The organism is Neiella litorisoli, from assembly GCF_014773395.1.
In the GTDB taxonomy this organism is placed as follows: domain Bacteria; phylum Pseudomonadota; class Gammaproteobacteria; order Enterobacterales; family Neiellaceae; genus Neiella; species Neiella litorisoli.
The window spans coordinates 1-57,671 of sequence record NZ_JACXAF010000005.1; the positions used below are offsets into that span (position 1 = coordinate 1).

A 57,671-nucleotide genomic window follows, 5' to 3' on the forward strand; every position below is an offset into this window, starting at 1 on the left:
GGAAGACAGAATTTACCCTAGATGCGTGAAGCACAAGGCGCGAAAATATCCCAATAAGAAAAATGCCAGTCAGCTTAACTGACTGGCATTAGGCTGATTAGCCCCTTTTTCGTTTCTAGGCCTAGTCAGCCAAGTAATACACCACGGTTGAGACCACTCGGACTTTTTTGATGTGTGGGCTGCTTTTATCTCTGGCGCTAATCGAAAACTGACCCTGTCGAGCCGACTTTATTTTGCCGAGTTGACTGTGCGAGTCGGCGGCAAATTTCTCTGCCACTTTGCGAGCATTTTGGGTTGCTTCTTCAACCATTGCCGGCTTGATGTCGTTGAGTTTGGTAAACAGGTAGTCAGTGCGGTAGCTGCTGTCCTCCAAGGTTATTCCTTGCTTCCCAAGCTCTAGCAATTGCGCCATGGTGTTTCTGACGGTGTCGACTTTTGCGCTGTAGACGGTCAATGTTTGTTGCGCACTGAAGCGGAATTCGGGCCGATCGCGGCCGTAGGAATTTGCCCAGCGATCTTGCATGGCCGGCGATGATAAGCTGATAGCGGTCTCGTCAATGCCATTGAGTAGCAGAAACGCTCGGATCTTTTTGGCATTGTTTTGCAGATCTTGATAAACCGATGCTTGGTCATTACCCGCGACATTAAAGCGGATTGGCCAAATCACAATATCAGCATTCACTTCGCGCTCAGATAAACCTTTCACCGTGACGGTGCGATCATAGCTACGGTACTGTTTAACCGCCGAGGGTAGCGCTAAGCCAATGATGATGGCACTGATTATCAATGCGACTGATACCGTGAGTAGATTAACAGAGCGACTTTTCATGCTGCAGATCCTAACTATTGATTGCTCTTAATCATAAATCATTGCTCTCACTTTGCGTCGAGTGGTTTAACCAAATGACTCTGTTTAATTTGCATGAGACTGATCACGAATAAAATGATAACGTTTTCATTTGTTGCAGGGTTTGCGGTAACATGATTTTCGAAAACGCTTTCATTTATTCGTTATGCCTTGGTGGGCAGGCAATTCGCAACAAAAAATAACTATAAAAAACATCGCTTATTAGAGCCTGTTCAGTTTTGCTGAAAAAACACACAGCAAAAATCAACAGGCTCTAAGTGACGGAGATATTTTAATGCAGATCACACAAATAGTTGGCGCAGCATTAGCCTGTTCAATTTTGGGCTTAGCTGGCTGTGGTAGTTCCGGTGGGGGGAGTAACACTGGAGCGGATACTGGCGCCGATAGCGGACCGGCCGAACAGTTATTGAGCCAAATACGATTAAATCAATATGGCTACCCAGTTGGCGGCGATAAATTTGCCACTGTGGTCACCGGTGCGGCAGTGCCATTAAGTTGGAATATTACTACCGCCGGTAATGGTGAAGTGGTGCTTGAAGGGCAAACGCTGGTACTTGGCGCCGATAAGGCGGCGGGCGAAAAATTACATCGGGCCGATTTGTCTGGTCTGACCGAAGCCGGATCCTATGTACTGAATGTCGAAGGGGCTGAGAGCCGGCCGTTGCTGGTGGCTAACGAGTTGTATGGCGATCTGTTCGTCGATAGCGCTCGGTTCTACTATTTTCATCGCATGGGAGTAGCCATCGAGTCGCCATTCCTGCACAACCCACTGCATGGCCACCAAGCGATTCATCCTACCGATGATGCCCTACCTTGTTTCGACAATTGGTGTGGCGAAGGGGTGACCTTAGACGTCAAGCACACTTGGTACGATGCCGGAGACTTTGGTGCTTATCCTGTTAACGTGGCCATTTCCACTTGGACTTTGCTCAATGCCTATGAGTTTGCTGCGCTGGAGTTTTCCGATCAGCAGTTAACACTGCCTGAAAGTGGTAATGGGATTCCCGATCTGTTGGATGAAGTGCGCTTCGGCAGCACTTTTATGGGCGGTATGTTGCCACCAGGCAATCAATTAGCCAGCCATAAAATTCACAATCAACAATGGAGTGGTTTTGAGGGCAATATTGATCTTGAAAACAGCATGGAGCGCTACGCGCAACCACCTTCGACCGCAGCCACATATGCAATTGCCCGAAATGCCGCGCATTTAGCTCGAGTATTTCTCGAGTATGATGCCGACTATGCCCAGCAACAGTGGCTACTGGCTAATGATGCTTGGCAGCGCGCCGAAACAAATCCGGTTGTCTATTACACCAGCGCGACGAAAGATTCTGCTGGTGGTGGTGATTATGATGACACCAATATCCTTGATGATCGCTACGCCGCGGCGGCTGAGCTGTGGATTTCATCTGTTGCTTTTGATCGCGCCAAAACGGCTGGATTTGCCGAACAGGTGCGAAGCGCTGAAGACTTCCTCGGGTTTGATGAAAACGGCGCGCAGCAATGGCAGTCGGTTGAGGGCAATGGTTCGTTGTCACTTTGGTTGCATCGAGACCAAGTTGGCCTCAGCGAAGCTGAGCGACAAACCTTGCAAGCCAACATTCTGGCAACGGCGAAACGAGCACAAATCAAGCTGGATGCAAGCGGCTATCCAATGGTTTACAACCCGAGTGAATTAACGCCAGAACAGATTTGGCCTTGGGGTTCTAACTCGTTTGTGCTGAATCGTTTGATGCTGCTCGGTTATGCCCACCGATTAACCGGCGATGTGGCACACCTGCGCAACATGTATCGGGGGATGGATTATTTGCTCGGCAACAATCCACTCGATTTGTCATTTGTCACCGGCTATGGCGAACATTATGAGCGTGACTTACACGATCGTGTTGCCTTTCCTTTGCTGCGCGATCAAGGTATTGAATTCCCGCCTGGCTGGGTTGCCGGCGGTCCTCTGACTGGCTGGCAAGGTTGTGACAACGCGACACCTGAAACTGGCGCCCCAGCAAAACGCTACGGCCCAGCAGGCACAGCAACAGAGGCATGGTGTTCTAAAGAGGTAGCGATTAACTGGAACAGTCCGCTGGTCTGGGTCACGGCTTATCTCGCCGCAACCCCGCTGAACTAAATTCGTCCGAGGTTAGAGCCTGTGACGTCGATTGCTACTGTGAGCAAGCGATGTTTACAGGCTCTTTTAGATCTATGTGGGCTAAGCCGTAATTTCTGATTCGCGTTTGGGCAGGCATCGGGTTAAGCTTCAGTTGGAATGAAGGCTAGGGCATTAGGATTTGCCGAGGAACAATGTTTAAAAAACTCGCTACCAGCTACGCGCTGCGCATCAGCATCTACTATCTGATTTTTGGCTTACTTTGGATTTTGTTTTCTGATGCCATCCTCAATGCCTTGGTCACCAATCAAGCGGTCAACGAACAGATGCAGACCTACAAGGGCTGGTTCTATGTCTCGCTCACTGCGCTGTTATTTTTCTTTTGGGCGAAACGAGCGCTTGATCGGATTCAATTACTCAGCACCGTTGATCAGTTAACGGGCCTGAAAAATCGCGAATGGGCGATGGAATATGGTCGCTCGCTGGTTGAAAGCGGAGCCCGATTCTATTTAATTGCCATCAACATTGATGACTTCAAGCTGGTTAACGATTCTGAAGGCCATGCCAAGGGCGACGATATGCTGCGCCATATGAGCCAGTTGCTGCGCCATATGAGCCAGTTGCTGCGCGAATGGGCGCCGGAGCCAGATAAAATTGCCCGCATCGGCGGCGATGAGTTCGTTATTTTTGATCGCCAGTCGGACTATTCCGAATTACGCACATCCCTCAGTATGCTGTCGGTAAAGCTGCGCCAATCGCGCACCTTTATCAGTAAAACCGTCCCTTTTAGTGCATCCGCTGGGGTTGTTTGTCACCCCGATGACTCCAGTTCATTTAAGCAATTGTTATCTGATCTTGATGCCACCATGGATCATGCTAAGAAGCAGGGCAATGGCCAAATCTGCTACTACCACTCGTTTATGAATGAACGCTTAAAGAACCGCGTGACCATGATTAAATCGCTCTATGAGGCGGTTGAAAAACGAGAGTTTGATGTCCACTACCAACTGCAAATTGATACCAAAACCAACAAGGTACTTGGTGCTGAAGCGCTGTTGCGATGGAAGCTGATGCAGGTATCTATTCCGCCATCAGAATTCATTCCTTTGGCTGAGGAAGTTGGTTTGATCAACCAAATCAATGAGATAGTTCTGACTAAAGCCATCTTGCAGCTTAAGGATGCTGGGCTGCTCGGCACCGCAATTCCAAAAGTGGCAATCAATATTTCACCCATGCAATTCAAAACGGCATCGGATGCGCACGCGTTACTTGAAGTGGCAAGCCGATTTGCTGATGATTTGCCCCATGTTCGCTTTGAGATGACCGAAACCTCGGTGATGGAAAATGTTGATGATGCGCTGGTGATCCTCAACCAATTGTGTCGCCTTGGGGCGTCCATTTCGATTGATGATTTTGGCACTGGGCATTCGTCACTGGGCCGTCTGAAAGAGTTGCCCATTGACGAGATTAAGATAGATCGCGCCTTTATTCAGGATATTCCGGGCGATCCGCAGGGCGAGGTGATCGTCAAAACCATCATTGCGATGGTCCAGACCATGGGCCTTGAGCTAGTTGCCGAAGGTGTTGAAACCAATAATCAGGCTGAGTTCTTGTCCAGTCACGGTTGTTCGGTGCACCAAGGCTTCTTATACGCTAGACCGGTTCCGATTTCTGAGCTGCTAAGTTCGCCCCCGCTGATCAAACTGCTCAATATCGCGGGAGCAACCGGTGATAACGTCACTTCAATTTTCGCCAGCAAAGCGAAACGCTAAGTGGCCGTATGTTAGACCTAATTACTGGTTGACTTGCGAATCGACAAGGCCAGTGCTTTGGTGTGGACCACCACAACCTGATCGCCCACTTTCACTTTATCTAAATGCTCGGGATGGCGACGAACGGGGAGCGTCGATACGGTTTGATTCGGGCCGCGCAGTGTCACCGTTTTATTAACCCGATCAATAGCCACGATATCGGCAATAATCTCGGTGGTATCCACTGCTGAGATATTCGGCTCATCACCTTGTTTGGCTTGATCCAGTTGTTCAACTCGGTTGATCCGCGGTGAGCCATCATTCACTTGCACATGAACCGCAACAGACTCGGTGTATTCGGTATCGACCAAATCGCCAACCGCCAATTGCTCAAAGTTAGTCACCGCATCAGATGCGATTAGTGTCACTTGACGCCCCGCTTGCTCCACCGTAACCGTCCGAGAAGGGTAATCGATACCGATAATTTTTGATGTGCTGGTCGTGACGGCCGATTGCAATACATCCGGTGCGATCACCTTATCGCCAGGTGCTGGCGTATTTGAGCAGGCCGAGACTAGCAAAGCGCCGCAGCAGGCCAACATTGGCAAAACAATCTTCTTCATCATTACCTCTATTTCCTAGGTTGTTTAGGCTCCGACAGCTGTGCTTCGGTTAAGTTCGCCAAGATTAACAGGTTCTAGTTATTGATTGATTTTAATACCAATCCATGCAGACAGTTGCTCTGCAAGTATGGAACAGATTTGGCGATTTGCCGGTAATGTGCCGGTTGAATTGTTGTGTTGGAGCGAATTAATCGCTGAGTGGGGCAATGACCTGGTTAAAAAAGTTCAAACCCAACTCAGTCATTTGCCAGCTCACGTCGTCGACACGCATGGTGCCTTGTTGTTGCTGTTTACTGAGAAATGCTTCGATAGTGGCCAGCGGCAGCCCAGTGCGCTGTTCAAATTCCTCTAAAGGCGCAGGCTGACATAGCCGCGCCCGATTCATAAAGTATTCGAATGGAAGCTCGTCGGTGGCCACCGGCTCTACTCGCAAACGATAGTTGTCTGCCGCCAAATAAGGCGCAGGTGCGGTGATCTTCACCGACCGAATCACGCGCTGCAGATCGGGCTGGGTTATTTTGCCATGGGCACCACAACCAATGCCGATGTAATCGCCAAAGGTCCAATAATTGAGATTATGGCGGCACTCAAATCCGGGCTTGGCATACGCTGAGATTTCATAGCGCTGATAGCCAGCATCACTCAGTAATTGATGACCCTGCAGGTTAATTTGTTCGAGAATGTCCTCGCTGGGAAGCTGAGGAGGTTGGCGGTAAAACGGTGTATTTGGCTCTAGTGTCAGTTGATACCAACTTAAATGCGGCGGCGCCAATTGGATTGTCTGCTGCAAATCATCTAGCCCAGTTGCTAACTGTTGCTCGGGTAAGCCATGCATTAAATCCAGATTAAAGCTGTTCAGAGGTAATTGTTGCGCCAGTTGCGCAGCCCGTATTGCTTGCTCTGGGTTATGAATTCGGCCCAACAGGTTTAACTGCTGGCTCTGCAAACTTTGCACACCAATCGACAAACGGTTAATACCTGCGGCGACAAAACCAGCAAATTTGTCAGCTTCGACCGTGCCAGGGTTGGCTTCCATGGTGACTTCACAGTCGTGACTTAAAGCGACAGTGTCTTTAATGCCTTGCATCAAAGTGGCAACAGCGGCTACTGACAACAAACTCGGCGTACCGCCACCGATAAATATCGAGCGGATCTCTCGCCCCTGTACCCAGTGCAGATCAGCGCGAAGATCATTTAGCAACGCTTGCACATAGTCGAGCTCTGGGATTTGCCCTCGCAGCGCATGGCTATTGAAATCGCAATAGGGACACTTTTCCACGCACCAAGGCACGTGGATGTAGAGCGATAGGGGCGGTAACAGCAACTGAGCCAAACGTGTATCAGCCATGGGCGAGAAAATCGGGCAATTGCGCCACTAATTGCTTGAGTGCTTGGCCCCGGTGACTGATGGCATTTTTGTCTGCTTTGCTCAGTTGCGCAGCGCTGACGTCAAGGCCTTCGGCGATAAACACCGGATCATAACCAAAGCCACCATCACCATCGGCGCTCAATGCTATTTTGCCCCGCCAGCTTCCTTGGCAAATCAATGGCGTTGGGTCGTTAGCGTGACGCATGAAGACCAGTACACAGCGAAAACGAGCAGTGCGTTGTTCGGTGGCCACACCATCAAGTTCAGCGAGCAATTTGACCACGTTGTCATGATCGCTGGCATGCTCGCCGGCATAGCGTGAGGAATAAACGCCAGGGGCACCATGCAGGGCATCGACTTCTAATCCCGAATCATCGGCAACGGCTGGTAAGCCGGTTAATGCGGCGGCATGGCGAGCCTTGATGATGGCATTTTCGACAAAGGTGGTGCCCGTCTCGGCGACTTCTGAAACTTGATATTCACTCTGAGCAACCAAGTCGATCGATAATGGTGCCAACATTGCAGCGAGCTCCGATACTTTGCCCGGATTACCAGTGGCTAATACCCACTTCATTGCTATTCCTCGATGATGTCTTTTTAATGGCCGCGAATCATATCAGATGCCGGCCAAATCGAGTGCATTAGTTGACGTAGAATTTCTTCATAAACTCGACCGGATAGGTGCCCTCAGGTGTGGTTATTTGCAACTGAAAGCGAAAGGTTTCTTCGTTGCTGTATTTGATCTGGTCAAGGTAGTAGACCGCTTTACCTTCTTTAACTTCGGTAAAATCCAGCGGCACGTTGTGGCCGATAAGATTCTTAGCTTGGCCAGTAATGGTAACCGCCGTTGGCAAGTTGCCAGTGCGGGTATCGAGCACTGAGATGTTGATAACACCAATATATTTGCTGCGCTCAAGGCGGTAAGCCTTGGCGACTTCAGCCGTTAAAAACGTGCTTTGGAAGGCCGAAAAGTGAATTTGATAAGGGCCAGCGTTGTGCACTTCAGCGTGGGCGGCTGGAAACCAACTGAGACAGCTGATTAACAGGATCAGAGCGAAATTGAAGTGTTTCATACCGCACTCCTGCAATTGAGGTTCGTTAATTATAGGAAAGGTTGGCGCAGCAAAAGATTTCACTGCGCCATTTCATGAAGATGATCAGAGGATTTGTTGAAACAACAGTACCTGAAAGAACTGCAGGGCAATCAACAGCACCAGCACCGAAAGATCTAAGCCGCCTAACGAAGGGATGATCCGGCGGATCGGAGCCAGCATTGGCTCGGTAAGTTGATGCAGAGCCGCTTCAACCGGATTGTAGCCTTGGCTAACCCAGCTCAAAATGGCGCGGATCACCAACACCCAGAACACAATGTTGAAGGCTTCTTTGATAACCGTTAAACCGCCGATAATAATGATTGCTTGCGGCGATAATTGGCTGCCTGCCATCAACAATAAAATGGTGATTTTCAAACAAGCCACGGCAAAGGCAAACAGCACCGAGGCGGTATCCAAACTGCCTAGCGATGGGATCACTCGTCGCAACGGGCCAATCACAGGGTGAGTCGCTTTCACGACGAATTGGCTCAGTGGATTATAAAAATCAGCTTTCACCAACTGCATCCAGATGCGCAGTAAGATCACCATTAGATACAGGTTAAAAATGGTCTCAATCAAAAATCCAAAAGCGGATTGGGTTGCCATAATCAGGTCCTTTCCAGCTGCAGTTAAAAAAGTTGTTCCATTTCTTCGGCCCGCGCGACGCAAGCGCGCATGGCTTGGTCAACCAAGCCAGCCAAGTCTTGCTCTTTAAAGGTTGCCACGGCTTCGGCTGTGGTGCCACCTTTTGACGTCACTTGAGCGGTCAATTCAGTGAATGACTTTGACATTTCCGATGCCGCTAGGTGACTTGAGCCAATTGCTGCTTGTTGGACAAATTGGCGTGCGGTATCGGCATCTAGGCCCATGGCTTCAACGCTCTTTTGCATTGCTTCCATGAACATGAAGAAATAGGCTGGCGCGCTGCCGCTGGCGGCAATCACCAGATTTAAGCCTGCTTCGCTGCCAACCCATGCGGTTTTGCCCACGGCTTGCATGAGTGCGGCGGCTGTGTCGCGATCGGCGTCGCTGACCTGCTCATCGGCATACAAGCCTGTCATCCCCTGACCAATCAGGCATGGGGTATTGGGCATGGTCCGAACCACCCGTTTGGCATTACCGAGCAGTGCTCTTAATCGCGCGACTTTAATACCAGCAGCAACAGAAACAATCAGTTTGTTTGCCAATTCAGGCTGCTCTGAGAGTAACGGTTCACATACCGTTGCCATTAATTGTGGCTTCACTGCCAGCACGACGGCATCGGCACTGGCGACACATTGAGCATTGTTGGTGTAGGTGTTCAATCCGGGAAACTCGTCAGCCAGGGCTGCTAGCTTATCGCTGTCGGGATCGCTGACATGAACCTGAGCGGCTGGTTTACCTTGTTTAATCAGCCCTTTTAGAATCGCGCTGGCCATGTTGCCGGCACCAATAAATGCAATCTGTTGAGACATGCTTGTTCCTGTTTCCATTACTGTTCTGGCGCCGCTTTTGGTTGGCGTGCGCCGAAAATGGCTGTGCCAATTCGAACCATGGTGCTGCCATGGTGAATCGCCGGCTGCAAATCCTGAGTCATTCCCATCGATAGGGTATCGACCGATGGGTAGTTGCGTTGCAGCAATTCGAGCTGTTCTGCCATTAGGGTAAATTGTTGTGCTAATCGAGCTTGATCGGCGGTGTTTTCGACGATTGCCATCAGGCCTCTTAATTGCAGCTGCGGCAGCTCATCGATAAGCGCCGCTAATGGACCTATCTCGGCCACGCTGACGCCTGACTTTTGTGGCTCGGCGCTGGCATTAACCTGAATACAGACATTCAGTGGTTTCAGGTTTGCTGGCCGCTGATCATTCAAACGACGGGCGATCTTGTCGCGCTCGACAGTATGGATCCAATCCATGTGCTCGGCCAACGGCCGCGTCTTATTCGATTGAATGGGGCCGATAAAGTGCCATTGCAACCCCAAGTGGCTTAATTTTTGGGCTTTTTCAACTGCTTCTTGGGCGTAGTTTTCGCCAAAATCGATCTGCCCTAAAGCCGCTACTGCTTCAATGTCACTGACAGGTTTGGTTTTTGACACTGCCAGCAATTTGACGCTGCCTGCAGCGCGGTTGGCTTTTTGCGTGGCAACTTGAACTTGGTCGTAGGCAGCGGCGTAACGCTCTGCTAGGGTTGGCATAATTTTGTCACGGCTCAATCTGGAGTTTCAGGCCATGGATATTACCGAACTTTTGGAATTCAGTGTTAAACATAAAGCCTCAGATTTACATTTAAGTGCTGATATGCCGCCGCTTATTCGGGTGGACGGCGAAGTTCGCAAGCTCAATATTGCCCCGTTAGAACACAAACAGGTTCACGCGCTGATTTACGACATCATGAATGACAAACAGCGTCGTGACTATGAAGAGCAGTTAGAGAGTGATTTTTCTTTCGAAGTGCCTGGTTTGGCGCGCTTTCGTGTCAATGCCTTTGTTCAGAACCGTGGTGCTGCCGCCGTATTCCGGACCATTCCATCCAAAGTTCTGACGTTAGAAGAGTTGGGCGCGCCCGATATTTTCCGCCAACTGAGCGAAAAACCAAGAGGGCTGGTATTAGTCACCGGCCCAACCGGTTCGGGTAAGTCGACGACGTTAGCGGCAATGATTGATTACATTAACTCCAATCGTTTCGACCATATTCTTACCATTGAAGACCCGATCGAATTTGTTCACGACAATAAAAAGTCGCTGGTCAATCAGCGCGAAGTCCATCGCGATACCCATAGCTTTAACAACGCGCTGCGCTCAGCATTGCGGGAAGATCCAGATGTCATCTTGGTTGGTGAGATGCGGGATCTGGAAACCATTCGCTTGGCAATGACTGCTGCTGAAACGGGTCACTTAGTGTTCGGCACCTTGCACACCACTTCGGCGCCAAAAACCATTGACCGGATCATCGATGTGTTCCCTGCAGAAGAAAAATCCATGGTTCGATCGATGCTATCGGAATCGTTGCAAGCGGTCATCTCGCAAACGCTGCTCAAACGCAATGGCGGCGGTCGGGTGGCGGCCCATGAAATCATGGTGGCGACGCCAGCAATTCGAAACTTGATTCGCGAAGATAAAATCGCCCAGATGTACTCGGTGATTCAAACGGGGATGGCTCTAGGCATGCAAACCTTGGATCAGTCACTGCAAGATCTGGTTAACCGCGGCATGGTGTCTCGTGAAGAAGCCATGAAAAAAGCTGGCGGCAAACAAGCCCTGTAACGGCCAAAGGAACGTATAAGATGGAATTACTGACTCCTTATCTAGCAAAGATGGTGGCGCAAAAAGGTTCCGACCTGTTTATTACGGTTGGCGTGCCGGTCAGCATTAAGGTCCATGGCCGAGTCGAACCGCTTGATGACAACAAACTCGACGCAGACGCTGCTCGCCGCATTGTTGAAGACACCATGAACCAATCCCAGCTTGCTGAGTTTAACGACACCAGCGAGTGTAACTTTGCCATTGCGGTCAATGATGTTGGCCGTTTTCGGGTTAATGCCTTTTGTCAGCGAGAGCACGTGGGCATGGTGATCCGCCGGATTGAAACCACCATTCCGGATGCCGATGACTTAATGCTACCGCCAATCCTGAAAGATATTATTTTGTCCAAGCGCGGTTTGTTCTTGTTTGTTGGCGGTACCGGCACCGGTAAATCGACCTCGATGGCCGCCTTGTTGGGCTATCGCAACATCAAGACCTCGGGTCATATTCTGACCATTGAAGATCCCATTGAATTTGTCCATGAGCACCGTGGCTGCATTGTCACCCAGCGCGAGGTCGGCATTGACACGCCAAGCTTTGATTCTGCGCTGAAAAACAGTCTGCGTCAGGCGCCGGATGTGATCATGCTCGGTGAGATCCGAACCTCAGAAACGATGGAATATGCCCTGAGCTTTTCGGAAACGGGCCACTTGTGTATTGCCACCTTGCACGCCAACAACGCCAACCAAGCACTGGATCGGATGTTGCACTTAGTACCAAAGGAAATGCAGGACCAGCTGCTGTTTGATTTGGCGCTCAATTTGCGGGCGATTGTGGCGCAGCAATTGGTGCCGACCAAAGATGGTCAAGGCCGACGCGCGGCGATTGAGATCCTGATTAACACCCCTCATGTGTCGGATCTGATCCGCCGCGGCGAGGTTCATCGCATTAAGGAATCGATGGCTAAATCAAGAGAGCAGGGCATGCAGACCTTCGATCAGGCCTTATTTGATTTGTACAAGAAGGGCGACATTAATTATGCCGATGCCCTTCATGCCGCTGACTCTCCGAATGATTTGCGTTTGATGATCAAACTGGATGACGGAGATTCGGCATCGAAAGGCATGCTCGATGGGGTCTCGATTGACATGGATGACTAACCAATGGGGTGGACTCCAGAGCTGATTATTCTGGCGCTCAATGGGGTATTGCTGACCATTTCCTATGGTTGGCTCTACCCTAGGTATGTCAAAGACAACATGCGTAAATTGATGATCAACGATGTCGCGGCCTTTGTTGTTGCCTTGATCGTTGCCGCTGGTTTGTTTATTGGCAAAGACATCCACTTCAATGCCTTATTGTTTGAGGCCAATTGGTTTTGGTTCACCTTGTTAAGTTACACCGCTCTTGAAATCCCCTTTTCAATTCGTTACTGCAATAAATATAACTTGTGGAAAAAGCTGTAGTTACAGCTATTGAACTGGCGATGTTTAGGCTTGTCAGCTATAGCTAAGACATTGAATTGATCATTGAAAGGCTTTTTCGTGTCTATTTTTGATGAGCGCTATATTGGTGAGCCGGAACAGATCCAAGGATTAGTCAGCCACCTGAGAACTGGCAACCTCATCGATTTTCAGTTGAATTCCGCTGTTCCGCTGAGAATGAAGTTCAAGCTGGTTGGTTTCGATATCGGCAACTTCTTTATTTTTAGTGTGCCATCATCGAGCTACAAAGCTCATGCAGAAGAACTAAACGCTGGCCACGGTTGTGTCGTCCGAGCCGTGATAGGCGGTGATTTAGGCCATTGCATTGCCTTTCAAAGTAAAGTGATGATGCTGCAAAAAACGCCTCGCCCTTTGTTATTTGTAAGTTGGCCGCAGCAAGTGGAGAACTTCCGTTTACGCAAAGAGTTACGCGTCGGTACTCGCATTCCGGCCACTTTTATGGACAAGGAAAACGGCCAAAGCGCCAAAGGGCAATATCATTTACTTGAAGGCACGGTAATGGATTTATCCGTGGGTGGTTGCTTGTTTCAGTTGCCTTGGACTATTCAGGCGGGCGCAGTGCCAATTAGCCATGGTTTGTTGAAAATGACCTTTCCATCTCGCCCTGATGATCCGTTATTTGTGCCAGCTCAAGTGCGCCGGGCGACTCGAAAAAGCCAAGAGCACATGCATTTAGGGTTGCAGTTTGAGCCGGTCGAAGAACTCATCGAATTATTCCACCACATCAACTTAGAAAGTCGGCTGTAGCTAGTTCCACAGGTTTTCAAAATAGCTTTCGACAATGAGCACGGCTGATACGCTGTCGACTTTGTCTTTACTCAGCGCTTTGAAACCGCCAAGTTCGAATAGCCGAGCGCGGGCATCGACCGTGGTCAGCCGTTCATCTTGCAATTCGACTTGGTAGCCAAAGCGGCCGTGTAGGCGGTTGGCGAATTTACGAGCGCGCTGAGTCAGCTCTTGCTCGCTGCCATCCATGTTTAACGGCAGGCCAACCACCAATAAGTCCGGCTGCCACTGTGTTAGTAGCGATTCTACCTGTTGCCAGTTCGGCACTCCGTCATTGGCCTTGAGCGCCGCATCAGGAGATGCAGTCCCCGTGATCTCCTGACCAACAGCCACGCCGATGCTTTTGGTGCCATAGTCAAAACCGAGAATGGTTCGCTCGCCAACTGCTTTCACTAAGCGTGACCTGCCTGCGGGCTGATGCTGGCAATATCAATACCGAGCTTGTGGCCAGATGCTTGCCAGCGCATGGACGCATCGACATCGAAAATAATGCTTTGGTCGGCAGGGATCACGAGCCAAGAATTGTCAGCAATTTCTTGCTCTAACTGGCCAGCATCCCAGCCTGCGTATCCTAAGGTCACCAGAAACTTACTGGGCTCTAAGTCGGTTCCAAGGATCTGCAAAATGTCTTTCGAGGTGGTGACCATCAGATCGTCATCTAAGCTGAGGCTCGATGACCAGCCAGGTTGCGCCGTGTGCAAGACAAAGCCGCGCTCTTGGGCAACTGGCCCTCCGGCGAAAATCGGTTGTTCAAGATTGTCCGAAGACAAGTCATCACGATGCAGATCTTGCACCTTAGACAACAGCTCAGACAGGCTTAAATTTTTGATTGGATGATTGATGATCAGTCCCATGGCACCTTGATCATTGTGCTCACAGATATAAGTGACCGAGCGCTGGAAGTAAGGATCTTCCAGCGAGGGCATGGCAACTAACAGCTTACCTTGGAGACTTTCCATACGACTCGACTCTGGTTCTCTCATATGTTCATTATGGCAGTAATACCAATCGATGTAGACATTTGCTCGCCGCAATACGTTCTTAACCGGCTTGCTGAGCCAGTTTGTCGGCAATTGCGTCCATCAGACGGTCGGCAATACGAACGTCAAAAGCGGCCTCAATTTCGCGAATACAGGTCGGGCTGGTGACATTAACCTCGGTCAGGCGATCACCAATCACATCTAAACCGACAAACAGTAACCCGCGTTTTTTCAGCTCAGGTCCAACGGCGTTGGCAATCGCCCAGTCGGCGTCGGACAATGGCCGCGCTTCGCCGCGACCGCCTGCCGCTAAATTACCGCGAGTTTCACCGCCTGCTGGGATCCGTGCGAGGCAGTAAGGCACCGCTTCGCCATCGATCATTAGGATGCGTTTGTCGCCATCTTTGATTGCAGGCAAATAGTTTTGAATCATGGCATAGCGTTGGCCGTGCTCGGTTAGTGTTTCAATGATCACGCCAACATTGGGGTCATCTTGTCGAACCCGAAAAATCGACGCGCCACCCATGCCATCAAGCGGCTTGAGAATGACATCGCCATGTTCTGCTAAAAACGCTCGAATTTGTTTCGCCTGACGGGTCACTAATGTGTCTGGGGTATGCTCGGCGAACCACGCGGTGAACAATTTTTCGTTGCAATCGCGTAGGCTGGCAGGCTTGTTGACGACCAGCACTCCTTGTTCCTCGGCGCGCTCCAACATGTAAGTGGCATAAATAAATTCGGTATCGAACGGCGGATCCTTGCGCATTAGAATGGTATCAAGTTCGGTCAGTGGCGCTTCAACCGGCTCACCTAGGGTAAACCAATCATCCGCGTCTTCTTGAACGAACAGTTTGCGCATGGTGGCAAATGCGTTGCCTTGGCGGAGGTAGAGGTCATTCATTTCCATGTACCAGAGTTGCCAGCCGCGAGCTTGGGCTGCCAGCAACATGGCAAAGCTGGAGTCTTTTTTAATGTTGATGCCCGCAATCGGGTCCATCACGATGCCCAGTTGTACCGTCATTTTTTATCCTTATCCTAAATCGCCAAAGCGTGTTTGCAGCGCAGTTAGCGCCGTGAGTGCAGCGGTTTCGGTGCGTAACACTCGGGGGCCAAGCAAAATGCTCTGATAACCGTGTTCGCCAGCGGCCGCAATTTCTTGTTCACTGAGTCCACCTTCTGGACCAATCAGCAGACGCACGCCAGCCGCAGGCACAGAATCAATACCATTGATGCCGTGTTGGGCACTTGGGTGCAGATTGAGCTTAAGCTGTTCGGTTTGCTCAACTAACCATTCAGCCAAACTGACCGGCGAATTGATTTGGGGCACTAGGTTGCGGCCACATTGTTCGCAAGCACTAATCGCCACTTGCTGCCAATGTTGAACTTTCTTTTGCCAACGTTCTGCTTGTAACTTAACACCACAGCGCTCGGTAATTAATGGCGTAATGGCATCGACACCCAATTCGACAGCTTTTTGAATCGTGAAATCCATTTTGTCGCCGCGGCTGACACCTTGTCCGATGTGCACTTTTAAGGGGGACTCGACGGAATGTTCTAGCGCCTCGCCAACATCTGCCACAACGTTGCGCTTTTCAACCGCAGCGAGAATCGCAGGGTAGGCGAGTCCTGATCCATCAAACAGCTCAATGGTGTCGCCGACTCTCATTCGAAGCACTCTGGCGACATGGCCTGCAGCACTATCAGATAACTGCACCTGAGACTGAGAGTGCAAAGGTTCTGGGTGAAAAATACGAGTGGTCACAAATCAGTTTCTTTGCTCGTTGATCTTAAACAAAGAAATGGGGGCAGGCGGTAAAATTTCAAGTTGTTGCAGATTTTTCCGGATTGCAGGTTAAGGGCAAAAAACTCAAATAATTCCGTACATCTGCTTTCTGCTGCTCGCTCGGTAGTGATCTTTGAGCTTGCCGCGGCCAACAGACTAACTTCTATTTAGCAAGCTGATATGTCAATGGTTTTTTTATGCAATGACAGAGACTGTGAGCAGCTTAATTTTAAGCTTGATGTAACATGACAGTTACAAAATTTTACCGGTAACATCGGAGTGGTACTTAACATACGACTGCAAAAAATAAAGAGCTGAATTATGAGAAAACTGTTTCTAAGCGCGGTGCTTATTGCGCCACTTTGCGCTACTGCCCAAGTTGATTGGTACGCTGATCCTAATAAGCCCCTGACAGACTCCTTTCGCCGTCTAGATCAAAACGCAGGTAGCTCAACAACCTGTGCTGATCAGACTGCAACATCGTCAAACCCAACTGTATCTCCTTATGGCAAGATGTGGAAAATCGACAAACCTGTTGGTGCCCGAAGAGGAGAATATGCAAGAACAGAAGGCTTCATTCATCCAGAGGGCAGGGGGCGATTTTACGGGTGGCGCTTTCGAATTAATTCCAATCCTGATGCTGTGGATAAAGTGACCGTGTTTCAATGGAAAACGGCGATCGATAGTAATGGCACAAGTGGTACACAGAACTACCCCATTAACATGGAATACGAGCATGGCACGCTGAAGTTGGAAGCTTTTGGCCCTTGTACAGACAGCAACGTGGCGAGCACCCCTCCCCTGTGCAGTAATTACCCATCTCAAAGGAAAGTCACACTAAAATCAGTGCCTTTGCCGGAGTTTGGTTGGGGCGAGCTTGTCTTAAAAATTTTTAAAGATGACGACCCGAATGAAGGCTATGTAGAGTTCTACTACAACGGCGTTCAGCAAACATTATCCAACGGCAGCCCAACCGGTGATTTCAGAGTAACGTTTAAAAATGGCGACTACAAAAGAGCGTACTTGAGAACAAGTGATGGCGATGTTGGGCCACAAGATTCTAAAACCGAAAATATGTACCCCAAATGGGGAGTTTATAACCTCAATTCTTGTGGTTATGACGTCAACGTCTTTTTTGACGAAATGCGCGTCGGCAGATCATTTAATGATGTTGATCCATCTAATTATGATTAAGCCCTCCAAAGAGACTAGTGTTAACTAGCCCTCTATCATTCTGAGCCAAGGATGGCTTTATAAAAGCTCCAACTTTCCCTGCTACGACAGCATCTATCATCAGAAAATTAACGCGTTTTCTCCTAACAGATCCCACTCCGGCTGTGCAGTAAATCTCGCAAACTGTTCCTCTGACAGAATGTCTCTGGCCTGCTCCATAATTCTATTCACAAGAAGTTCTTGTCGAGCCACCAACGAAGCTTCAGTACTTAAAAAATCATCGAGGTCTTGTCCTCTAATTAACGCTTCATCAGCGATCGTCTGGTCAATGCTCCCGTAAATATCTGCTAAACCATTGGATTTGGCGCTGACTAAAAGCAAGGTCAACTCGTCTCGCTGATAAGCTTCCAGGCCAGTCGTACCTCTCTGATCTAACCGATTGATAAAGGTATCGAGAAATGAATATGATTCATCGCCGAATTTTTGAAATCCCTTTAGAAGCTCATAGTTTTCATCGCCCAGCAGCGCATGTAATTCTGGATTGAAAGGTTGGTCTGCAGCAGGCTCACTGCTAACAATCTCGTTGACTATTTCAATTGCTAATAATTGTTTTACTTTCGACAAGGCATTTTCAGTTAACTCTTGCGATAACTTTTGCAAAAGGGCTCGATATTTTTGGTTAAATTGTTCGCTGACCCGCTCATCTAACCGTGCAGCTGTTACTTGGTTACAAGTAGGAGAAATCGATATTTCCAGTTCACTGGGAGCGTTGCTAACGTTTCCGATTTCGCTCTGACTTAGTGCTTGGTGATTATCGTTTTTATTGAGGGGATTATAGCTATCGGAGTGACATGACAACGGCGTATGCTGATTGTTAGTCGTTGATTTGTAGCGCTCTATCTCGAAGTGCTGAACGATAATTACTGCAATTAACACAATCGAGCTGACAACGAATAATGAGTTTTTTACCACAAGCTTGCCCCCATGATTGAAACAATCACCTTTCACTAAAAACTTCTCTCTCGATTAGCCAAGTCAATTCAGCTGCCGAAAAAGAGCGCTTATGATAACAGCCCAAGGAAAGTTAAGTGACAATAAGAAAACGAAATACGTGCTAGTTTTAGTCTGGAATTAGAGTGATTCTTGGCGCTTTTCAAGCTCTTGAGCTGCTCTTGAACGTCATTCTGCGCCCTTCTTTTGCATAAAATTGGGCATAAAAAAAAGCCCGGGCAAGAAGCGCGGGCCAATTCGATTGTTGGATGTAAAACGTACGGTTTAAAAATAGTCCATATTGGCCTGACAGGCCAGTTTGAGATTGTTACTAATTGCTGCAAAGCTCTGTTGAGTTTGTTGCTACAACTATTTTTGACTAATTAGAACCTGCGTTTTTGTACTTTCATCAGGGTTAAAAGTAGTGCGCCAAACAAAATGAGAGCAGGCGTTTGTGGCTCTGGCACTTCGACAGACGATGATGGCACTTCAATGATCGGGTCAACGCCTTGATAAATGTAATTATGAATTTCATTTAAGCTTTGGTTTGAGTAATTACGGGCAATCACAGCGCCGTCCATATCAAAGCCACCGTTAAAAATATCGGCCTTGGTCGCTAGTACCGAGCCGATAAATTTGTTGTTGAAGTTGATTTCCGTGGTGTCGATGAAATTCCACAAGATTTTGTAATATATGCTGTTATTGATAGCACGAAAGTTCAATGCGCTGTGAATATTAGCCGAGCTGCCCGAAACGTTGATAACCGCCTTTTCAGCCAGACCCAAATCGAATTGCATGCCGTTGGATTGCTGAAATAAGCTGGCATTGATATCGAATACCGCTACCTGCTCACTACCTGAATAGCTGAACGTGCGGCCATTCATATCACCGGTAATAGAGCCATTGGCCGTCAAATTGTCATAGCTTACCGAAGCGGCTTCCAGCTGCGCTGTTAATTGTGATACCGCCAAGTTTTTGTCTTGGTATACGGTGCCGTTATTGGTGGCGATGTTCGCAGGGTTGGTTAAATCACCACCGTAGACGACGTCACCATTGAGCACTTTGACACCGTTACCAAAAATGTCATCGACCACGCTCAATGCCGCGGAACCAGCTAAGTTGGCATCATAGCCAAAGTCAGAGGCGCTGGTGATGTTCAAGTTACCACCAATGAAGGTCGAACCTTGAACATGAACTGAGCCGGTAAAATCGTTTAAAACAACAAAGTTATAGTCGGTAATGGGCAAGGCCCATGAGGTGTTACACAGAAACAAGGAAACAATCGCTACTGCGCGGCGAACGGCATGTTTGAACATCTTTTGCTACCTAACTACTGATCCCCGAATTTTAATAAGCGGGTGAATATGTTTGTCTGTTGGCGGCTGTTCAATTCACTCAGTCCGCATTTGAGTGGCTACCCAGGCAAAAAACAAACCAATGTTTTAACTGTTTGAAATAATTACTTTTAGTGTTTCTTTGGTGGGTTAGAATAAATACTCTGTAAATAATGCTGACAGACAACCCAAGCATGCCTTAGAACGAAAAAAAACCGCCTAGTTTTAGCTAAGCGGTTTTTATGGAGAGGAATTCAAGACTGATTACAACCCAGCGCTAGCTCGCAGAGCCTCAACTTTATCGGTGGCTTCCCATGGGAACTGTTCGCGGCCGAAGTGACCGTAAGCTGCCGTTTGTTGATAAATAGGCTGCGCAAGATTGAGCATCTCAGTCAGGCCATAAGGGCGCAAATCAAAGTGCTGACGCACCCAAGCAACCAAAGTGGCTTCATCAAACTGGCTGGTGCCAAAGGTTTCGATGCTGATCGAAGTCGGTTCGGCAACGCCAATGGCATATGACACTTGCAGCTCACAACGTTTGGCCAAACCGGCAGCCACTAGGTTCTTGGCAACATAACGGGCGGCGTAGGCAGCACTGCGATCCACTTTCGATGGGTCTTTACCAGAGAAAGCGCCACCACCATGGCGAGCCATGCCGCCATAGGTATCAACGATAATCTTACGGCCGGTTAAGCCACAATCGCCCATTGGGCCGCCAATGACAAAACGCCCTGTTGGGTTAATGAAGTATTTGGTTTGCTCAGTCAGCCATTGTGCTGGCAATACCGGTTTGATGATTTCTTCCTGAACAGCTTCAATCAAATCGCTTTGAGAAATGGTATCGCAGTGCTGGGTTGATAAAACAACCGCATCAATACCAACCGGCTGGCCGTTTTCATAAGCAAACGTCACTTGGCTTTTGGCATCAGGCCGCAACCAAGGTAGGGTGCCGTCTTTGCGCACTTCAGCTTGGCGCTTCACTAGTTTGTGAGCGTAAGTGATTGGCGCCGGCATCAGTTCTTCAGTCTCATCCGAGGCATAACCGAACATCAGGCCCTGATCACCAGCGCCTTGCTCTTTTGGATCGGCACGATCAACACCCTGGGCAATATCAGGCGACTGCTTACCAATGGCATTGAGCACGGCACAAGAGTCGGCATCAAACCCCATATCGGAGTGAACATAGCCAATTTCACGCACGGTACTGCGGGCTAATTCTTCGATATCGACCCAAGCTTCGGTGGTGATTTCACCACCAACCATCACCATGCCGGTTTTTACGTAAGTTTCGCAGGCCACGCGAGCACTTGGGTCTTGCTTCAAAATTGCATCAAGAACTGCATCCGAAATCTGGTCTGCAATTTTATCTGGGTGGCCTTCAGAAACCGATTCAGAGGTAAACAAATGTTTTGCCATGTTGCCTTTCTCGAAATTAAAGATGTTTATACGGATTTACGTCTAGACGTCTATTCTAGTTTAATTGTTCGTTTTAATGCTAGCCCGAATCACAATTCGTGCTCAGACGCTAATCATTGAGTGAAGTCCCCGAATCACGGGGGATACGGCTCGATGCGTACGTCAATGTTGCCAATCAGGATTGTTATTTAATTACTTTGAATGGAAAATTAATTAAAATAAAAAGGGCGGTGCGGTTGATTTTTCGTTGTAAAACCACAAATTGACCGGAACACAGAAAAAATTTTGGCCAAAAAGTGTGACTTGTGTTCACTCTGATGTAAATCAATTACGATTTCTTCCGGTTGTAACATAATGCGCCTGCTTTGACGCCAAGGCCTTATGGCTCTAAGGATAACTAGCCCTGCGCTGTGAGCCGCCCGTTCGGTGTTGATGAACGAAGTACAGCACAGTGAATAACAACGCACTATACTGCGTTGAGTTCGAATTCGAGCTGAGGCAAAAGGCCTCAACTCACCCAAATACACAAAGCAATTCTAGAGGAATGATCATGTCCGTATTGAAAATGAAAGATCTGGATTTAGCTGGCAAGCGCCTGTTTATCCGTGCAGATCTGAACGTGCCAGTAAAGGATGGCAAAGTCACTTCTGATGCTCGTATTCTGGCATCAATTCCTACCATTGAGCACGCGCTGAAAGCCGGTGCCAAGGTAATGGTGACCTCTCACTTAGGTCGTCCGACTGAAGGTGAGTATGCGGACGAGTTCTCTTTACAACCAGTTGTTGATTACCTTAACGAAGCGCTTGATGTGCCGGTTCGCCTGGTTAAAGACTACTTAGACGGCGTTGAGCTGGCTGAAAACGAAGTTGTTGTACTGGAAAACGTTCGTTTCAACAAAGGCGAAAAGAAAAACGACGAAGCGCTGTCGAAACAATACGCTGCTTTGTGTGACATTTTCGTCATGGACGCATTTGGTACCGCGCACCGTGCCCAAGCATCAACTCACGGCGTTGGCATGAACGCGCCAGTTGCTTGTGCTGGTCCGTTGTTGGCTGCTGAACTTGAAGCACTTGGCGCGGCGATGGATAACCCTGCGCGTCCAATGATTGCAATCGTTGGAGGCTCTAAAGTATCAACCAAACTGACTGTCCTTGAGTCGTTGTCAAAAGTTGCTGACCAGTTAGTGGTTGGCGGTGGTATCGCCAACACTTTCGTTGCAGCAACTGGCAACAACGTTGGTAAGTCACTGTGCGAATCAGACTTGATTCCAACCGCGCAAAAACTGATGAAAGAGTGTGCCATTCCCGTTGCGACTGACGTTGCTGTTGGTAAAAACTTCTCAGAAGATGAAAAAGCCGTTGTTAAATCTGCAGCCGATGTAGAAGACGACGATATGATCTTCGACTTGGGCCCAGACTCAGCAGAAGAATTAGCAAAAATCATCAAAGAAGCGAAAACCATTCTGTGGAATGGCCCTGTTGGCGTATTCGAATTTGATGAATTCGCTAAGGGTACTGAAATCGTTGCGAAAGCAATTGCTGAGTCAGAAGGTTTCTCAGTTGCTGGTGGCGGTGACACCCTAGCTGCTATCGACAAGTTCGGTATCAAAGATCAGGTGTCTTACATTTCAACTGGTGGCGGCGCGTTCCTTGAATTCGTGGAAGGCAAAAAGCTACCAGCAGTTGCTATGCTCGAAGAGCGTACCAACGGCTAAGCCAGCCAAAATATATAACGGGAGCCTTAGGCTCCCGTTACTATTTATTCGACACTTTATTCGAAACTGAATTCGTATGAATTTTGTCGTAAATAATCTAGACTTATTCAACTCAATTTGTATCAACCCACAGGACAAATAATCATGTCTCAGAATATTCTTGATGTTGTTAAACCAGGCGTAGTAACTGGTGACGACGTAGCCAAAGTTTTTACCATCGCTAAAGAGAAAGGCTTTGCTCTGCCTGCTGTTAACTGCGTCGGTACTGATTCTGTTAACGCAGTGCTTGAAGCTGCAGCGAAAGTAAAGGCTCCTGCTGTTATCCAATTCTCTAACGGTGGCGCGGTGTTCTTTGCTGGTAAAGGTTTGAAACTGGAAGGCCAAGAAGCCGCTATTCTGGGTGCCATTGCTGGTGCAAAACACGTTCACACCATGGCGGAAGCTTACGGTGTACCAGTGATCTTGCACACTGACCACGCTGCGAAAAAATTACTGCCTTGGATTGACGGCCTGTTGGAAGCGAGCGAGAAGCACTTCGCAGAAACTGGCAAGCCGCTGTTCAGCTCTCACATGATTGACCTGTCAGAAGAGTCGCTGGAAGAAAACATCGAAACTTGTGCCAAGTACCTTGAGCGCATGAGCAAAATCGGCATGACTCTGGAGATCGAATTGGGTTGTACTGGTGGTGAAGAAGACGGTGTTGATAACACTGATATGGATCAGTCACTGCTTTACACTCAGCCTTCTGAAGTGAACTACGCTTACGAAAAACTGAATGCAATCAGCCCGAATTTCACCATTGCTGCTTCTTTCGGTAACGTTCACGGCGTCTACAAGCCAGGTAACGTGAAGCTGACTCCAACCATTTTGCGTGATTCTCAAGCTTACGTTTCTGAGAAGCACAACCTGCCTCACAACACGCTGAACTTCGTGTTCCACGGTGGTTCTGGTTCTTCACAAGAAGAAATCCAAGAGTCAATCAGCTACGGTGTGATCAAAATGAACATCGATACTGATACTCAGTGGGCAACTTGGGATGGTATCCGTGTTTATGAAGCCGACAAGCACGACTACCTGCAAGGCCAAATCGGTAACCCAGAAGGTGAAGATGCGCCTAACAAGAAATACTACGACCCACGCGTTTGGTTGCGCAAAGGTCAAGAGTCAATGGTTGTTCGCTTAGAGCAAGCATTCGCTGATCTGAACGCAGTAAACGTACTGTAATTTCTCGTCAATCTTTGACAGAATGAAAAGCCCGCATTAAGCGGGCTTTTTTGTGGCTGACAGACAAATTCTTATTGAGGCTATTTGCCTTGAGTCTTGGGAAGGATGTTATATAGAATTTGCAGGTTAATTGTTAACTTAACGTCAGAAAATTATTCTAATATCCAGAGATTGATCATGTTCGCATTGCGCCAATGCCGACTCGTTGCGCTAACGACGGCTTTGCTTAGTTTCGGTGTATACGGCCTTAGTATTTCAGATGAAGATCTGAAAAAGCAGGGGTGGTCTGCACAAGTTGAAGGTGGTCTTAGCTATTCGACCGGTAATACTGATCAATCGTCCATGCGCTTTCGCGGTGAGTTTGACTATTTCTGGGCCGACTGGCGCCACTTCTTAAAAGCTGAAGCCAACTCGACTAAACGCAACGGTAAAAATAGTGCTGAACGTTACCGTGGCTCTTACAAAGCTGACCGTGACTGGACCGATGTCGACTACACCTTTGGTCTGGTGACCTATGAAAACGACCGCTTCAATGGCTTGGAAGACCTCTTTACTTTGGTCGGTGGCTGGGGTCATCGATTCTTTCCGGCTGACTCGATGGAGTTATACACCGAAGCTGGGCCGGGTTACCGTTGGAATAACTCACCTGATTCAAAAGACAGTGAGGCAATTCTGCGCGGCGCGACGCAGTTTGACTGGACCATCAGTGACAACAGCTCTTTTCGACAAACCGTCACCTTTGAAAGCGGTGAAAGCAACATGATTAGTCGTGCTGAAACCTCACTAACGACCAGTATTGTTGGCCAACTGGCATTGAAGGTGAGTATATCGATGACTCATCAGACCAAGCCAGAAGTTGATAATAATGGCGTCTCGAAAGAAAAGCTCGACACCATCTCTGGTGTCACCTTGCTCTACAAGTATTGATAAATAATTTTTTTTGATAATGGGCTTTTGATAAAAAATTATTCATTAATGTAGGGGAAGAAATGCAGACTATCTCTGATCACATCAGCCTTATGGCTTTTGTTCAGATAGATGGCATAAATCTCGCGCTGGTAGGTCGGCGTTCCCGGTACTAAATGTAGGTTTCCTTTACGTATTTCATGAAAACTCATCTGCCTTGGTAAGTAAGCCGCGCCGCCTGCTTCGACGATGAAACTCATCGCAATTCGCGGTTGATTCATATGATGCTTGGCCGTAATTAATTCACCTAAGTCATTATTAAACTTAAAGTTAATCGACTCGCCATAATCCACCATGACAAAGTTTTCAATTTCTTCAACAGAGCGAACCGGCTGGCTACTGACTAATTGTAATGGCACCACCGCTACTTTCTGCGTGGCTAAGTCCTCAAGGTAGGTGGGTTCAAACACAAAGCCAATATCAACCAGTCTGGTAAGTACTTGTTTTCTCAACTCAACTGGTGAATGGATATGGGTTTGCAAATGAGCATCTTCAAAATTTCGATGAACCTTTTGCAACCAGTCATGCAGCACCATGTCCCAAATTGAACTCACTCCGCCAATAAAGAGCTGCAACGAATCAGCATCTGCCGTGCCCACATCTTGCTTGGCTTTCTGCCAAGTGGTCAGTATGTCATTGGCATACTTAACTAACTTATAGCCTTCTGGAGTCAGCTTTAGGCGCTTATTTGAGCGATCAAAAAGCAGTACACCCAACTCTTGCTCAAGTAATTTAATCCGAGAGCTGACTGCTGCTTGGGTAACAAACAGATTCTCGGCCGAAATCCGAATGTGAAGAGTTCGGCTGACATCAAGAAAGGTAACGAGTAAGTCAGTACGCATAGTTTTGATAAAAATAATTTTATAAACATCCTAATTTATTTAGTTTTTTGTTTCATTGTTTTTCTTCTATCTTTCACGCCAACAGATTAGCCAGCTCAATTGCTGGCGTTAGCAGAGGGCCTGACAATGAAAATCGCAATCTTATCCAGAAACGAAAACTTATATTCCACTCGCCGTTTGAAAGAGGCCGGTGAGCTCCGTGGTCATGAAGTCGATATCATTGATACCTTGCATTGCTACATGGACATCACCAGTAGCAAGCCGACGGTGCGTTACAACGGCCAAACGTTACCCAAATATGACGCGGTTATTCCTCGGATTGGCTCATCGATTACCTTTTACGGAACAGCGGTGGTGCGCCAGTTTGAAATGATGGGCACGTTTTGTGTCAACGAATCCGTTGCCATTAGTCGCTCGCGCGATAAATTGCGTTCGCTACAGTTGCTGTCGCGCAAAGGTATTGGTCTGCCACGAACTGGGTTCGCTAGTAAACCAGACAAAATTCAGGATGTGATTAAGAATGTTGGTGGCGCGCCGCTGGTCATCAAGTTACTTGAGGGCACTCAGGGCATCGGCGTGGTTTTAGCTGAAACCGCGAAAGCGGCCGAAAGCGTGATGGAAGCCTTTATGGGCCTCAAGGCCAACATTCTGGTGCAGGAATTCATTAAGGAAGCGGGCGGTGCCGACATTCGTTGCTTTGTCGTTGGCGGCCGTGTGGTGGCAGCAATGAAGCGCCAAGCGGCGGAGGGCGAGTTTCGCTCCAATCTGCATCGTGGTGGTAATGCGCAATTGGTTCGGTTGACCAAAGAAGAGCGAGCGACCGCGGTTAATGCCGCCAAAGCCATGGGCTTAAACCTGTGTGGTGTCGATATTCTGCAATCAAATCGTGGGCCGGTTGTGATGGAAGTGAATTCCTCGCCAGGCTTGGAAGGAATTGAGGTTGCCACTAACAAAGATGTCGCTGGGCTTATCTACGAGTTCATTGAGAAAAACGCCAAGCCGAATGCCAATCGGACCAAAGGTCAAGGCTAACGCCACTAAGGGCGAGTTCGACCGAGTATAGCAATGCCAGTCGTTGCTGACTTTGCTCAGGCAGATCATAGGGCGGTTTAACACCGCCTGATCTGCCGTAGATCGAAATAGGAGGTTGCGATGAATACCAATGAACAACAAACAGAGCAGCACGTTGACCTAATTGCGCTGGTACTTAAAGCCTTTGCTCATCATGAGGCTCAGCCCGGCTCAGAGCTGCAACTGGCGTTTATCAGCGAGCACACCGATGCAGATATTGCTCACCTTATCGAATCGGTTTCTGATCAGTATAGGGTCGCTATCTGGCAGCAAATTAGTGCGGATCGAGCTTGGTCTGTACTCCATCTGCTTAACTATGAAACTGCGCGACACTTAGTCAAAAAGCTTACGGCGGAGCAACTCAACGGGCTGCAGAAAAAGGCTGTTGAGCGTGACATCGTTACCTTTGCCGAAATTTTTCCTGATGATTTCGTCGAAGATTTTCTCGATCAGCAGGAAGCTTCTGCCAGCGAGTTACTACAAAACGCGCTGAGTTATCCAGATGAAAGTGTCGGCCGCTACCTTAATTTGTCGATCCTACGGGCGCGACCATCGGCGACGGTGCAACGGACCATCGAGCGGATTAATAAGCTCAAGCCGAAAAATGTGGTGGGTATTTATGTCGTTGATTCAGATGGCGTGTTTCGGGGCGGTTGTAACCTTGGCCAAATTTTAGCGGCACCGCCGGAAACTCGCTTGCAGGATATTCTGGTCGCGATGGAGTTGATTAGCGATAGCGAAGACATGACCGAGGCGGCGCAGCGGCTCAATCCTGTTGATGGCTTTGCCTGGGTGCCGGTCCAGAAAAACAACAAGATTATTGGTGCGGTTGCCGTGTCATTGTTGATGGGGCGCCTTAAAGAACGCTCGCTGGAAGTATTCACCACTGAAGCGACCAATGATGAGGAAGATCTATTTACCCCGATCCCTGTTGCGGCGCGGATGCGGGCTATTTGGTTGGTGACGAACCTGATGACCGCCTTTCTGGCCTCCGCGGTGATTGGCCTATTCGAAGCGACCGTCGAGCAGGTGGTCGCACTGGCTATTTTGATGCCAGTGGTAGCCAGCATGGGCGGCATTGCCGGTAGCCAAACTTTAGCTGTGGCACTGCGCGGTATCGCCATGAATCACTTAAAAAGCAGTAACTTGAAACTACTGTTACATAAGGAAATTAAAATTGCAGCAGTCAATGGCGTGGCGCTCGGAGTACTGGTGGCGGCGATTGTTGGCTATTGGTTCAATTCGGCCATTCTTGGCTCGATTCTATTTGTAGCCATTGTTCTAAACAGCCTCGCGGCTGGTGCATCAGGAACCATTATCCCGTTTGTTCTCAAGAAATTACGAATAGATCCTGCGGTTGCTGGCTCGGTCATTTTGACCACAGTAACAGATGTCGTTGGCTTCTTTGTGTTTCTCGGATTGGGAACCGTGTTGATAAGTGCGCTGATCTAAATGAGTGCCGCTAACGGCACATTAATGTCATTAATTTAAAGAGAGTAAAACGATGTCAACGGAACTATTTATGTGGATAGGGATTGCTTTTTGTATTACCCAATCTGCGGTTTTTTCTGGTTTGAATTTGGCATATTTCAGCCTCAGCCGTCTGCAGCTGGAAGTAGAAGCAAAGCGCAATAACAAGCATGCCGTGAAGATTTTGGCCATGCGCGAAGATTCTAATTTCCTGCTGGCGACGATTTTGTGGGGCAATGTGTCGATTAATGTATTGTTGACCTTATTGTCCGATTCGGTGCTGGCCGGTATCTATGCGTTTTTGTTTTCGACTATTGCGATTACTTTCCTCGGTGAGATTTTCCCGCAGGCTTATTTTTCTCGTAATGCGTTGAAAGTGGCATCTTTTCTAACGCCCATTATTCGCATGTATCAAGTGCTGCTGTTCCCAGTTGCGAAATTTACCTCGTTAATCCTTGATGGTTGGCTGGGTAGAGAAGGGATCACCTACTTTCGTGAGAAAGAGTTGAAAGCCATGATCCTTGCCCATGTTGAAGCAGAGGAAGCCGAAGTGGTTCATGTCGAAGGGGTGGGAGCACTTAACTTTTTGTCGGTTGATGAAGTGCCGGTGACTCAGGAAGGTGAACCGCTTGATCCGGCCAGTTTGCTGGCGCGCCCTTGCAAGCTTGATCTACCGATTTTTCCAGAGGCTAATGATCCTGAATATCAGGGGCTGATCAAACAAATACATCAGTCTGGCCATAAATGGGTGGTGATCACCGATCAGAATGAACCGCGCTTAGTACTTGATGCCGATGGCTTTATTCGCTCTGCCTTATTGGATGATGTGGCGACTGATATTTATAAATATTGCCATCGGCCGGTGGTCATCGAGGATCCCACCGTGACGCTTGGTGCGGCCATGCAGGAGTTGAAGCATGCTCAAGAAGTTGCGGTGAATAGCGATGAAGTGTTAGACCGTGACGTGATCTTAGTGTGGTCAGAAGAGCACAAGCGAGTGATCACCGGTGCCGACATCTTGGGCCGCTTAATGAAAGGGATTGGCAGCGTCCGCCCAGCAATGTCTGCTAAAGCGGAAGCTCCTGCGGTGTCTTCGTCGTAATTTACTCGAGTTCGATAACCTACTGACGGACCAGCTTGATCTGGCCGTCGAGGTGAACATCCCGTTGTGGGAAGGCGATAACAATGTCGTGTTGCTGAAATGCTTCTTCAATCTCAAAACGAATATTGCTGGCAACGGCTCGGATCCCGCCTTCCACTCTTGAATTGATCCAGAAGTAAGATTCGAACACCAACGCGTTATCACCAAAGTCTTGAAAGAACACTTCAGGTTTCGGCGAATCAATCACTTGCGGTTGGCGGGCGGTGACCTCGGTCATTAGCTTCGCCACGAGGCGCACGTCGCTACCATAGGCAACCCCTACCGCCACAGTGCCGCGGACCAGTTTGTCACGTAAGGTCCAGTTGATGACGGTGTTCTCAAGCAGCTTGCTGTTTGGCACGAGCATATGAACGCCGTCAACCCGACGAATGCGAGTGGAGCGGGTGTTAATTTGCTCAACCGTACCTTTGGCGCCTTCCACTTCAAGAAAGTCACCGAGTCGAATCGGTTTTTCGCCAATTAAAATCCAACCGCTAATAAAGTTGTTAATGATGTTTTGGGCACCGAAACCAAAACCAATGGCAATGGCACCGGATAAAAATGCAAAGGCAGTAATCGGCACGTTAAGCATCGACAAAGTGGTTAGGAAGATCACTGCTATCGACAGCACAATCAGAATCCGTTCAATCAATTGCACGATGTTCGGATCTTTGTCTTTGGCCAGCATACGCGCTGACACCGCTTTGATAACGATGCGCGACACCCACAAGCTGATCAAAACCCAAGTCGGGACCGTGATAATGGCCCAAACAGTAATTGGCTGATCGTTAAAGGTGAATAGGGTTGTTTCTAATATTGAAATGAACTGATCGAACATATGCCAACCTTTCGCAAGGAATCAATTGCTGTCTGCCTTGCCAAGACAAGGCAGACTCATCGCTACTGAATAATCGATTTTAGTCGAGGTGTCTATAACAATTATTGCCGTATGCAGCCGCTCAGATTTCTTGCTGCTTCAACCAAGCACTAAACAGTGGAATGTGGTCGTTAAATGCATCTGGGTGGACCAATAGACTGGTGTGATCATAGTCTCTGAGGTTGCCGTTGGCTTTGCTCAGTAAGGTGTATTTGGCGCCCGTGTTTTTGCTGTCGCGCAAGAAAGCTTGAACATCGTTGGGATTACCCAATACCGAATCACCCTGACCGGCAAAGAACCAAGTTGGCGGCCAGTTGATGTTTTGTGCCGCGGTGTGAAAACAAAAGCCATCGCTGTCTTGCCATTGGCTTGAGTTCACCCAGCGAACATTATCTGCCAATGACACGGACGACTCATTATCCATCCCCAGCTTGAATTTTTTGGCCGGCAGGTAGCCGTAGCGTCTGGTTAACCAAGGACACACTCGATTCCAAATTAAGTTAACCATGAACTTCTTTTTTAAGTGGCGCGAGTAAATGGTCTTCTTGCTGGCAAAGCCCGCTAGGGTTTTCACTTCCGCTAATCGCTTTGGATATTTGGCTAAATGGCTCGCCATTAAAATGGTGCCCCACGAATGGCCTAGCCAGTGCACTTGCTGCTGGTGTTGTTGCATGATCCATTCATGAGCGAGTGGGATTTGCCGATTAATCACTTCAGATTGACCAAACTTCTCGCCACCCTTGAGACGAGGTTTGCTGTTGCCGTTGCCAAACACATCCATGACATAAACCGGATGCCCTTGCCGCGCCAAATGGCAGGCTAACCCTTTACCTGATTCGGTATAAAACACCCGACCATTGCTCATTGATCCATGCAGCATAAGCACCGGCAGGTGGCTTGGCGCCGTTTCTGGTTTAATTACACGAAGGTGTAATTCGCCATAACTGTAGGGCAAAAACTGTGAAGATTGAGTGATCACAAAACCGCCTCCAACGATCCTTGGTCGCTGTTGTTGTACGTCATTTTATCTGGTTAGACCAGTCGCAGAGCGATTAAAATGTCGCTCCTGTGATCTAGGTTGCTCGTCTTCAACCCATAAAAAAAGCCAGCATTTTCATGCTGGCTTTGGCATTTATCGGCGATGTTGCTTAATGCAAAATCCGAGTCTTAATGGTGCCATCAATGGTTTTCAGATGTTCCAGCGCGGTTTGCGCATCTTCGGTGTGAACATCAATCACCACGTAACCCAAGGCATCATCAGTTTGCAAGAACTGGGCAGCGATGTTGACGCCCTTTTCGGCAAAGGTCAGGTTGATTTGAGTCAGGATGCCTGGTTTGTTTTCGTGAATGTGTAACAAGCGGCTGCAGTCAGTGTGCTCTGGCAGCGATACTTCAGGGAAGTTAACCGCCGACAGGGTTGAGCCGTTATCTGAGTATTTGGCCAGTTTACCGGCTACTTCAATACCGATGTTTTCTTGCGCTTCTTGTGTCGAGCCACCCACGTGCGGGGTTAGAATCACATTGTCGATGCCACGCAGTGGCGAGACAAATTCTTCGTTGTTGGACTTGGGCTCAAGCGGGAATACGTCGACCGCAGCGCCAGCTAACTTACCGCTGTTCAGCGCTTCGACCAGAGCGTCAATCACCACCACGGTACCACGCGCCGCGTTAATGAAGATGGCGCCTTGCTTCATGGCGTCAAACTGGGCTTTGCCGATCATGTCTTTAGTTTGCGCCGTTTCAGGTACATGCAACGACACCACATCGGCTTGCGCTAGCAAGTCATTGAGGTTGCTCACTTGGCTGGCATTACCCAGTGGCAGCTTGGTTTCCACATCGTAAAACTTGACGCGCATACCAATGGTTTCAGCCAAAATGCCGAGCTGAGTACCAATGTGGCCATAGCCAACAATACCTAAGGTTTTGCCACGCGCTTCATAGCTGCCGACGGCGCTTTTCAACCATTCACCGCGATGGGCTTTGGCACTGCGCTCAGGTACGCCACGTAGCAACATGATGGCTTGACCAAGCACCAACTCGGCAACACTGCGGGTGTTTGAGAATGGCGCGTTGAATACCACGATGCCGCGTTTTTTCGCCGCTTGAAGATCCACTTGGTTGGTGCCGATACAGAAGCAACCTATGGCAATGAGCTTTTTCGCGTGGGACAACACATCTTCAGTCAGGTTGGTACGCGAACGAATACCAATAAAGTGGGCATCTTTGATCTTTTCGATCAGTTCGTCTTCAGGCAGGGACGTGGCCAGTGATTCGATGTTGGTGTAGCCAGCATCGCGAAATGTCTGCTCTGAACTAGGGTGCAACCCTTCTAACAGCAGAATGCGAATTTTGTCTTTATCGAGCGAAAACTTTTGCATCAGTGGGTTCTCTTTGAGCTTGCGAGTGGGGATAGTTTTATTATGGTTTCATCGTAACCACGCCTTGTTCGGTACCGAGTAGGCAGATATCTGCGCCTCGGTGAGCAAACAAGCCGTTGGTGACAACACCTGTAATCATATTGATGTCGTGCTCTAACTGCTTAGGATCGACAATTTTCATGTTATGTACATCAAGGATGACGTTGCCATTATCGGTGATCACGCCCTCGCGCCACACCGGATCGCCGCCAAGCTTAACCAGCTCGCGGGCAACATAACTGCGCGCCATTGGGATCACTTCAACGGGCAGCGGGAAGTTGCCCAGCACATCCACCTTTTTGCTGCCATCAGCAACACAAACGAATGTTTTGGCCACTGCTGAAATGATTTTTTCGCGGGTCAATGCGGCTCCGCCGCCTTTGATCATGTGCATGTGTTTGGTGATTTCATCGGCGCCATCAACGTAGACTTCAATGCTGTCGACCGAGTTCAGTTCAAACACTGGAATACCATAGCCTTTAAGCTTTTCGGTAGAGGCTTCAGAGCTTGACACCGCGCCTTCGATTTTGTGTTTGATGGTGGCCAAGGCGTCAATGAAATGGGCCGCAGTAGAGCCGGTGCCAACACCGACGATGGTATCTTCTGGAACGTATTCCAGCGCAGCCCAGCCGACTGCTTTTTTCAATTCATCCTGTGTCATGGAAGTCACCTTAGCGCTAGTCCTTGAAGTTTCCTTGAGGAGTTCCCCTAGGAAGAGAGCGCGAATTATACTCAAAGATAGGGCCATCTGAGAATAGCCGTTTAGACGTCTTTTTCTACTCGCGCTATCTTTTTGCTCTATAAGCAACAACGCTTTGGCTATAAGGGCACGACCTAGCTGCAAGCGGAAGGCTGTGGTCGAACATAACTTTGAGCCGGAGTCAGCACCGCATTCAATGGTACATCCCAACTGGCAATCGGTAGTTCGGGAACTTGCTGACATTGGTGGGCTACACCCAGCAGCGTTGTCGCGGGGTGCCGTTGTTGATGCCATTGAGACAGAGTGCGATCGTAAAAGCCGCCGCCCATGCCGAGTCGATTGGCATCGCTATCAAAGCCGACTAAAGGCAGTAAAATGGCGTCTAATTGGCCCAAAGGCACCACTTGAGTGGCATTAAGTTCGGGCTCAAAAATACCAAAACGGTTGCGCTTCATTGGTGTTGTTGGCTGGTATTTCAGAAACAACAAATGGCCTTTGCTAAATGGATGCAGTACCGGCAAGCAAAGTTGTTTGTCATGATGCCAACACCAGTGACAGAAACGGGTGAGATCGATTTCGCCGTCATTCGCCAGATAAACAGCAATCGTTTTGGCTTTTGCCAACAGCGGTTCCTGCTGCAATCGCGAATCAAGATTAATGCTGGCTTGTTGTTGTTCAGAAGAGGTTAATGCTTGGCGCTTCTGGCGCAGCAGCTTGCGCAGAGTTGCGCGTTCAGCCATTAAGTTATTCATGCCAATACTGCATTGGAAAGTGGAGTACCCCAGAGTGCCGCTGCATTGGCGTCTGCCCTTGAACCATTCGGTTCAAGGCGGAACAACAAGCGTTTGCCGTAGGCTTCTCAGTTTATCTGAGCTTGCTCAATAGCACCCGATGCTATTCCTGAAAAGGTGATTATCGGCTCAGGGACTTAGCCCGCTGGCAAACACCCCAGGGAAACGTGTCGCAACTCGCGTCTGTATCTTAACGAAGATAAGCAGAATACTCGCTGCAGACACCTCTAATTGTTCGGATCTTGAGGGGCCTTGTCAACACGCTTGTTGCCTTCATTAAGCGCGCGTTCAACAGTGGCTTGCAGCATGCGCATCCGGCTATCCATGGATTTGGCGTATTGCTCCGACCGGCGTTGCTCAATAAGTAACTCATGGCAAAGGTTTAACGCCGCCATGAGCGCCACTTGTTCGGTACTTTGTGAAGCCTTGTTACCTTGTAGCTGAGCCACTTTTTGCTCCAATAAATCAGCAGCCAGCTTTAAATCATCGAGCTCATCTGATGGGCAGCGCAAGGTGTAGGTCTTGCCTAGTAGTTTGACTTCAATTTCCTGATCCGACATCGGCTAATGCTCCCTCTAGCCTTATTTATGCGAATGATGATGACCATACTGAACCATCGACATCAAGGCAAAGGTTCGATCAAAGTTGGAGCGCTTCGAGTGCAGTGTTAGCATGAAGCGTTTTCTCTTTACGGATCTCTGATTATGTACCAGACGCCCAGTTTGTACGAGGCTTTATCCGAAGCCATCGAAGCGAAATCTATGCTCACCGATGCCGCTGAAATACACGGTATTTTGGTTGGTCAACTGAGCGGAGGTCTTACCCAAGACGGCCCCGAGTGGCTCAATAACTTGTGCGACTTAACCAATAACGGCGAATCCCTGCCAGAGCAAGTGCAGCAGCTGGTGGATGATTTGCGTAAAGTCACCAGTAAAACGCTACTCGACGAAGAGCTTGGCTTTCGTTTATTGCTACCCGAGGATGACGCGCCATTCGTGCAACAGGCTGAAGCGACCAGTCAGTGGGTGCAAGGATTTCTCGCCGGTTTTGCCACGGCCAGCCCGAATATGGAAGGGGCCAGCGATGAGCTGAACGAATGCCTCCGTGATCTTGGTGAAATTGCCTTACTAGAAGTACCCGAAGAAGCCGATGACGAAAACGATATTGCTCTGACCGAATTGCAGGAATACATCCGCATTGCGGCAATGATGGCCTTTGCCGAATTTGGCTTGCCACCGAAGCAAACCGAGCAACAACCAGCGCTTCATTAAAGAGAGTGTTTATGTCAGCAGTTCAAATCCCTCTGAGCCGTTATGTTGAGCGGCGCAAAGCACTGATGGCGCAATTGCCAGCCAACAGCATTGTGTTAATTCCTGCCGCCAAAGAACTGACCCGCTCGGCCGATACCGAGTTCATGTTCCGACAGGACAGCTATTTCTATTACCTGACCGGCTTTAACGAGCCCGACGGTTTACTGGTGCTCAAGCCCGATGGCGAGCAACCAGTCACGCTATTTTGCCGCGCTAAAGATAAGTTGGCTGAAATTTGGCAAGGCCGTCGTTTAGGTGCTGATGCTGCGGTCGATACCTTGCAACTTGATGCGGCATTTGAATTGTCAGAGTTAGATGAACAGTTGCAAGATCTGGTCAACGGTTGCTCGCAATTATGGTACCCAGATGGGCTCTACCCAGATTGGGATGATTACGTTCAGAATCTGATTAACACCCTGCGCCATGGACCTAAGCGCGGTTGGTTAGCGCCGTCACTCAGACGCGATGTGCGGGGCTTGCTCGACGAAATGCGCTTGATCAAAGACGAAGATGAACTGGCAATCATGCGCCGGGCTGGCGAGATCTCTGCCAACGCCCATTGCCGAGCGATGGAAAAATCCTATCCGGGTATTTACGAATACCAGCTCGAGGCAGAAATTCACCACGAATTTGCCCGCAATGGTGCTCGCTTTCCAGCTTATAACAGCATCGTTGGCGGCGGTGCCAATGCCTGTATTTTGCATTACACCGAGAATCAGGATGCCATTGCTGATGGCGACTTAGTGTTGATCGATGCGGGCTGTGAATTGGCTGGTTATGCCGCTGATATCACTCGGACGTTTCCGGTCAATGGCCGCTTTAGTGATGAGCAAAAAGCCTTGTATCAAATTGTCCTCGATGCCCAATATGCTGCGCTGGCAACCATTAAGCCCGGTAGCAACTTCTATCAAGCCAACCAAGCGGCCGTGGCAGTGGTCACTGAGGGACTACTCAAGCTCGGTATTCTGCAAGGCGAGTTAGAACAACTGCTCGAAGAGGGCGCCCATAAACCGTTTCTCATGCACGGCATTGGTCATTGGTTGGGGCTTGATGTTCATGATGTTGGCGATTATCAGCGCACCGATGGCAAGCAGCTTCGAGCCTTTGTCAAAGGCATGGTGCTCACCATTGAACCAGGCATCTACATTGATGACAGCCATGATATTGATTTGAAGTGGCATAACATTGGTATTCGCATTGAAGACAATGTCGTGATCACCCGCGACGGTTATGAACTGCTGACCGGCGGTGTCCCGAAAGAATTGGCTGACATTGAACAGCTCATGGCAACAACCAAATAAACAAGAAAGTAAACAGCGAAATTGATGACCACGGATATGTCGAAAACCGCTCACCAAGCTGCCAGCAGTGAAACCACCGAATACGATTTGGTGATTGCTGGGGCTGGCTTGGCAGGCTTGTCGTTGGCTTACGCCTTGCGTCAGGTATTGCCATGGCGCATCGCGCTGGTGGAGTCGCAGCCGGAAAAACCGTCATCGCAAACGGCCGATACTTCCGAGCACTACGATGAGCGAGTATTGGCATTGTCGGCCATGACAGTGCGGATCTTAAAAGCTCTGGATATTTGGCCAGCGCTTGCGGAACAAGGTTATCCCATCCGCAAGATCCATGTTTCCGATGAAGGCAACTATGGCAAGGTCCGACTCGATGCAGACCAGCAAGGCGTGGCTGCCGAGGCAAGTCTTGATCAAGCTCGTTTGGGACCAGCTTCTTTTGGACAAGTGATGGCAGCGCGTATTCTCGGTCAAGTACTGGCTGACAAGGCCGCGGAGCTGGATGTTGATTGGTATCGGCCCGATGAAATTGTCGCCACTCAAGTGCATTCCGCATATCGCCAATTGACCCTTAAATCGGGCGCTACGCTCAATACCAAGCTACTGGTGGTCGCTGATGGCAGCGATTCCACGACCTCCAAGCTTCTTGGCGTGCAAGCCGAGGTACACGACTATCACCATGTTGCGGTAATCGCCAATATTACTACCGATGTAGAACATCAAGGTTTGGCGGTTGAGCGCTTTACCAGCAACGGCCCGCTGGCGTTGTTACCTATGACTGATAATCGCAGGTCACTGGTTTGGACCCTGCCGCCAGAGCGAGCCGAACAGGTGATGGCGTTGAGCGATGATGAGTTCAGCGCTGAACTGCAACAAGCCATGGGGTATCGCAATGGCTTAATTGAACAGGTTGGCAGCCGTCAAAGTTACCCATTAAAACGTCGATTGGTCACCCAAGCCGCCTTGCCCCGCGCTGTGGTCGTTGGCAATGCTGCCCATGCCTTGCATCCGATTGCTGGCCAAGGTTTTAATTTGGCGCTGCGCGATGTCATGGAACTAGCGATGCAGCTCAACCAACAGGGGGCGGATGCTGACATCGGCGCGCCGTCGTCAGTGCAGGCTTATCAGCAGCAGCGCGACGGCGATCAGCATGGCGTCGCCAATGCTACCCATGCTTTAGCGCTACTATTTTCCAATAGCAATAAACCGCTCAAGTGGGCGAGAAACCTGGGGTTAGTCGCTATGTCGCACTTGCCCGCCGCCCAGCAGTTGTTGGTTGACCAGGCCATGGGTGTAAGTGCCTTGTCGCGAGTTGTTGAAGACTGGTCAAAAGCAAAAGGTTAATCATGCAAAGTGTTGATATTGTAGTCATTGGCGGTGGTATGGTGGGTTTGAGTGCAGCGTTGGGCTGCGCCTCATTGGGCTATCAGGTTGCCGTTGTTGACCGCGCAACCGAACCGCAAACTGCTTCCGAGCAAATCGCCAATCGGGTTTCAGCAATCAATGCCGCCAGTCAGCAGTGGCTGGAAAAACTCGGTTGTTGGCCGGGCATTGTGGCTCAGCGAGCGACGCCTTATCGCACTATGTCGGTATGGCAGGCGGATCAATTTGGTCAGCTCGACATGACCGCCAATGACCTGGGTCAGCAGGTGCTGGGTCATATTATTGAGAATCAGGTGATCACGTCGGCCTTGTTTCAACAAGCGCAACAACAAGACAATCTACAACTGTTCTATGGCGCAGCTTGCAGCAAACTTCACCTGAATGAGCGCGAGGCTTGGCTAGCGCTGGAAGATGGCACCATGCTTGGGGCACAACTGATTATCTGTGCCGATGGCGCTAACTCGTGGGGCCGTAAGCAAGCGAACTTGCCGCTGACCTTCAGAGACTACGGCCACCACGCCATTGTGGCCACTGTCAAAACCGATTTACCCCATGATCACTGCGCTCGTCAGGTGTTTACGCAAGATGGCCCGTTGGCGTTTTTACCACTCCATGAACCAAATCTTTGCTCCATCGTTTGGTCGCTACCACCCGAGCGTGCCGATGAATTAATGGCGCTTCCGGCAGAAGCCTTTAATCGTAAACTAACCGCAGCTTTTGATTCACAACTTGGTTTGTGTGCTGTGGCGGATGATCGTGCTTCGATTCCGCTCACCATGCGTTATGCGCGACAGTGGCTGAAGCATCGTTTGGTATTGATGGGCGATGCCGCCCACACCATTCATCCGTTAGCCGGTCAGGGCGTTAATCTGGGGGTTGCTGACGTGATAGATTTTGTCGCTGCGCTGGAACAAGCCAAAGCAGACCATGGCGATGAACTTGATTTGGGCGAGCCACAGTTTTGGCGCGGTTACGAGCGTAAGCGTAAAACCGCTGCGGTTGAAATGATCACGGCGATGGAAGCCATTAAACAAACTTTTTCGGACTTACCGATGCCGGTCAAAGGCATGATTGGCGTTGGTATGAATCTGCTCAATAAAGCCAGCCCCATTAAAAATGCCTTGGTTAAACGCGCCATGGGGCTTTGATTAGGGCTGTGATTGGCGCTTTGCCATTTTAGCGCTTAGAGGTTTTATCTATCGTTGCAGCCGCAGCTTAATAAACTGCGCCAGTTTTTCTGCCGCTTGCGGGTGCGAGGTTTTTTGGCTGAATAAGCAAATCTTGATCTTTCCCAGCGCCGGCAGGCTAGGGTGATGAATCAATTCCAGCTCTAGTGGCACACTGGTTTTAGCTAACGCGGTGACCCCAAGGCCCTGCTGTATGGCGGCGGTCAGGCCATATAAATCAGCATTGGTGTAGGCGATGCGCCAGTTGACTTGTTGCTCTTGCAAGCGCTTCAAGGCGCGACTGCGATAGACACAACCATCGGGCGCCAATACCAGCGGCAGCGGCGCATGGGGCAACGAATGCCTCGCTGAGCCAACCCAGACTAAATCATCTTCCAGCACTAACTCGCCGTCAGTGGCCTGCTCAGGATTAATCAACGCCAAGATTAAATCGAATTGCTCGCTCTTCGGTTCGTTGAGCAGCTCCTTACTGAGTGATGAAGTGATCTCCAACGCCACATCAGGGTAAAGCTGATTAAACTCACCGATAATCCCCGGCAGTAAGGTGGTGGCAAATTCGCTTGGAATTCCTAACCTTAATCGGCCCCGCAGTGGCGTTTCCCGAAAATGATTGAGCAGTTCGTCATTAATGCTCAGCATGTCGCGCGCTTTTTTATAGAGAAATAGCCCGTCTTGATTGGGCACGTGGCGCTGGCCTTCCTTAGTAAAGAGTGGCTTGCCGAGCTGATCTTCAAGCTTTTTGATTTGCAAACTGACCGCGGGCTGCGAGCGCCCCAGCTTATTGCCAGCTTTGGCATAGCCGCCGAGTTCAATGACGGTGACCAAGGTGCGAAGGTTATCTAACGACAGTGGGCGCATAAGCTATAAATAATAATTTCTAATGCAGTAGGTGAGATAGATTAACAATTTTTATGTAAGTATAAAAACTTCCAATTTGCTTGCCACACTAGCCGTTCATATAATTTTTGACCAAATTTACAGACGAGTAACATCATGCCGCAACAAACTGCTCTGTATCAGCAACACATCGATGGCAATGCCAAAATGGTCGACTTCTTCGGCTGGGAAATGCCTATTCGCTACGAGTCGCAAATCGATGAACACCATCAAGTGCGCAATGACGCCGGCATGTTTGATGTCTCGCACATGACCATCGTCGATGTCAAAGGCCCACAAGCCAAAGCCTACCTGCAAACCCTATTGGCCAATGATGTCGCCAAATTAAAGGTCGCTGGTAAAGCACTGTATTCCGGTATGCTCAATGAGCAAGGCGGCGTGATTGATGACTTGATCGTCTACTTCTTTGCCGACGATGACTATCGGGTAGTGGTGAACTCGGCGACTCGCGAAAAAGATCTCAACTGGATGGAGCAAATCGCTGAACCATTTGACGTTGAGCTAATCGAACAAGCTGATCTGGCGATGATCGCGGTGCAAGGCCCAAATGCCATTGCCAAAGCACAATTGGTATTGAGCCCCGAGCAACAACAAGCGGTCGCTGGCATGAAGCCATTTTTCGGCGTTCACGCCGGTGAGCTGTTTATCGCCACCACGGGTTACACCGGTGAAGCCGGTTACGAGATTATGGTACCCAGCGCTAAAGCTGGCGAACTATGGCAAGCACTGCTCAAGGCTGAAGTGAAACCAGCGGGTTTAGGTGCTCGCGATACCCTTCGCCTAGAGGCGGGGATGAATCTATACGGTCAGGATATGGACGAAACCATCTCGCCATTGGCAGCCAATATGGGCTGGACCATTGGCTGGGATGACACTGAACGCGCTTTTGTTGGCCGAGCCGCCCTAGAGCAGCAACGCATCGAAGGCACCGACAAGTTAGTTGGCTTGGTCATGACCGAAAAAGGCGTCCTTCGCGCCGGTCAAAACGTACGTTTAGCCGAAGGTGAGGAACCTTGCGGTGTGATCACCAGCGGCACCTTTTCGCCAACTTTAGGGCATGCCATTGCATTGGCTCGGGTACCTGCAGATGCCGGTGACACCGTGCAAGTGGAAATGCGCAAAAAGTGGGTTACAGTAAAACGGGTTAAGCCAGTTTTTGTCCGCAACGGCAAAGCCGTTATCGACTAATCACAGATTAATTATTGCTGTCATAGCATCAATTGCTAAGTAAGGAAAACAACCATGAGTAGCATTCCAGCTGAGCTGAAATATACGTCCTCCCACGAGTGGGTTCGCAAGGAAGAAGACGGTAGCTATACCGTTGGTATTACCGAACACGCCCAAGAACTGCTCGGAGATATGGTATTTGTTGAATTGCCGGAAGTCGGTGAAGAAGTGAATGCCAGCGACGATGTTGCAGTAGCTGAATCAGTAAAAGCAGCGTCTGACGTGTACTCACCACTGACCGGTGAAATCGTTGCTATCAACGAAGATCTAGAAGACTCACCTGAGTTGGTGAACTCAGATGCATTTGGTGACGGCTGGTTGTTCCGCATTATGCCATCTGATGTCGCCGAGCTTGACGATCTGCTCGACGCCGAAGGCTATCAGGAAGTGATTGACGAAGAATAATCGCCACACTCTTTGAAAGTCATTTAGCCCCAACCGTTTGGTTGGGGTTTTTGCATTTTTTTGTTGAATCGTGAGTATGCATTTAGTGCTAGCTGGCGATTCAAGTGCTGTTGACGGGGCAAAGCCCCAGGTTCTTTAAACGGGTAGTTACATGACCAACGCTTCACTTTCTGCACTAGAGCAGAAACAAGATTTTATTCGCCGCCATATTGGCCCCGGTGCAGATGAGCAGCAAGCCATGCTGCAACAGTTGGGTGCTGAATCTGTTGATGAATTAATTCATCAAACGGTGCCTAATGACATTCGATTGCCTGCGTCGCTGCAAATCGGCGAGCCAAAAACCGAAGTTGAAGCGCTGAACTACCTCAAAACCATGGCGAGCCAGAACCAAATTTTCCGCTCGCACATCGGTATGGGTTACACCAATACTCACACGCCAAATGTCATTCTTCGCAACGTGCTGGAAAACCCAGGTTGGTACACGGCTTACACGCCTTATCAACCGGAAATTGCCCAAGGCCGTTTGGAAATGCTGCTGAACTTTCAGCAAATGACCATGGATCTGACTGGCCTTGATTTGGCCTCGGCATCCTTGCTCGACGAATCAACGGCTGCAGCCGAAGCCATGGCGTTGGCCAAGCGCGTTTCGAAAAACAAAAAATGTAATACCTTCTTTATTGCCGACGATGTTCACCCACAAACCATCGACGTGGTGAAAACCCGTGCCGAAGCCTTTGGTTTCGATATTGAGGTTGGTCCTTGGCAACAAGCTGGCGAGCACAATGTGTTTGGTGCCTTGCTGCAATATCCAGGTACGACCGGTGCGGTCAATGATCTGACCGACGTTATCGCTGCGGTGCAAGCGCAAAAAGGCATTGTTGCAGTTGCCGCTGATATTCTGGCGCTGATGCTGCTGAAATCACCGGGCGAATTGGGCGCCGATGTGGTGCTTGGCTCTGCTCAGCGTTTCGGCGTGCCAATGGGCTATGGTGGCCCTCACGCGGCCTTCTTTGCCACGCGTGATGCTTACAAGCGCTCTCTGCCGGGCCGCATCATCGGGGTATCCAAAGATGCTTCTGGCAACGTGGCATTGCGCATGGCAATGCAAACCCGCGAACAACACATCCGCCGTGAAAAAGCCAATTCAAACATTTGTACCGCGCAGGTGTTGCTGGCCAATATGGCGGCGTTTTACGCCATTTATCACGGCCCAGAAGGGCTCAAAACCATTGCCAATCGCGTCCACCGATTAACGTCGATTTTGGCCCTAGGCTTAACCCAAGGTGGTCTAAAGCTGGCCAATAGCACTTGGTTTGATACCTTGCTGGTGGCGGTTGACGATCAAGATGCAGTCATCGAAGCAGCAACAGCGAAAAAGATTAACCTCCGCCTTGATATTGCAGGTCATGTTGGAATCACCTTGGATGAAACCACGACTGCCGCAGATGTGGCCGAATTGTTCGACATCTTGCTGGGCGACGATCATGACAAATCGGTTCAGGTGCTCGATAGCCAAGTGATTGATGGCGCGCCTGCCATCCCAGCAGCATTGCAGCGTCAGGATGATGTACTGACTTTGCCGGTGTTTAACCGCTATCACTCAGAAACCGAGATGCTGCGCTACATCAAGCGTCTGGAAAACAAAGACTTGGCATTGAACCACTCGATGATCTCGCTGGGCTCATGCACCATGAAGCTCAACGCCACCGCCGAGATGATCCCGGTGACTTGGCCGGAATTTGGTCAGCTCCACCCATTCTGTCCGCGCGAACAAGCTAAAGGCTACGATGCCATGATGGCCGAGCTGAGCGACTGGTTGATTAACATCACCGGCTACGACGCTTTGCTGATGCAGCCTAATTCAGGTGCGCAAGGCGAGTACGCTGGCTTGCTGGCGATCCGCAAGTATCACGAAAGCCGCGGCGATGGTCACCGCAACATCTGCTTGATCCCGCAATCCGCGCACGGTACCAACCCAGCATCAGCGCAAATGGCCAGCATGAAAGTGGTCGTGGTTGCCTGCGATGGCGACGGTAACATCGATTTGGTCGATCTGCGTGAAAAAGCCGAATCCATGGCCGAGCAGTTAAGCTGTTTGATGGTGACCTACCCATCGACTCACGGCGTTTACGAAGAAACCATTCGTGAAGTGTGCGATATTGTTCATGCCAATGGTGGTCAGGTTTACCTCGACGGAGCCAACATGAATGCGCAAGTTGGGTTAACCTCGCCGGGCTTTATTGGCGCTGACGTGTCGCACCTAAACTTGCACAAAACCTTCTGTATTCCACACGGCGGCGGCGGCCCAGGCATGGGACCAATTGGTGTTAAGCAGCACTTAGCGCCGTTTGTCGCTGGTCACGCGGTCATCAAAATGGATGGTGAGCACAAAGACAATGGCGCGGTTTCTGCTGCACCTTACGGTTCTGCCAGCATCTTGCCTATCAGCTGGGCTTACATCGCCATGATGGGCAGCACTGGCCTCAAACAAGCCACTGAAATTGCCATTTTGAATGCCAACTATTTAGCAAACCGTTTGAAAGACCACTTCCCAGTGCTTTACACCGGTCGCAATGGTCGTGTCGCCCACGAATGTATTTTGGATATTCGCCCGCTAAAAGAAGCCTCTGGCATCACCGAAATGGATATCGCCAAGCGTTTGATGGACTATGGCTTCCATGCGCCTACCATGAGCTTCCCAGTAGCAGGCACTCTGATGGTTGAACCAACGGAATCAGAAGCCAAGCCTGAGTTGGATCGCTTTGCTGATGCCATGATCGCTATTCGCAATGAGATCCACAAAGTGGAAGCTGGCGACTGGTCACTGGAAGACAACCCACTGGTTCACGCCCCGCACACCCAGCAAAACGTGATGGGCGAATGGACTCACAGTTACAGCCGAGAGACTGCGGTATTCCCACTACCAGAAGTTGCCAACAACAAGTTCTGGCCTACGGTAAACCGCATTGATGACGTCCATGGTGACCGCAATTTAGTTTGCTCATGTGCGCCGATTTCTGATTATATGTGATTAAAAATCAGTTGGTTATAATTGTTTTCGGGCTTTGTTAGTCTAGCCCATGAAAGATAAAAAGCGAGTGCTGCGAAAGTGGCACTCGCTTTTTTGATCTAGCCAAACCTAAGCTCGTCATGGCGAGCTTAGGTCTGATTGGGGCTCATTAATTAAGTTGGTTAACGATTTAATGAAGACGCTTTGAGCGCGATACATCCTACATGTATCTGTTTCCACTAATGTAGCTGGCTTGCCTCAGCGTTTGCTTACTACACATTTGCAGCAATTCGCTACAATCTTGCTGAAAAGTAGCGTGAGGTGATTTATGGCAACAGCGATCATACGGCTAGATGATGGTTTGGTTGGAAAAGCAAAAGTGATTGGACAGGCTCAATCCCGTTCGGCTGCAAAGCAGATCGAGCATTGGGCGAAAATTGGTCGCATGATGGAAGACAATCCTAATCTTTCATATCAGTTTGTTCAGGATGCTTTGATTGCGAAAGCAGAGAAAGAAGTGGGTGAGTTAGAGGCCTACAGTTTTGGAGAGTAAAATCCAACAAGTCCTACAAACGCCGACGTTTAAAAAAGCGGTCAAGAAGCTGAAACCTAATCAAAAGGCTGATTTAGGTAAGGCTGTTAAGGAGTTGATTAATGAACCCGAACCCAGTGATTGGTGCCTGCGATAGCGGGCACTTTCTGGCTTTGCACGCCAGATGGCATCTAAGACGTTTAGCCCTTCGAGGCTGACACTGAATTTTTAACGCTTTCTGGTTAACCATACAAGATGTCCTTAATAGTGTCCTTAGTGGTTGTTGGTTGTCCTTAGTTGAAAACTATGTCCCTAATCAAACACGATACATCTCAGAAGATATGGCGTTGAAACTAAGGGGGGAGCTAGGCGTTTCAACCAAGACCTAGCTGCTGATGGTAAGTTCGATGAAGAAACAGTCATGAGCTTAAACCACAAAGAAGCTATTTTGTTTTTGATTGAGAATGCCGAAGACCTTTCTGTAACCCCTTTTGTGATAAGAAACTTGCAACAGCTCCTGTCGCAAGATTTACTCGCAAATAGCGCTGCATGCGGTCAGCTCAGACAAATTGAAGTCAGCATTTCCAAGAACTTTCACATGCCGTTGAATGCGCCTTCCAATAACCAAAACAACTAATCACCGACCGAGAAACCATATTTCCTAAGTATGTTCTGGTAATCACCCGTTCGCTTGAGGTGCATGGTTTGTTGATCGACAAGCTCAATAATATCAGGCATGTCAGCGATGTTCGGTGAACAAGCTAAATAGACGGGTTTTGCGGTGCCGACTTCCCGGATGAGCGAGATTTGCTGTTCAAGCCCTAGCTTTGCCAGTTTGTTTTTCATCACTGGCGGGCTCTCAATGATGATATTGATGCGCTGATGAAGCAGTTTGTGGATATTGGATTCCAACGGCGTGCTGCCGTGGACCGCGACGAATGTTGATGGGTGCGTTGCAATCATCTGGTTAAGCGCATCGTCACTGTAGGCGTAGCCTTTAATCACACCCACCTGATACTGCAACAGTTGGTCTAATTGATTGATTGTGGTGGTGCGATTAGACAGGCCATAAAGGCCTGTGCCGACCGACCCCCAATGGTGATTTGGCAATAAGAATCCCGGTACATCTTCGGGGTAAGCGCCAACAACACAGTCGAACTCGCCAGCCTCAACCGCAGAAACTGCCCGCTTCCAGGGGAGTAAATCGTAATCCACCGCGTAGCCATTGGGCTCGAAAACGGCTTTTGCCAACTCGATCATGACGCCTGGGTGTTGCGCATTAGGCTGCCCATTCAGCGGATACCATTCGTCAGCGCGGATGGTGATGGTTCTCGCTACGCTCGACGAGGCCACACAGGCAGTCAATAACATTGTCCATAACAGCCGAGTTGGCCAGCAATACATCAAAACAACCTCGGTAATGATTGAGCGGGTTATGTGCGATCAAGCGCATCGGGCAAAACGCCATAGTTCATCAGTGCGGCATAGTCACCTTGCTCCCTAGTTTAGACCACTCCAATCGCCCGCTTTAACGCGCTGTGTTGAAGTTGTTATTTTTGACTAGTTCTGATTGATGTCTTGTTGGTGAGGATGTGTCGACGATAACCTTTTTCGCTACTCGTTTAGTTAGTAAATCCCCTGTTTAATTTGCGGGTTTAAGAGGGTTGCAGGTTTGATTTTGAGGCCAGTGGTATTGATGGGGATCTCATTAAATAAATCAAATTAAGTAAAATGTAGTCATAATGTTGCATGGTGGAGTCATGTGAAACAATAATGGGTCATACCAATTTTTGGCTCATTCTCTTGGCACATTGCAACATTTGGCTGTTGAGCTGGGCCCATTTTTGAAATCGCGCTGATGGCGTCACAAGGTCGCACCCTTGGTTGGCGATTGCAGCTCTGACACTAATTAATGTAGGAAACATGATGAACAAACGTACCTATCTAGCGGCTATTCTCTCAGCTTCGATGGTGGTTGGTGTTGCCCATGGGCATGGCAATTTGGCGGCGAAAGGCTATTCCTCGGGTTCTGCCGCAGCCGGCCAACAACAGGCTTTTGCTAGCAGTTCGGCTTACTTTATTGCTGATAATGTCGAATGGGAAGATGTTGGCTCAGGCATTAAACGTAAGATTTTGCCTTATAGCGATGGTCTGATGGGCGTTGTGGTGAGCTTTGAAAAAGGCGCTGTTGGCGAGGTACATACTCATGATGTTCACGATCAATTGGCGACGATCATCAAAGGATCATTTGAAGTTGATGTGGGTGGCGTCAAGCACGTGGTCAAGCAAGGCGATTCGTTCTTAGCCGGGAAAGGCGTGCCGCACGGTGTCGTGGCATTAGAAGAAGATAGCCAAATCTTTGATACCTTTAATCCGCATCGGGCTAGCTTTGTTGGCTCAGGCGTAGAGCAAAAAGCGACTGGAAAGGCGGCCAAGCCTGTTAGCGCATTCTTTTTCGATAGCAAAAACGAGTGGGAATCGGTTGGCGATGGCATCACCCGCAAAATTCTGCCTTACACTGAAGGCATTATGGGGGTTCAAGTCAAGTTTGATAAAGGTGCCGTCGGCGCCGTTCATACCCATGACATTCATGATCAACTGGCAATCTGCTTGAAGGGGTCATTTGAAATTGACCTCAACGGTGTGAAAACCATCATCAAACAAGGCGATGCTTTCCTCGCACTGAAAGGCTCGCCACATGGTGTTGTTGCGCTGGAGCAAGACAGTATGTTGCTCGACACCTTCAACCCATATCGAGCGGACTTTGTTGGCAAAAAGCAATAATGCTTGGTTTATCCTGCTGATCTGACAAAAAGGGAAACTATGTTTAGTTTCCCTTTTTTCGTTGCGCTACTTATCACTTCACTTGAATCCGGTATTGGCCCGGCCCAACTTGAATCGAGGTCGTTGCGGCGGTGGTGTTGAGCAGCGACATATCATCACGTTTGAGCGCATCGGCTAATGAGAGTCCATTGACTTCAATCTGCTCGCCGAGTGAAATTTGCTTGCGCTGCGCTGAGTCGGCTAGCTGAGCCAACATCAGTTTGGGGATCTCAACCACGGCACTGGTATTGGGCGGAATGACAATTTCCATGATTAAACCGGTGTCGTTGCGCTGCCATTTGGAACCAATCAGGCCGTGTTTCGATTGATAAGAGCCCTCAGCAAAGTCGAGGTGTTCGGTGATTTGCGGAGCAATGCGGATCGACTGATAGCCTGCGGTTAACGGGCTAATGCCGACCATGCGGTCATACAACCATTGGCCAATGGCGCCATAGGCGTAGTGATTCAGCGAACCGGCTTTTTTGGCATAACCGTTATCGTGGGTGTAACCATCCCAGCGCTCCCACATGGTGGTGGCACCTTGCGATACCGAGTACAACCAAGACGGGTAGCTTTGCTTAAAGACCAGTTCATAAGCCAGGTCGACTCGGTCGACTTTATCTAGCACAGGCGCGATAAGCGGTGTCCCTAAAAAGCCGGTGCGCAGGTGACCGCCAGCAGCATCGAACTGGGCTAACAAATGAGGAACTGCTTTGGTGGTGGTAGCCTCGTCCAGCAAATCAAAGCCGATAGCCAGCAAGTAGGCTGTTTGGGTTTGCTCCCCCACTTTGAGGCGGCCTTGCGGGCTGAAAAAGTGCTGCTGAAATGTTTGTTTCGCTTCGAGAAAGAGTTGTTGGTATTTTTGCCAATCTTGCTCTTTACCGAGCACCTTGGCGCTGCGCGCCAGTAAATCAAGAGAGCGGGCATAAAAGGCCGTTGAGATCAGGTTGTGATCGGTTTCGCCACGACGACTATCTTTGCGCTTGGAGTATGGTTGCAGCCAATCACCGACGGTCCACATTTGGCTAATGCCGTCTTTCAGCTGACTTTGGTGATACACAATCCAGCGGCGCATCATGTCGTAGTTTTCCGCCAGAATTTGTCGGTCGCCGGTGCGCCAATAAACATCCCACGGAATGGTCACTGCCGCATCAGACCAACCAGCTTGGACGATTTCACCCACTTCATTGGGGACCACCACTGGGACGCCATGATTGTCGAATTGTTCTTCCCGAAGTGATTGCAACCAGGCCGCCCAGAACGCATGACTGTCGGCGATGTAGAGTGAAGTATTGGCAAAGGCGAGGGCATCGCCAGTCCAGCCCAAGCGCTCGGAGCGTTGTGGGCAGTCGGTTGGGATATCTAAAAAGTTACCTTTAAGGCCCCATTCAATGTTGGACTGCAATTGGTTTAATTGCTGGTTTGATGTGTTGAATGTGCCGGTTAGCTCAAAGTCGGTGTATTGCACCATGCCGGTAACCCAAGACGTATCCGGCGTTTGGCTGGCATCGAAACCACTGAGTTCAACATAACGAAAACCATGGAAGGTAAAGGTAGGCTGCCATTCAATGATGCCATCTTGTTTGGCGGTGTAGAAATCAAGCTGCTTGGCGCTACCTAAGTTCTTGGTATAAAGCGAGCCATCAGGATTAATCCCCTCAGCAAAGCGCAAATTTAATGTCTCGCCTTTGCGCATGGGTACTTTAATAAGCGGCACGCCAACCATGTTCTGGCCCAGATCAAACACGGTTTTACCGGCAACCTGATGGACCGAAATCGCCGGCAGCTGCTGTTTGTTTTTGGAGGTGAAGTGGCGTTTGGGTTGCAGCAATATATCGGCATCCAGTGGCGAGGTTTTCACTGGTAACCAATCAGTGGCTTGGTAGCCGGCTTGATGCCAAGCGCCGCTGCTGTCAGTTAACTCGTAGTTGGCGTCATAGCGCTCGCCATCGTACAAACCCGAGGTGCGAATAGGACCATTTTGGCTGGCTTGCCATTGTTCGTCGCTCAGCACGATTTGCTGGCTACCATCGGTATATTCAATTTCCAGCTGAGCCAGCACTTTGGGCGTCAGTTCGAGCTTTTTATGCCAATGGCGTTTAGGGCCAAAGCGACCGGCATACCAGCCTTCGGCCAGACTAATGCCGATCGCATTTTGTCCCGTTTCGAGGGTATCGGTGACATCGTATGTCAGGGTTTCAATTCGTTTTTTGTATGGCGTGTAACCCGGTGTCAGAACGTCATCACCGACTCGTTTGCCATTAATGTAAGCCTCAAACACGCCCTTGGCGGTGATATACAAACGGGCTTGTGCAATCTCTTTCGCGCTTGAAAATTCCGTCCGTAAATACTGGGGAATATGAATCGGTGTTTTATAGCGATTGAGTTCAATTGGCTGTTGGCTGTCAATTTCAATCCACTTGGCCTGCCAGTCCTGATTGCTGAGCAAGCCCAATTCAAATTGGCCAATTTCACTCCAATCGGAGGCCTTGCCTTGCTGATCCCAGTAGCGAACCTGCCAATAAACCTGCTGTCGCGAGTTGAGCGGCTGTCCTTGATAAGTGACAAAGGTAGTTTGGGAGCTACTCACGATGTTGCTGTCCCACAAATCAGCCTGTAAGGGCAGTAGTGACGGTTTGCTCGCGACGACGATTTGATACTTGCTTTGGGCTTTGACGGTGGTTGATGTCGGTAGTTGCCAAGAGAAGTTTGGCGCCGCATCGTAGAACCCGATTGGATTAACGAACCCTTGGTTGATGGTCAGTGCTTGTGGCGCTGGCGTGGCGCCAGTGGCCGATTCCCCAGCGGAGAATAGACTGCATGACTGGATCAGCAGCATAGTAGCAAGCAAGGTGAGTCGTTTGAGGTAATTTTGCATGAGGGGCCTTGTTCAATCTTACTCTGACAGCTTTGGCGTTACGGGAAAATCAACGAAGTTGTTGCCGGGCTTTTGGGGAACACCGGCAACATCTTGCTTAGTTACATTGGCGGCTTACCTTGAGGAGCAACCGTTTGGTAGGTTGCCTTGGGGTGATCGCTCATTTTGATGGCATCAAGGTACAAGTAGTGGTCATTTTTCATGACGTCGAGATTGCCATTAAAGTACATGCCCCAAGACGGGTAGATGCCTTTATCGTCGTTGTAGCCAAACTGAATGTTGTGCTGATCTAACACTTTGTTGCCGTCTATCCATAATTCCAGAAAGCCGGTTTTCGCTTCGGTATAGTCCACTTTGACGTGTAGAACAAAATCAACCCAGCGGTCGAGGTAGTCGCTCTTGGCACCCGGAATAACGAAATGTTCGGTGCCTTTGCCTTTGCGGGTGGTGCTAAGTTGGTCCGGATCCCACTTCCAGTTGCCGCGCATACCCTCAGGAGTGAGCGTCAAGCTAAACGGCGGGTTGCGCGATTTTTCTTTCAGCCGTTTGTCGGCACTGCCGTGGATTTGGAAGAACAGCCAGTTGTTTAACTCGTCTGCCGTGCCATCGCTTGGAAAGTAGAAGCTGAAACCAAACCAAGCTTCTGCGCCCATGACTTTTTTGGTTTTATAGCCGTGGAACATGGCTTTGCGATCAACGTTATCCAGCTTGTTTTTATCGCCATTGAATGCTGCTGGGTTGTCATGTTTCCATACCAGTTTCGCTGCATACTGACCATCGCGAACGACTTTATCTTCCAGCGCAAAAGCGTGGTTGCCTTGCAGTTGGTTGAACATGAACTGTTTCTCAAGGCTTTCAATTAAGCCTGGGGTAAAGCCTCTCGGGCTTTGCGCGTTCCAGCCGCCACCTTCAAATGATTCATCAACTTTTAGGGTGGGTTCAGCCGCTGCTAAGCCACTGACGAGGGCCAGCGCAAGCGCTGCAACCATGGTTTTACTGCTACTCGAACAACCCTTTGTGAAAATTCCCACGTCTACTCCTGAGGTCGTGATTTTAATCTTGTTAGTAAGAAAAGGTGGCAAGCTGCGGAATTGATACCCCTACCGGCATTTTTTTGCGGGGGACGGCAAATCACAATCGATTTGCCCTGCTGAGAAACGATACGCGGCTCGGTTTTGATTGGTGAAAATAAAGTCATTATTGTGCAATAAGTCGAAATAATGGTCATTTAATGTCATTTACAATCTTTTTTTGCCTTGTATATTAATAATAAAAGCCGTAGGCCTCCTCGCTTTGGGGCCAGATTTAACGCACCGCAACAAAAAGACACACAAAATGAAGTCAGCGCAAACAACTCGATTGTTCTATCCATTAGCCGCTTTGCTAATGGTATTCATGGCCTGTTTATGGGTTACCACCGAAGCCCAAGCATCACCCGCCAGTGATGTGAGGCAACAAATCAATTTCAATCACGACTGGAAGTTTAAGTTGGGCGATGATGCCGCCTATCAAACTAAACAGCACAACGACAGCGGCTGGACGGTACTGGATGTACCCCATGACTACATTTATGAAGAAGGTGTCAGTGAAAACGGCGCCCAAAAGCAGTTTGGCGGCTATCACGGCGGCGGTTTAGCTTGGTATCGCAAGCATTTTGCTTTTGATAACAAGTGGCAAGGCAAACAAGTTTTCTTGGTGTTTGACGGCGTCTACATGAACAGTGAGGTGTGGTTAAACGGCCAATATTTAGGAAAGCGGCCCTATGGTTATATTGGCTTTCAATACGACATCACCAAGCACTTAAATAGTGACAACAACGTCATTAGCTTGCGTGTCGATAACGCCTTGCAACCGTCAGCTCGCTGGTATCACCCGGGTGGTATTTATGCGCCGGTGAAACTGGTTGTGGTCGACCCTGTCCATATCAAACAAAATTCGCTATTTATTCATACCCCAGTAGTTGGCGCCAAAACTCAAGTGCAAACCTCGTTTGAGCTGAGCCAAGCGGTCAAGCAAGCTGAGCAATATGATGTGCGCTACAAGGTGACCGATCAGCAAGGTGCCGAGGTTGCCGCAGGCCGTTCAACGCTAGCCCAGCTTAACCAAGATGGTAAATACGGATTCAACGTTGAGCTGCTCAATCCCACTCGCTGGAATCCGCATGACGCCTACTTGTACAACTTGAGCGTTGAACTGCTTCACAAAGGCAAGGTTATCGACGCCGATAACAGTAACTTTGGTGTTCGAGAAATTGCCTGGAAAACCGACACTGGTTTTTGGATTAATGGCAACAATGTCAAGATCCAAGGGGTCGCAGAGCATTACGAGGGCGGCCCTGTGGGCGGCGCTTGGACCAAGCCACTATTGCGCTGGAAATTGCAATTGCTCAAAGACATGGGCGTCAATGCCATCCGTGTTGGTCATAACCCTTATCCACCGATGTTTTACGATCTGTGTGATGAGTTAGGTTTGATGGTGATGGATGAAGTGTTTGATGGCTGGACCCAAAAAGCACGTCATGATTACGGTGCTTATCACTTTGATGAATGGTGGAAAACCGATTTAGAAGAATGGGTTACTCGAAACCGCAATCACCCATCCATTATTATTTACAGTGTGGGTAATGAAACCCATGGCGACATTGCGCCTGAGTTGGTGAAAGCCGTGAAGGAGTTTGATCCAACCCGCTTGGTCACTTCAGGTTCAACCAACAAAGAAGGCATGGATGTCATTGGCATCAATGGCGGTTCTGAAAATGTCAGCTTCTTTGAGCGCCGTTTCGACCGACCATTTATCTCTACTGAGGCGCCGCATACTTGGCAGACTCGTGGTTACTACCGCACGCAAACTTGGTGGCGTGATGGTCCGCGCAAGGACACCTTTGAACTGCCTAGCCTGACCGACAACGAAATCTTCTTCTATGAGTGGCAAGATCCAAAAGATTGGCTGAATCAAAAGCAACACCTCAACTCATCTTATGACAATGCCACAGTGCGTATTAGTGCCCGCAAAAACTGGGAAATGGCCCGTGACTTGCCGCATCACTCCGGCCACTTCCGCTGGACTGGTTTTGACTACCATGGTGAAGCGGGCTTGGCCCACGGTGGCTGGCCATTTATTGCCTTTATGGGCGGCGCACTAGACTTAGCAGGCTTTAAGAAGGACTTGTTCCACTTCTACCGTAGTCAATGGTTGACGGAGCCTTCGTTACACATTTTGCCAAGCTGGACTCACCCAACCATGGCAAAAGGTACCGAAATTCCAGTGTGGGTTTACTCCAACTTGGATGAAGTTGAACTGTTCCTCAATGGCAAATCTCTGGGTCGTGATAAACCTGGCCTGAAAGCCGAAGAAATGCAGTGCGAATGGTTAGTGCCATGGCAACCGGGCACCCTCACTGCGATTGGCTACAAGAACGGTGAAAAGGTTCTGGAGCAAACGCTAAATACCGCCGGTGCGCCGGTAGCGCTGAAGCATCAGGTCGAAACCTTTGAAGCGGAAGCGGGCTTTGATCGCGCTAAGGTAATCACCTCTGAAGCGGTTGATCAGAGTAACGAGTTCTACCCATATGCGAGTCATAACGTCTATTACCACTTCACCGATGGCGTTAAAGTCAAAGCCCTAGAAAACGGTTCGCCAGTCGAACACGCCAATCGTGTTCATGCAGGCTACCGCCCGTTGTTCATGGGCAAAACTCGCGCCTTTGTCGAGGTGAAATACCCGCAAGCGGCAGAGTATGCCTTTGTCGGAGCGATTGTTGGCGACGAAGCGCTACGGCTCTCCGATCAGGCTAGCATTGATGTGCAAGTAGTGCCGTTGACCGACCGTGCGCTGTATCAAAAACAAAAAGTCGATGTGTTCTACGCCATCAATGATGCTTACAGCACCAAGATGCAACGCTACAGCAAGCCATTTACGGTGAAAAATGGCGATACCGTTTATGCCCGAGTTGTGGTTGAAGGCAAGGTGGTATTGACCATGCAGCAGAACTTTGGTGATGGCGCAGGCCTGTTCTGGGGCGATGAAAACTCCGCCAATATGTGGATTGGTCGCGGCATTTCGATTCAAGGTGAAGCGGCTGAATTTACTGGTGGCGAAGCGGTTACCAATGCCCATGGTGTTCATGGTGGCGGTTATTCAACCTTCAATAACCAAGAAGGAAAGCTGTACTGGTACCACGAAAACGATGGCGATGAAGGCGTCTATACTGCCGAGATCCGTTATACCCACAATGATCCAAAATCGAAACGACCACTGGCGATTTACATCAACAACGAGTTGGCCAATACCGTGGAGTTTGAGTCGACCGGTAGCTGGGATAGCAAGTGGGGCGCGACTAAGGTTAAGTTCACTTTAGTGAAAGGTGCCAACAACATCGAATTCCGAACCATGGGAGAAAGCGGTCCGAATATCGACCAGTTCACGCTGGATTAGTGTGGAACCTCTGCGCATCATAAGCAATTCAACCACCGCATTTATGCGGTGGTTGATGATTTTCCCTGAATAGCTAAACGGACTCTCCTGTTTGTCTCATTATTCAGAACAGTTCATACCAACAACGAATATATTTCGATCAGATTTTGTCAACTATCATTAACTCATCTTCATAACCAATCAAATTTTTAAATCGAAACGAAGAGGGCTCTATCCATGACAGTTTTTGACAATATGAAATCTAAACTTGGCGTACTCATTCTTGTTGCTGGCGCTTTTTGCTCGGGCTCAGCACTGGCCAGCGATCAGCAAAACGTGGTGACGCAAGTGACCGATAAAATGCAGCTGCAGTGGCAGGATTGGCATGAGTACGTTGATATTCGAGAAAACTATGATGAAACTCCGCCGTCGTTTCGCCAGCGAGTATTTAAGAGCCTAGGCGATAACATCGCAGAGAATGCGGAAAAGCTGCCGCAAGGTTATATCTTACAGCTGTTAGTTGTCGACTTAGATTTAGCGGGTGATGCCAGCGCCAAGACTCAGGCTGGCGTGTTAGGTGTTCGTGTCTTTGACCAAGGCTTTGCGCCGGCAATTAGTTTCAAGTTCGCGGTATTAGATGCTGACGGCAAAGTGGTATTGGATGGCTCGGAGCAGTTAAGAAACCGCAATTTCCTCAACGGCCGCGGTTCAATGCGCTTTGACCATGACCGACTCGCTTACGACAAAGAGCTGATTAACACTTGGTTCAGCAAGCAGGTGTTGCCTGCTGTCAGTCAATAGTCGGACCTTTATTTCGGTACCGTCATTTAGGAACAACGTGTCGGCTGATAATACGCTCAGCCTCCTGTTTGACATCAACCCGGTTGCGCCAAGACCACAGGCGTTGCCGGGCTACCTTGCCGGTTTGCTGCAGATCGACCACAGGTAACGGATAATCTCTCCCCAATTCAATACCGTACAGCTGTTGTTCCATGGCCGATAATGTCCATGGCTCAAACAACAGAGGCACCGGCACCTCGCGCAATTCAGGTAACCATTGATAAATAAAATCACCGCGCGGATCTTTCTCGCTCGCCTGTCGAGTGGGGTTGTAAATTCGAATGGTGTGAATACCTGTGACGCCCGCTTGCATTTGAAATTGCGGATAGTGAATGCCTGGCTCGAAGTCGAGAAACAGTCTCGCCAAGTGAGTCACGCCGAGTCGCCAATCAATATTCAGGTGGTGACACAAGAAGCTCACTAACATGGCACGCATGCGAAAATTGACATAACCGGTAGCGTGCAAGCAGCGCATGCTAGCATCCACCAATGGATAGCCAGTTTGGCCTTGTTGCCAAGCATCTAGCAAAGATTGGGTGGCGTCGTCTTGCAAAGAGCGATAGGGGTAGGTGAGATACGCGCGATTAAAGTGGCGATGCTCAATCGCCGATTCTGATTCGAATTTTTGAATAAAGTGGCAGTGCCAGTGCAAGCGCGATGTCAGCGCCGATAACGCTTTGCGCCAGCCTTTTCGATTCCAGTCGGCCAATACCCGCTGATAGACTTGTCGTATTGAGATATTTCCCCAAGCAAGGTAGGGCGAGAGCCTAGAGCATGTTTGTTGTGCCATCGCTGGGGCCGATATTCCGAGGTGATATTTTTGTCCTCGACTAGCAAGAAAGTCTGCCATGGTGGCCCAAGCTTGCTGTTCCCCGCCGAGTTGTTGTTGCTCATCGGCGACAATCCAATTGGCTGGTGGACTCATCAATGACAGCACCGTGGTATTTATTAGTTGCAGGTCAACCGGCGTGGGCAGCGTTGGCGCTTTCATTTGTTGGTACCAGTTTTTTTGCCATTGTTTGCGGTTACAGGCTCCTCGGATCACTGCGCCATTAGCTGGTTCAAGCCAAGTTACGCCATGGTGTTTGCACCAAGTTTTAACCGCTTTGTCCCGCTGATAAGTGACATCTAAGCCGACTTCTTGATGGCTGATAATTTGTTTGATGTTGTAGTGTTGGCTGAGCTGGTGAAAGATGTCGGTGACTTCGCCCAAGGCGCAATGAATGCGTGACTCGAGTTTGCGCAACTGGCGGTTTAA

At 49.2% G+C, this 57,671-nt stretch carries 53 protein-coding genes and 1 other RNA gene (1 of these 54 running past the window's edge); 26 read left to right on the forward strand and 28 right to left on the reverse strand.

What is annotated here, in order from left to right; translation table 11 throughout:
• Positions 1-121 precede the first annotated feature (121 nt).
• On the reverse strand, positions 122-829 hold the full coding sequence (locus IC617_RS04705; RefSeq protein WP_191143833.1) for an SIMPL domain-containing protein: 708 nt from the start codon (positions 827-829) through the stop codon (positions 122-124).
• Between the two features lie 313 nt (positions 830-1,142).
• Here IC617_RS04705 and IC617_RS04710 point away from each other — a divergent pair, with 313 nt between their 5' ends.
• Entirely contained in the window at positions 1,143-2,993 is a 1,851-nt protein-coding gene (locus tag IC617_RS04710) for a glycoside hydrolase family 9 protein (protein WP_191143834.1), read from the forward strand.
• 173 nt (positions 2,994-3,166) lie between these two features.
• On the forward strand, positions 3,167-4,744 hold the full coding sequence (locus IC617_RS04715) for a putative bifunctional diguanylate cyclase/phosphodiesterase (RefSeq protein ID WP_191143835.1): 1,578 nt from the start codon (positions 3,167-3,169) through the stop codon (positions 4,742-4,744).
• 17 nt (positions 4,745-4,761) lie between these two features.
• On the opposite strand, the gene IC617_RS04720 is transcribed toward IC617_RS04715, so the two are convergent.
• The 7 genes from IC617_RS04720 to IC617_RS04750 form a co-directional block, all read right to left on the reverse strand.
• Positions 4,762-5,349, reverse strand: coding sequence for a hypothetical protein (locus IC617_RS04720; RefSeq protein WP_191143836.1), 588 nt, complete (start codon positions 5,347-5,349; stop codon positions 4,762-4,764).
• 184 nt (positions 5,350-5,533) lie between these two features.
• Positions 5,534-6,694 carry a radical SAM family heme chaperone HemW gene (gene hemW, locus IC617_RS04725; RefSeq protein ID WP_191143837.1) on the reverse strand — a complete coding sequence of 387 codons (1,161 nt, stop codon included), beginning with the start codon at positions 6,692-6,694 and terminating at the stop codon, positions 5,534-5,536.
• Entirely contained in the window at positions 6,687-7,289 is a 603-nt protein-coding gene (rdgB, locus tag IC617_RS04730; RefSeq protein WP_191143838.1) for an RdgB/HAM1 family non-canonical purine NTP pyrophosphatase, read from the reverse strand. Before rdgB ends, hemW begins: the two co-directional genes overlap by 8 nt.
• 67 nt (positions 7,290-7,356) lie before the next feature.
• Positions 7,357-7,788 (reverse strand): DUF4426 domain-containing protein, encoded by a 432-nt coding sequence (locus IC617_RS04735; protein WP_191143839.1) that lies wholly within the window; start codon positions 7,786-7,788, stop codon positions 7,357-7,359.
• A gap of 84 nt (positions 7,789-7,872) precedes the next feature.
• Complete coding sequence (locus IC617_RS04740) at positions 7,873-8,415, reverse strand: YggT family protein (protein ID WP_191143840.1); 543 nt, start codon at positions 8,413-8,415, stop codon at positions 7,873-7,875.
• Positions 8,416-8,438: 23 nt separating this feature from the next.
• On the reverse strand, positions 8,439-9,263 hold the full coding sequence (gene proC, locus IC617_RS04745; protein ID WP_191143841.1) for a pyrroline-5-carboxylate reductase: 825 nt from the start codon (positions 9,261-9,263) through the stop codon (positions 8,439-8,441).
• Positions 9,264-9,280: 17 nt separating this feature from the next.
• A complete protein-coding gene (locus tag IC617_RS04750; protein ID WP_191143842.1) occupies positions 9,281-9,985 on the reverse strand; it encodes a YggS family pyridoxal phosphate-dependent enzyme in 705 nt (234 codons plus the stop codon).
• Positions 9,986-10,019: 34 nt separating this feature from the next.
• On the opposite strand from IC617_RS04750, the gene IC617_RS04755 reads away from it, so the two are divergent.
• The 4 genes from IC617_RS04755 to IC617_RS04770 all read left to right on the forward strand — a co-directional run bounded on the left by IC617_RS04755 (position 10,020) and on the right by IC617_RS04770 (position 13,285).
• Entirely contained in the window at positions 10,020-11,054 is a 1,035-nt protein-coding gene (locus IC617_RS04755) for a type IV pilus twitching motility protein PilT (RefSeq protein ID WP_191143843.1), read from the forward strand.
• Between the two features lie 20 nt (positions 11,055-11,074).
• Positions 11,075-12,193: a PilT/PilU family type 4a pilus ATPase gene (locus tag IC617_RS04760; protein ID WP_191143844.1), complete on the forward strand. Its 1,119-nt coding sequence runs from the start codon at positions 11,075-11,077 to the stop codon at positions 12,191-12,193.
• A gap of 3 nt (positions 12,194-12,196) precedes the next feature.
• Positions 12,197-12,499 carry a hypothetical protein gene (locus IC617_RS04765; RefSeq protein ID WP_191143845.1) on the forward strand — a complete coding sequence of 101 codons (303 nt, stop codon included), beginning with the start codon at positions 12,197-12,199 and terminating at the stop codon, positions 12,497-12,499.
• Positions 12,500-12,577: 78 nt separating this feature from the next.
• The gene (locus IC617_RS04770; RefSeq protein WP_191143846.1) at positions 12,578-13,285 is read left to right on the forward strand and encodes a PilZ domain-containing protein; all 708 of its coding nucleotides are present in this window, start codon (positions 12,578-12,580) and stop codon (positions 13,283-13,285) included.
• Here the strand turns inward: IC617_RS04770 and ruvX are convergent, their stop codons facing one another.
• The 4 genes from ruvX to rsmE all read right to left on the reverse strand — a co-directional run bounded on the left by ruvX (position 13,286) and on the right by rsmE (position 16,066).
• Entirely contained in the window at positions 13,286-13,717 is a 432-nt protein-coding gene (gene ruvX, locus IC617_RS04775; protein ID WP_191143847.1) for a Holliday junction resolvase RuvX, read from the reverse strand.
• Positions 13,717-14,283 (reverse strand): YqgE/AlgH family protein, encoded by a 567-nt coding sequence (locus tag IC617_RS04780; RefSeq protein ID WP_191143848.1) that lies wholly within the window; start codon positions 14,281-14,283, stop codon positions 13,717-13,719. Before IC617_RS04780 ends, ruvX begins: the two co-directional genes overlap by 1 nt.
• An 82-nt stretch (positions 14,284-14,365) precedes the next feature.
• Positions 14,366-15,325: a glutathione synthase gene (gene gshB / locus IC617_RS04785; RefSeq protein ID WP_191143849.1), complete on the reverse strand. Its 960-nt coding sequence runs from the start codon at positions 15,323-15,325 to the stop codon at positions 14,366-14,368.
• Positions 15,326-15,334: 9 nt separating this feature from the next.
• Positions 15,335-16,066 (reverse strand): 16S rRNA (uracil(1498)-N(3))-methyltransferase, encoded by a 732-nt coding sequence (rsmE, locus tag IC617_RS04790; protein ID WP_191143850.1) that lies wholly within the window; start codon positions 16,064-16,066, stop codon positions 15,335-15,337.
• A 342-nt stretch (positions 16,067-16,408) separates the two neighbouring features.
• Here rsmE and IC617_RS04795 point away from each other — a divergent pair, with 342 nt between their 5' ends.
• A complete protein-coding gene (locus IC617_RS04795; protein WP_191143851.1) occupies positions 16,409-17,281 on the forward strand; it encodes a heparin lyase I family protein in 873 nt (290 codons plus the stop codon).
• A 99-nt stretch (positions 17,282-17,380) separates the two neighbouring features.
• On the opposite strand, the gene IC617_RS04800 is transcribed toward IC617_RS04795, so the two are convergent.
• The 3 genes from IC617_RS04800 to metK form a co-directional block, all read right to left on the reverse strand.
• The gene (locus IC617_RS04800) at positions 17,381-18,268 is read right to left on the reverse strand and encodes a hypothetical protein (protein ID WP_191143852.1); all 888 of its coding nucleotides are present in this window, start codon (positions 18,266-18,268) and stop codon (positions 17,381-17,383) included.
• A gap of 365 nt (positions 18,269-18,633) precedes the next feature.
• Positions 18,634-19,566 carry a choice-of-anchor A family protein gene (locus tag IC617_RS04805; protein WP_191143853.1) on the reverse strand — a complete coding sequence of 311 codons (933 nt, stop codon included), beginning with the start codon at positions 19,564-19,566 and terminating at the stop codon, positions 18,634-18,636.
• 282 nt (positions 19,567-19,848) lie between these two features.
• Positions 19,849-21,000 carry a methionine adenosyltransferase gene (gene metK, locus IC617_RS04810; protein ID WP_191143854.1) on the reverse strand — a complete coding sequence of 384 codons (1,152 nt, stop codon included), beginning with the start codon at positions 20,998-21,000 and terminating at the stop codon, positions 19,849-19,851.
• Positions 21,001-21,550: 550 nt separating this feature from the next.
• Here metK and IC617_RS04815 point away from each other — a divergent pair.
• From IC617_RS04815 to IC617_RS04825, 3 genes are all read left to right on the forward strand, one after another.
• Entirely contained in the window at positions 21,551-22,714 is a 1,164-nt protein-coding gene (locus IC617_RS04815; RefSeq protein ID WP_191143855.1) for a phosphoglycerate kinase, read from the forward strand.
• Between the two features lie 144 nt (positions 22,715-22,858).
• Positions 22,859-23,938, forward strand: coding sequence for a class II fructose-bisphosphate aldolase (fbaA, locus tag IC617_RS04820; protein ID WP_191143856.1), 1,080 nt, complete (start codon positions 22,859-22,861; stop codon positions 23,936-23,938).
• 177 nt (positions 23,939-24,115) lie between these two features.
• Entirely contained in the window at positions 24,116-24,865 is a 750-nt protein-coding gene (locus IC617_RS04825; protein WP_191143857.1) for a DUF481 domain-containing protein, read from the forward strand.
• A 38-nt stretch (positions 24,866-24,903) separates the two neighbouring features.
• Here the strand turns inward: IC617_RS04825 and IC617_RS04830 are convergent, their stop codons facing one another.
• Positions 24,904-25,746 carry a LysR family transcriptional regulator gene (locus IC617_RS04830; RefSeq protein ID WP_191143858.1) on the reverse strand — a complete coding sequence of 281 codons (843 nt, stop codon included), beginning with the start codon at positions 25,744-25,746 and terminating at the stop codon, positions 24,904-24,906.
• A 126-nt stretch (positions 25,747-25,872) separates the two neighbouring features.
• Between IC617_RS04830 and rimK the strand changes: the two genes are divergently transcribed.
• From rimK to IC617_RS04845, 3 genes are all read left to right on the forward strand, one after another.
• Entirely contained in the window at positions 25,873-26,778 is a 906-nt protein-coding gene (rimK, locus tag IC617_RS04835; RefSeq protein ID WP_191143859.1) for a 30S ribosomal protein S6--L-glutamate ligase, read from the forward strand.
• 120 nt (positions 26,779-26,898) lie between these two features.
• Positions 26,899-28,269 carry a magnesium transporter gene (locus IC617_RS04840; protein WP_191143860.1) on the forward strand — a complete coding sequence of 457 codons (1,371 nt, stop codon included), beginning with the start codon at positions 26,899-26,901 and terminating at the stop codon, positions 28,267-28,269.
• Positions 28,270-28,321: 52 nt separating this feature from the next.
• A complete protein-coding gene (locus IC617_RS04845; RefSeq protein ID WP_191143861.1) occupies positions 28,322-29,389 on the forward strand; it encodes a DUF21 domain-containing protein in 1,068 nt (355 codons plus the stop codon).
• A 19-nt stretch (positions 29,390-29,408) separates the two neighbouring features.
• On the opposite strand, the gene IC617_RS04850 is transcribed toward IC617_RS04845, so the two are convergent.
• From IC617_RS04850 to IC617_RS04880, 7 genes are all read right to left on the reverse strand, one after another.
• On the reverse strand, positions 29,409-30,266 hold the full coding sequence (locus tag IC617_RS04850; RefSeq protein WP_191143862.1) for a mechanosensitive ion channel family protein: 858 nt from the start codon (positions 30,264-30,266) through the stop codon (positions 29,409-29,411).
• Positions 30,267-30,387: 121 nt separating this feature from the next.
• Positions 30,388-31,284 carry an alpha/beta fold hydrolase gene (locus IC617_RS04855; protein ID WP_191143863.1) on the reverse strand — a complete coding sequence of 299 codons (897 nt, stop codon included), beginning with the start codon at positions 31,282-31,284 and terminating at the stop codon, positions 30,388-30,390.
• A gap of 169 nt (positions 31,285-31,453) precedes the next feature.
• Positions 31,454-32,683 (reverse strand): phosphoglycerate dehydrogenase, encoded by a 1,230-nt coding sequence (gene serA, locus IC617_RS04860; RefSeq protein ID WP_191143864.1) that lies wholly within the window; start codon positions 32,681-32,683, stop codon positions 31,454-31,456.
• Positions 32,684-32,723: 40 nt separating this feature from the next.
• A complete protein-coding gene (gene rpiA, locus IC617_RS04865) occupies positions 32,724-33,383 on the reverse strand; it encodes a ribose-5-phosphate isomerase RpiA (protein WP_191143865.1) in 660 nt (219 codons plus the stop codon).
• Between the two features lie 173 nt (positions 33,384-33,556).
• The gene (locus IC617_RS04870) at positions 33,557-34,174 is read right to left on the reverse strand and encodes a 5-formyltetrahydrofolate cyclo-ligase (RefSeq protein WP_224745804.1); all 618 of its coding nucleotides are present in this window, start codon (positions 34,172-34,174) and stop codon (positions 33,557-33,559) included.
• A gap of 22 nt (positions 34,175-34,196) precedes the next feature.
• Positions 34,197-34,380: non-coding RNA, 6S RNA (gene ssrS / locus IC617_RS04875), on the reverse strand.
• A 60-nt stretch (positions 34,381-34,440) separates the two neighbouring features.
• Positions 34,441-34,773, reverse strand: coding sequence for a cell division protein ZapA (locus IC617_RS04880; RefSeq protein ID WP_191143866.1), 333 nt, complete (start codon positions 34,771-34,773; stop codon positions 34,441-34,443).
• Between the two features lie 144 nt (positions 34,774-34,917).
• Between IC617_RS04880 and IC617_RS04885 the strand changes: the two genes are divergently transcribed.
• From IC617_RS04885 to IC617_RS04900, 4 genes are read left to right on the forward strand one after another with little or no spacing between them, the layout of a single operon-like run.
• Positions 34,918-35,484 (forward strand): UPF0149 family protein, encoded by a 567-nt coding sequence (locus tag IC617_RS04885; RefSeq protein ID WP_191143867.1) that lies wholly within the window; start codon positions 34,918-34,920, stop codon positions 35,482-35,484.
• Between the two features lie 11 nt (positions 35,485-35,495).
• Entirely contained in the window at positions 35,496-36,824 is a 1,329-nt protein-coding gene (gene pepP, locus IC617_RS04890) for a Xaa-Pro aminopeptidase (protein WP_191143868.1), read from the forward strand.
• Positions 36,825-36,860: 36 nt separating this feature from the next.
• Positions 36,861-38,162 carry a 2-octaprenyl-6-methoxyphenyl hydroxylase gene (gene ubiH, locus IC617_RS04895; RefSeq protein ID WP_191143869.1) on the forward strand — a complete coding sequence of 434 codons (1,302 nt, stop codon included), beginning with the start codon at positions 36,861-36,863 and terminating at the stop codon, positions 38,160-38,162.
• A gap of 2 nt (positions 38,163-38,164) precedes the next feature.
• Complete coding sequence (locus IC617_RS04900) at positions 38,165-39,349, forward strand: FAD-dependent oxidoreductase (RefSeq protein ID WP_191143870.1); 1,185 nt, start codon at positions 38,165-38,167, stop codon at positions 39,347-39,349.
• 48 nt (positions 39,350-39,397) lie between these two features.
• On the opposite strand, the gene IC617_RS04905 is transcribed toward IC617_RS04900, so the two are convergent.
• A complete protein-coding gene (locus IC617_RS04905; protein ID WP_191143871.1) occupies positions 39,398-40,246 on the reverse strand; it encodes a LysR family transcriptional regulator in 849 nt (282 codons plus the stop codon).
• A 135-nt stretch (positions 40,247-40,381) separates the two neighbouring features.
• Here IC617_RS04905 and gcvT point away from each other — a divergent pair, with 135 nt between their 5' ends.
• The 6 genes from gcvT to IC617_RS04935 all read left to right on the forward strand — a co-directional run bounded on the left by gcvT (position 40,382) and on the right by IC617_RS04935 (position 46,096).
• Entirely contained in the window at positions 40,382-41,473 is a 1,092-nt protein-coding gene (gcvT, locus tag IC617_RS04910; RefSeq protein WP_191143872.1) for a glycine cleavage system aminomethyltransferase GcvT, read from the forward strand.
• Between the two features lie 54 nt (positions 41,474-41,527).
• Positions 41,528-41,917: a glycine cleavage system protein GcvH gene (gene gcvH, locus IC617_RS04915; RefSeq protein ID WP_191143873.1), complete on the forward strand. Its 390-nt coding sequence runs from the start codon at positions 41,528-41,530 to the stop codon at positions 41,915-41,917.
• 151 nt (positions 41,918-42,068) lie between these two features.
• Positions 42,069-44,948 (forward strand): aminomethyl-transferring glycine dehydrogenase, encoded by a 2,880-nt coding sequence (gene gcvP, locus IC617_RS04920; protein ID WP_191143874.1) that lies wholly within the window; start codon positions 42,069-42,071, stop codon positions 44,946-44,948.
• Positions 44,949-45,255: 307 nt separating this feature from the next.
• A complete protein-coding gene (locus IC617_RS04925; protein ID WP_191143875.1) occupies positions 45,256-45,480 on the forward strand; it encodes a ParD-like family protein in 225 nt (74 codons plus the stop codon).
• A complete protein-coding gene (locus IC617_RS04930) occupies positions 45,470-45,616 on the forward strand; it encodes a type II toxin-antitoxin system RelE/ParE family toxin (protein ID WP_191143876.1) in 147 nt (48 codons plus the stop codon). The genes IC617_RS04925 and IC617_RS04930 overlap by 11 nt, the downstream gene beginning before the upstream one ends.
• 264 nt (positions 45,617-45,880) lie before the next feature.
• On the forward strand, positions 45,881-46,096 hold the full coding sequence (locus tag IC617_RS04935; protein WP_191143877.1) for a hypothetical protein: 216 nt from the start codon (positions 45,881-45,883) through the stop codon (positions 46,094-46,096).
• Here the strand turns inward: IC617_RS04935 and IC617_RS04940 are convergent.
• Complete coding sequence (locus IC617_RS04940) at positions 46,093-46,824, reverse strand: substrate-binding periplasmic protein (RefSeq protein ID WP_191143878.1); 732 nt, start codon at positions 46,822-46,824, stop codon at positions 46,093-46,095. The two genes, IC617_RS04935 and IC617_RS04940, sit on opposite strands and share 4 nt — an antisense overlap.
• Positions 46,825-47,385: 561 nt before the next feature.
• On the opposite strand from IC617_RS04940, the gene IC617_RS18775 reads away from it, so the two are divergent.
• Positions 47,386-48,243, forward strand: coding sequence for a cupin domain-containing protein (locus IC617_RS18775; RefSeq protein WP_224745805.1), 858 nt, complete (start codon positions 47,386-47,388; stop codon positions 48,241-48,243).
• A gap of 73 nt (positions 48,244-48,316) precedes the next feature.
• Here IC617_RS18775 and IC617_RS04955 read toward each other — a convergent pair whose 3' ends face one another.
• Both IC617_RS04955 and IC617_RS04960 read right to left on the reverse strand, forming a co-directional pair.
• Positions 48,317-51,160 carry an alpha-L-rhamnosidase gene (locus IC617_RS04955; RefSeq protein WP_191143879.1) on the reverse strand — a complete coding sequence of 948 codons (2,844 nt, stop codon included), beginning with the start codon at positions 51,158-51,160 and terminating at the stop codon, positions 48,317-48,319.
• A 101-nt stretch (positions 51,161-51,261) separates the two neighbouring features.
• On the reverse strand, positions 51,262-52,191 hold the full coding sequence (locus tag IC617_RS04960) for a heparin lyase I family protein (RefSeq protein ID WP_369410363.1): 930 nt from the start codon (positions 52,189-52,191) through the stop codon (positions 51,262-51,264).
• Positions 52,192-52,495: 304 nt separating this feature from the next.
• Here IC617_RS04960 and IC617_RS04965 point away from each other — a divergent pair, with 304 nt between their 5' ends.
• Together IC617_RS04965 and IC617_RS04970 are read left to right on the forward strand one after the other, a co-directional pair.
• Positions 52,496-55,594 (forward strand): glycoside hydrolase family 2 TIM barrel-domain containing protein, encoded by a 3,099-nt coding sequence (locus tag IC617_RS04965; RefSeq protein ID WP_191143880.1) that lies wholly within the window; start codon positions 52,496-52,498, stop codon positions 55,592-55,594.
• 234 nt (positions 55,595-55,828) lie between these two features.
• Positions 55,829-56,374 (forward strand): DUF3016 domain-containing protein, encoded by a 546-nt coding sequence (locus IC617_RS04970; RefSeq protein WP_191143881.1) that lies wholly within the window; start codon positions 55,829-55,831, stop codon positions 56,372-56,374.
• Between the two features lie 22 nt (positions 56,375-56,396).
• Here IC617_RS04970 and IC617_RS04975 read toward each other — a convergent pair whose 3' ends face one another.
• Positions 56,397-57,671, reverse strand: the 3' portion of a protein-coding gene (locus IC617_RS04975; RefSeq protein ID WP_191143882.1) for an FAD-binding domain-containing protein. Its footprint extends 186 nt past the window's final position; 1,275 of the gene's 1,461 nt are visible here — the last part of the coding sequence; the start codon falls outside the window, past its right edge; its stop codon occupies positions 56,397-56,399.

Bases quoted from the DNA above. Each gene is read 5' to 3' on its own strand.
- IC617_RS04715 (WP_191143835.1), top strand. From the start codon at position 3,167: ATGTTTAAAAAACTCGCTACCAGCTACGCGCTGCGCATCAGCATCTAC.
- IC617_RS04905 (WP_191143871.1), bottom strand. From the start codon at position 40,246: ATGCGCCCACTGTCGTTAGATAACCTTCGCACCTTGGTCACCGTCATT.
- IC617_RS04750 (WP_191143842.1), bottom strand. From the start codon at position 9,985: ATGCCAACCCTAGCAGAGCGTTACGCCGCTGCCTACGACCAAGTTCAA.
- gcvP (WP_191143874.1), top strand. From the start codon at position 42,069: ATGACCAACGCTTCACTTTCTGCACTAGAGCAGAAACAAGATTTTATT.
- IC617_RS04760 (WP_191143844.1), top strand. From the start codon at position 11,075: ATGGAATTACTGACTCCTTATCTAGCAAAGATGGTGGCGCAAAAAGGT.
- gcvT (WP_191143872.1), top strand. From the start codon at position 40,382: ATGCCGCAACAAACTGCTCTGTATCAGCAACACATCGATGGCAATGCC.
- IC617_RS04955 (WP_191143879.1), bottom strand. From the start codon at position 51,160: ATGCAAAATTACCTCAAACGACTCACCTTGCTTGCTACTATGCTGCTG.
- IC617_RS04705 (WP_191143833.1), bottom strand. From the start codon at position 829: ATGAAAAGTCGCTCTGTTAATCTACTCACGGTATCAGTCGCATTGATA.
- IC617_RS04900 (WP_191143870.1), top strand. From the start codon at position 38,165: ATGCAAAGTGTTGATATTGTAGTCATTGGCGGTGGTATGGTGGGTTTG.
- IC617_RS04815 (WP_191143855.1), top strand. From the start codon at position 21,551: ATGTCCGTATTGAAAATGAAAGATCTGGATTTAGCTGGCAAGCGCCTG.
- IC617_RS04870 (WP_224745804.1), bottom strand. From the start codon at position 34,174: ATGAATAACTTAATGGCTGAACGCGCAACTCTGCGCAAGCTGCTGCGC.
- IC617_RS04925 (WP_191143875.1), top strand. From the start codon at position 45,256: ATGGCAACAGCGATCATACGGCTAGATGATGGTTTGGTTGGAAAAGCA.
- serA (WP_191143864.1), bottom strand. From the start codon at position 32,683: ATGCAAAAGTTTTCGCTCGATAAAGACAAAATTCGCATTCTGCTGTTA.
- gshB (WP_191143849.1), bottom strand. From the start codon at position 15,325: ATGACGGTACAACTGGGCATCGTGATGGACCCGATTGCGGGCATCAAC.
- IC617_RS04825 (WP_191143857.1), top strand. From the start codon at position 24,116: ATGTTCGCATTGCGCCAATGCCGACTCGTTGCGCTAACGACGGCTTTG.
- IC617_RS04765 (WP_191143845.1), top strand. From the start codon at position 12,197: ATGGGGTGGACTCCAGAGCTGATTATTCTGGCGCTCAATGGGGTATTG.
- IC617_RS04795 (WP_191143851.1), top strand. From the start codon at position 16,409: ATGAGAAAACTGTTTCTAAGCGCGGTGCTTATTGCGCCACTTTGCGCT.
- IC617_RS04710 (WP_191143834.1), top strand. From the start codon at position 1,143: ATGCAGATCACACAAATAGTTGGCGCAGCATTAGCCTGTTCAATTTTG.
- IC617_RS04805 (WP_191143853.1), bottom strand. From the start codon at position 19,566: ATGTTCAAACATGCCGTTCGCCGCGCAGTAGCGATTGTTTCCTTGTTT.
- metK (WP_191143854.1), bottom strand. From the start codon at position 21,000: ATGGCAAAACATTTGTTTACCTCTGAATCGGTTTCTGAAGGCCACCCA.
- IC617_RS04970 (WP_191143881.1), top strand. From the start codon at position 55,829: ATGAAATCTAAACTTGGCGTACTCATTCTTGTTGCTGGCGCTTTTTGC.
- IC617_RS04840 (WP_191143860.1), top strand. From the start codon at position 26,899: ATGAATACCAATGAACAACAAACAGAGCAGCACGTTGACCTAATTGCG.
- IC617_RS04735 (WP_191143839.1), bottom strand. From the start codon at position 7,788: ATGAAACACTTCAATTTCGCTCTGATCCTGTTAATCAGCTGTCTCAGT.
- rimK (WP_191143859.1), top strand. From the start codon at position 25,873: ATGAAAATCGCAATCTTATCCAGAAACGAAAACTTATATTCCACTCGC.
- IC617_RS04880 (WP_191143866.1), bottom strand. From the start codon at position 34,773: ATGTCGGATCAGGAAATTGAAGTCAAACTACTAGGCAAGACCTACACC.
- IC617_RS04845 (WP_191143861.1), top strand. From the start codon at position 28,322: ATGTCAACGGAACTATTTATGTGGATAGGGATTGCTTTTTGTATTACC.
- IC617_RS04740 (WP_191143840.1), bottom strand. From the start codon at position 8,415: ATGGCAACCCAATCCGCTTTTGGATTTTTGATTGAGACCATTTTTAAC.
- IC617_RS04885 (WP_191143867.1), top strand. From the start codon at position 34,918: ATGTACCAGACGCCCAGTTTGTACGAGGCTTTATCCGAAGCCATCGAA.
- gcvH (WP_191143873.1), top strand. From the start codon at position 41,528: ATGAGTAGCATTCCAGCTGAGCTGAAATATACGTCCTCCCACGAGTGG.
- ubiH (WP_191143869.1), top strand. From the start codon at position 36,861: ATGTCGAAAACCGCTCACCAAGCTGCCAGCAGTGAAACCACCGAATAC.
- IC617_RS04755 (WP_191143843.1), top strand. From the start codon at position 10,020: ATGGATATTACCGAACTTTTGGAATTCAGTGTTAAACATAAAGCCTCA.
- IC617_RS18775 (WP_224745805.1), top strand. From the start codon at position 47,386: ATGAACAAACGTACCTATCTAGCGGCTATTCTCTCAGCTTCGATGGTG.
- IC617_RS04780 (WP_191143848.1), bottom strand. From the start codon at position 14,283: ATGGAAAGTCTCCAAGGTAAGCTGTTAGTTGCCATGCCCTCGCTGGAA.
- IC617_RS04830 (WP_191143858.1), bottom strand. From the start codon at position 25,746: ATGCGTACTGACTTACTCGTTACCTTTCTTGATGTCAGCCGAACTCTT.
- IC617_RS04850 (WP_191143862.1), bottom strand. From the start codon at position 30,266: ATGTTCGATCAGTTCATTTCAATATTAGAAACAACCCTATTCACCTTT.
- proC (WP_191143841.1), bottom strand. From the start codon at position 9,263: ATGTCTCAACAGATTGCATTTATTGGTGCCGGCAACATGGCCAGCGCG.
- IC617_RS04935 (WP_191143877.1), top strand. From the start codon at position 45,881: ATGAGCTTAAACCACAAAGAAGCTATTTTGTTTTTGATTGAGAATGCC.
- IC617_RS04965 (WP_191143880.1), top strand. From the start codon at position 52,496: ATGAAGTCAGCGCAAACAACTCGATTGTTCTATCCATTAGCCGCTTTG.
- rpiA (WP_191143865.1), bottom strand. From the start codon at position 33,383: ATGACACAGGATGAATTGAAAAAAGCAGTCGGCTGGGCTGCGCTGGAA.
- rdgB (WP_191143838.1), bottom strand. From the start codon at position 7,289: ATGAAGTGGGTATTAGCCACTGGTAATCCGGGCAAAGTATCGGAGCTC.
- pepP (WP_191143868.1), top strand. From the start codon at position 35,496: ATGTCAGCAGTTCAAATCCCTCTGAGCCGTTATGTTGAGCGGCGCAAA.
- IC617_RS04720 (WP_191143836.1), bottom strand. From the start codon at position 5,349: ATGATGAAGAAGATTGTTTTGCCAATGTTGGCCTGCTGCGGCGCTTTG.
- fbaA (WP_191143856.1), top strand. From the start codon at position 22,859: ATGTCTCAGAATATTCTTGATGTTGTTAAACCAGGCGTAGTAACTGGT.
- hemW (WP_191143837.1), bottom strand. From the start codon at position 6,694: ATGGCTGATACACGTTTGGCTCAGTTGCTGTTACCGCCCCTATCGCTC.